Genomic DNA, 55,872 nt, shown 5'->3' on the forward strand with positions numbered 1-55,872 from the left:
CTCCGCGGTCGTCGTCGGCTGATACGGTAGACGGCCGCAGGAGGGATATTGGCGAAGGTCCAGCCGATATACGTCGCCTTCAGGCCCAGACGGTCGAGCAAAGGTCTGGCGATCGGGCATCGCGGGCCATAAGTGAATTGGTAGAACGCTCCACCCGGGCGAAGATGCGAGAACGCCCCCTCCAGGATAGCATGCACTTTGCGCAATGGCATCGATAGAAGAGGAAGTCCGCTGACGACAGCACCCACAGGGGCAAAGGCATGAAGCGGCAACTTGCGCAACTGTGTAGCATCCATCTGGACGGTTTTTGCGGTTGGGAAGCGATCGCTAAGTTGGTTGGCAAACTCAGCACCATACTCGACCAGCACGAGATTTTCTTCAGCGACACCTCGATTCAGCAATGCTTCCGTAAAAACGCCTGTTCCCGGACCCAGCTCAATGACTGTGCCTGTGTCCGCAGAAATTTCGGTCGTCATGAGTGAAGACAACGCGCGTCCTGATGGCGTAACCGAGGCGACGCGAAGGGGAGCGGAAAGCCACGCCCGAAAAAACAAAAAGGCATCAGCAGTCCCGTTCGTCATCGCTCGCTGGCTCCCGGAGTAACGCGCACCGCATATCGTCGCTGAAGCCGCCATACCAAGGCCACAAGTCCCTCTGCGACAACAAGCAGGATCAGTATCTTCAGTGCGAGCGCGGATGAATTGATACCCGGAATGACCAAAACAGCGAGATAACCTGCGGCGATGAACAAGCCGTTCCACAAGACTATGCCGACTGCTACGCCAGCGACAAACCGCAGCGTACTTGTGCCCAAAAGCCCCGCCGCGACCGGCGCGATCAGCCGCACAGTGGGAATGAGTTGCGACAGGATCGTCAGCGCTTGTTCCCGGTCGCGCAGGGAGGACAATGTCCAATTGATACGCGGCCGCGACATACCCATCCATCCGCTCACCGAGTAAAGAAGCGCTTTAGACCGCTTTTGGCCGACTGCTCGTACGAGAAGGTAGAGACCGAGTGCTCCAATGGAACTTCCGACCGTCGTCCCGATGACGGCAGTTTGAAGCGACCAGACCTCGTCGTCGGCCGCGATACCGATGGCGACGAGAACGCCATAGGAGGGCAGGGCAGGCAAGAAACGCTCCGCCAGACCGATCGCGAAGAGACCGAATATGCCGTATATCGCAATCCAGTCGACAAGATTTCCGAGCGGGTCCATCTCTTACCCCTCCCGCGCGATCGTTGTCGCGCCTGGGCCAGAGAGCTCTGGAGTGGGAGCCTGGGCATTGAACGAAATGCCCGTGAGTTTTTCCGAGATTTCCCACAGCTTGTGCGCCACATGCTTTTCCATCGCCCGGCGCGGAATTTGTGCTTCCGTTGGATGTCCACGGGTCTCGCTGAGCCTATCGGGACCGTAATAGCCGCCGCCTCGGGCCTCTGGGGACGTGGCTGCAAACAACGTCGGCAGCGCACCCTGTGCAACGGGCTGGAATAAAAACCACAAGAACGTCCTGAGGAGGCCTTGAGCACTGTGGCGCCCAGGGGCATTGTGAAGCAGATCGGTGCGCGACACGCCTGGGTGGGCAGCGATACTGGTGACACCCCAGCCTGCCTCTTCACTTTGCCGTTGCAATTCGAAAGCAAACATCAAGCAAGCCAGCTTCGACTGACCGTAGGCAAGCATCGGCTTATAGTGCCGCTCCCATTGCAGATCGTCGAAGTTGATTGCGGCGCTTGCGCTTCTAACAGCAACGCTGGAAAGCGTGACGACGCGTGGGGCTTGTCCAAGCTTGAGCAGCGGCAGCAGGTGGCCCGTCAGGGCAAAGTGGCCGAGATAGTTGGTGCCGAATTGCAGTTCGAAACCATCCTTCGTCGTCTGACGCGTCGGCGGCGTCATCACGCCGGCGTTGTTGATGAGCACATCGATGTGGTCGCGGGTTTCTTTCAGCCTCTTCGCAAGCGCCTCGATCGAAGCGAGGTTGCCGAGATCAACAATCTCCAGAGTGACCGATGCTTGGGGCGCCTGTTCCTTGATGCGACGGATCGCCTCGGCACCCTTCGTCGGATTGCGTCCTGCGATGATAACGTCGGCGCCAGATCGAGCCAGCGCAAGCGCGTCTTCGAAGCCCAGACCTCCGGTGCCGGTGATCAGGATCGTCCGGCCCTTTTGAGACGGCATATCGTCAAGTGTCCACGGCTGTGACATCAGCAAATCCTTCTGTTTCTGGTGGGACAAGATCGCCCGCCGAAGACGCATTGTTCAGGGGCGCGTCTTCGGCGGACAGGAGGCCGCCATGGGGTGAGGCGACCTTTCGCGCATCCGGACCGGGACGGTTCGGGGCCCGAGCCTATTCGATCGCGTTATAGGCTTGCCGCGACCTCACGCGTTCGCTGCATCCACGGCGAATATTCGGGTGCGATCCTGCTGGCTGCGAGGCAAGTTCGCCGCAGCGGTCATCCGTCATGCGATACCGCCGTTTGCAAAGACGTTTTGGCCATCGATCCACGCCCCGTCCTGCGAGCAGAGGAGCCCTATGACATTGGCGATATCTTCGGGCTGGCCCAGCCGACGAAGCGGCGTTGCTTCGGGTATGCCGCGAAGCGCTTCCTCCCCGTGCTGGCGCAGGAGTTGGGTATCGACAGCGCCTGGTGATATTGCATTGACCGAGATGTTACGGCCGCCCAGTTCCTTGGCGAGAACGTTTGAGTAGATCTCCTGCGCCGCCTTGGTTGCGGCATAAGCTGCCGTTCCGGGAGGGCTCATTTTGATGATGCTTGAGCTCAGGCTGATGATCCGGCCACCAACGCGGACCCGTCGCGACGCCTCGCGCAGGACATTGAAGCTTCCCTTGACGTTGGTGGCCATCATCCGGTCAAAGGCCGCGTCGGTCATTTCAGCGAACGGACCGACATTCATGATGCCGGCATTGTTGACCACCACGTCCACGCCGCCGAACGCCTCGTCATTGGCGTCGAATAGCGCCTTGACCGCGGCCGGGTCTGCAACGTCCCCCTGACGAACGATGGCACGACCGCCAGCCGCCTCGATGTCACGAACGACCGCTTCGGCAAGATCCCGGTTCGTCAGATAGTTCACCGTCACAGCATACCCGTCCCGCGCCAAGCGTCGTGCGGTCGCGGCGCCAATGCCGCGGGAAGAGCCAGTGACGATCGCACCACGCTTGTCACTTGGTTGAGCGATAGCGCCACTATCTGACGATTGGGCCGATGCAATGCCGCTCATGGCGATGGCGGATGGCACGGCCGCCGCCAGCGCGAGGAACGTGCGCCGGGAATTGTCTGTGTTGGACATTGGAATATCTCCTAAGAAGTTTCGAGTGTTCAGCCGGCAGCGGCGGTTTGCGGTCAGGGTTGGCGAAGGAAGGCGCCAACCCTTTGGTTTGCGATGAGGAGAGTGATGCCTGCCAGCATGGTCGACAAAGGCACGATCAACAAGCCAAGGCCGAGGCCGTTTGAAATATCGGCTGCGCTGGCAGCATCGCTGACAATGCCAACGATCAGAGGGCCAAGTGCAGGCCCGAGGAGGCCGCTTCCGATCATGACGAGGCTGGTCGCCTGCGCCTGACGTCCAGAACCGGCGATCAGATGCGCGGCGCCGAAGCCCCAGGGCAACATGAATGAAAATGACAGCATTCCAGGCACGAAGAGTGCAATGGCCATCCAGCCGGTCGGTGCAAACAGCGCCGCAGTTGTCGTTACGCTGGCGATCAAGAACAGAATTGCCGGCGGGCCGAGCACCTTGCCGGTGCCTGAGCGAACCGCGAAATCAAACCAGCGTCCGCCGCCCAAAGTCCCGATAATGCCCATCAACCCTTGCAACATGCCGAACGAAACGCCGACCTCCGTCGCGGTAAAACCATGGGTGCGGATCAGAAACGGTATGGAGAAGGCATAGAAAGGCGCGCCTGCGAAGCCCAGGAAAATAGTGCCCGCGAACAACCAGCGGAACGCCGGGGATGATAACAGGTCAAGGCTGGTTTGCAGAAAGGGTTCATTGCGAGAGGCGGTTGTCGGAAGTGGAGGGGTGGGACCGGCAACAACGATGGTCACCAGCCCGATCAGGATTCCAATAGCTCCAGCACCGATCAAAACGACGCGCCAGCCGAAAACATCTGCGATCGCGCCGCCGGCGGCAAAGCCCACCATGGTGCCCAACGGGATGCCCATTGCGAACAGGCCGATTGCCAGACCGCGTCGCTCCGGGCCAATTTTGCGGACGATGAGAGCGTGACCTGCCGGCACTGCGCCAGCCTCCCCGAACGCAACGCCGAAACGTGTGAGGGCGAGGAACATGAAACTGGCGGCAAAACCGCCGAGTGTCGTCATGACACTCCAGATCAGGACGCAGGACACCAATACGAGCCGGGGAGACCCCCGATCTGCCGCTCGGGCGAGCGGCAATGAGAGGAGTGCGTAGCAGACGGCAAACGCAAGGCCGGTGAGCAGGCCCATCTCCGTGTCGGTCAGTTCCAGATCCGCTTTGATCTTTTCCGCCAGGATGAACGGCAATATTCGATCGATCTGGGAGAACGCGTTGATCAGCAAAAGCACAATGCATACGGCGGCCATCCGCAGGCCTGTTACGTATTCCCTGTTGGACGCAATGGGCGGCGCTCGTGTCTCTAAGGGATCTATTGACCGGGCGACGATTTCTGTCATCTTGAGGTTCACTCCTCGCTTGGTTGCACCCTTAAGCTAGATGGAGTGTCCAATGACCAGAATGCCCGAACCTTCAAGAAACTTGCCTATTCCTGCAGGAGAGGCGATGATGCCGGCGAGGACCCACGTCTTACCGTGGCCTCTGAAACAGCCGGAGCCCCGTTTGAATTCTCCATTGCTATCAGCCGTAACGGCCTACATTGAAGACCAAGGTGGCGGGCAGGGCCTGTTTCCGACGGCCATAGAAGGCTTCAATATCGTCCGCTCGTTTCAGTCGATGATGCCCATGCGCAACATCTATCGGCCGTCGCTTTGCGTGGTGCTGGAGGGTGCGAAAGAGCTGCAATTTGGCGACGAGCATCTCAACTACCGCACCATGGAATGCTTGGTCGTCAGTGTCGGGGTCCCTGCGACCGGAAGAATCGTCGAGGCCAGCGCTGCAACGCCTTATGTTGGCGTCATGGTCGACTTCGATGTGGCAACTGTCCGGGAAGTTCTAGAGCAATTGGATACTCCGCCAGCGCAGTCGGACACGACCGGTCCTTGTGCTTTTGTCGCTAAAGTGGACCAACCCTTAGCGGACTGCCTTCTCCGTCTGGTTCGACTTCTGGCAACGCCAAAGGCGATACCAATTCTGGCGCCTTCGATCGTGCGCGAGATTTGCTATTGGCTGCTCAGCGGCCCGCATGGCGGTGAAATCTGCAAACTCGCCTGCCCCGAATCAAACATCGAACGTGTGGTACGGGCCGTTTCGATGCTGCACACCAACTTCGCGGATACTCTAAGGGTTGATCAGCTCGCTGATGTTGCCCGCATGAGCCCGTCGTCGTTTCACCAGCACTTCAAGGCGCTGACCTCGATGACTCCACTTCAGTTTCAGAAGCAGCTCCGCCTGCTGGAGGCGCGCCGTCTCATGGTCACGCAGGCTGCCAATGTTGCCGAAGCAGCCTATAAGGTCGGGTACGAGAGCGCGTCGCAGTTCAGCCGCGAATATTCAAGAACCTTCGGAATCGCGCCCAAACAGGATGCTTTGAATCAACAGCGCCTTCACAACGAGTACGCCAGCCGCACTGTTCGATCCGCCTAGTCTCCTCAGCGAGTAGTTTGCCGGGAAGGTCCAAGCAGATGGGCCTGAACCACCGCCATCGAATTGTCCGCAGATATGGAGATCGCGCGATTGACCAACCACGTGCTCCCGGTCCGGTAGCCGGGAGTGCACAATCCAATGGGACGACACCTTATTGGATGGTTGCTGGTGTTTTGGAGCGATGCTTTTATCGACAGGAGGCTTTGGCGAAATTAGCCTCTGTCATCCTCTCCAGCGCCATTTTCGAGGCCGTGACAAATACTTGGAGGATTTAACCACGGGGATTTCGACTCTCGCCATCTTCCGGTTGATGTGGGGTCTGTTCGGCTGTGAAGCCTGCATCGACATGCCGGAAACTGTTTGCCTATCGGCAATCAAAGCGAGCTTCATCCTTGCCGCCGCGACGTAGCTGCAGCCGCGCTTCTGTTTCGCGAGCAAATTACTGCCAAGCAGCCGAAATCTCCGCCAGCACCGATAACGCAAGCGTCTGTGCGTCCCGGGCCTTGGGCACTAGCCCAATGGGAGCTCGAATGCGATTTGTGTCTGCCATCGTAAAACCCAACTCCCAAAGCGCGCCGCAACGGAGTGCATGCGTTCGCCGGCTGCCAAGGGCGCCAATGTAAAATGGATTGCAGTTCAGGGCTGTGGTGAGAACCGGTAGTTCAGCCTCGACACCATGATACAACAGTGCGATCGCTGTGTATTCATCAAGCAGGTCACGAACAACCGCGTCAATCTGCTCAAAAGCCATCGTCTCGTAATCCGCTGCGGTTGCGATCCTTGCCAAGGTAAAGGCTTCGAGGCCTCGGCCGAAGACCAGAACGCGGAGCCTAGGTCGATAGAGGCGAAAAATGCAGTCGTCCTGCCAAGCCGTTGCCCCGGCTTCAAGATCAAGCGAGAGGCGTTGGGCTTTAACATCGAATCGCAAGGAGATTGCTTTGCGCTGATCAAGCGCAGCCAAAGCTCCGAGCAAGGCGTCTGTCTCGGATATGACGTGGATGTAGAGAGTAATCGAGCCTCCGCACGGCAGCACGATGTCAAAGAACCGCGACGCTTGACCGAGACGCAGAAATCGGTCCTGTCCGCACTCGATCGCTGAGATCGCTTCCGCCGCAACAGCCGCTTCAGTGCAGCCACCTGACACGAAACCGCAAAACGAGCCATCGCCACGTACGGCCATTTGAGCCCCGACTGCGCGCGCTCCGCCACCTTCGACCTTGACCAGTGTTACGAGCGCGCTTTTCCCAGAAAGATGGAAGCTCTCGAGGGCGAAGCGAAGAATAGTTTGCGGATCCTCAGAGAGAAATGCTCTTGTCGGAACGACGGCCTCCCTGCTTTTAGATCCACCTGTATCATTTGCTGAACTCATTGCGCCTCCGATCCGGCCGTGGCCCGCGTCACGATCTTTGATGCATCGTCGAGCCGGACCGACACCGGGCCCTCGACGATACGCAGAGCTTGCAGCGTTGGCAGACCAATTTTCAGGAAGCGTTCGGCCAGTGTTCTCAGCTCGTCCATGTTCTCGCTGTCGGTCTCGAGTTTCTTGCCTTGCTTGACCAAGCGTTCGCCAACTTCCTCCAAGAACTCCCAGACGTGGGTCGCCAATTCCTCGGCACTCTCTAATCCTTTATTGAGCCCCTGAATGAATAGCTGGATCATGTGCGGCACGCCGATTGCGCATCCGGTTATGGGAGAGACGAGGTGACACAGATCCGTGCTGACGCGCGCCCGTTGCACGATGTGACGATTGAGTGCTCGGGATTGACTGAGCGTGCGGTCTGTAGGCTCTTCCGCAGGCTGGAGGAATCCAGCACCTGTCAGAACGACCAGGCTTTCGATAAGTTGATGAAATTCGAGCCTATCGAGCTTTGGATGCCTGGCAAGATCCTCCACATGTTTGATCTGCATGAGATCGCCTGCGAATACCTCGATGAGCGGGTCATAAACCTCTGCTGGCAGCTCTACTTCGCCTCGCCCTGACATGATCGTTTTAGGGATCTCGTCAGCGGGGACTGACAACACAAACCCCTGCGAGAGCCAGGCCTGTCTTTGTTCAAGCTTGGTGAGCTTTCGCGGGCCTTTGACAAAGATGTCGTTGCGGAAACGCCGGTTCACCAGATGATCGCGAACAGTCTCGCGGATGAGAGGATTCGTAAATTTAGCGATATGAGCTTGGCCTTCTGGGCTGAGTTGAAAGGCGTCAAAATCATCGAGAAGCCGAGCCGAGCCGACAAAGGTGAGCTTTGCCTCTGCAAGGCTTTCAGCGACATCGGAGAAATGATCGACATGCCAATCTGCGTTCAGATATTCGTGACCAATGTAGCTATGTTCTTGCCGAGCAAGGTCGTTGAAATGATGTTCAGCAACGGGGTTTTGTTTGAAAAACAACGATCCGGCATCAGCGATCTCCTTCGTAAACCGAATTGCCCCTTCGATAACCTCGGTAGATCCAGACATTTCACCGCTTTGGCGTTGATATAACGACATCAAGTGGCGGACAGGAACAATCGGCGCCCAGCCAGGCAAACAGTTGTAGCTGATATATACGATGCCACCTGGCCGGAGCCGCCGTTTGATGATCTGCTTGATTGTCGCCCTGTTTGCCGCCGAGACCCAGCTCCAGACGCCATGCAGTGTAATGATATCGAAATTCGGAAGATCGCTTCGGGCTGCGAACTCTTCAAAAGATTCGTCGAACAGCTTCAGGTCGGCCCCCGAAGCTTCTGAAAGCCGGCGCGCTTCTGCCGTCTGGGCGGGATTGAAGTCGCACCCCCAGAATGATCCGCTGGAGCCGGCGGCGTGGACATTGATGGACAGGCCTTGTCCAAAGCCGAGTTCGAGATAGGCGGACGCGTCGCGCACCCTAGCGTCTACACCCCGACACAGACAGCAAAGACGCAGCATTGCGGGGCTTAATTGGGGATAATATCCGAAAGTGTAGTTCAGCCCGGTAAAATAGCCCTGTGACCACTCCATGTATACGCCCTGTGACCGTCCTCGTTCCTTCGCGGACACAGAATGTCTGAACGACGTCCGCGTCGATCCAGAATGCTTTCTGTTCAGACAAACGCCATGCCCAAACCCGCAGAAAACATGCCTAATCGTTCAATCTGTCCCTGAAGGGTGACGGGGGAGACCCGGAGGAGCGTCAACGTTCGCCGTGCTGCGCCTGACACTGCAGCCAAGCTCTCACGGCGCAGCCTTCGCCAGCGCACGCGCGACGAAGATTGTCGACCCTTGTCCTTTGTCCCAGTCATTGGTGAGGATCAGCAGTTCATCCGTGCCGGGACGAATAACCATCGCAGTCGAGCGCAAGTTATGGCCTTGGTCCCGGCCGGGCAAAAGATACTGCCCGATTGCGAAACCCGCCGGATTGAAGACCATGATACGGCCCTGGCCGTAGATTGCCACGTAGATATTTCCGTCGGCATCTATTCGCAGTGAATCCGGCCCGCCACCCGTGAAATTGTAGACCACCGACGACCCGAACGGCGCAATTGTCGTCGGGTCTGACAATGAAACCTTGTGCAACTGACCGCCAGCAAGTTCGGTCACCCAAAGTGTTTTACCATCTGGGCTGAGGCCAACGCCGTTGGCGATTCTAAGGTTAGGGACCACAAGGACCGGCTTGCCTCCGTGCGGACCGATATAATAAACACCGCCGGTCGGTGTACTTGATCCACCCTTGAAGTCGGTGAAATAAAAGCCGCCTTCCTTGTCGAATACGAGGTCGTCTGGCAGAAAGCCATCTGTCCTTGAGACGATCGTTTTAAGATCGCTCCCGTCTGCCGCCATGCTCATGACCGATCCTTGGGACGCGAAGTCGCCAAGTTCGGCCATGTAGATGCGACCATTCTTGCCGATGGCGAGGCCCGCCGGGCGAAGCTTGGCATCCGGCACGAAGCTGAAGAGTTTTTTCTCCGGTGTCAGGCGAAACACCGTTCCTCCAAAAACTTCGCAGAAAATCAAGTCACCTTGCTCATCGAATGTTGGACATTCGAGTTGCAGGGCTTTCTCGGAAACCTTCAAATATTCTCGCGCCTCGACGGACGGCAGATCGGCTTCCGCCATTGGCACTGGCACCGCGCTCTTCAGCTTGTCGGGCAACTCCAGTGCGGGAAGAGAGGCGCTGGCATCCGCCGCTTTAGCGGTGGCATTTGTCAAAACCAACACCGAGGTCAAAGTCATAACCAAAAGCAGTTTGTCCATCGTCCTGTCTCCGCTCGATTTTGAAGGTGGCTTACCAGGCACCGTTCAACCCAAAAGCTTCATGATCGCCGGGACGCTCAGGATTGCCGCATAGTAGCCCATGAACTGGACGCCGGTATTCATGCCCAGCACGCGGTAAAGAATGCCGCCGACAAGGCCCACCGTGACAATGACAAGAATGGCGAGAATCCCACCTTCCCAAAGACCGATGACCAGCACCAAGCCGACGAATGTAGCGATGATTGCCTCATGGCTTATATGTCTGGCCACGAAAGCCGCGGCGCTGCGGGCATGGTTCATGGCGAACGGGTAGGCGATGACAGCGGCGATCAGGACGGAAATCAGACCCCAAATCAAGAACTCTGGTACCGACATCATCGTGTGCAGATTGTTTACTGCACCCGTAGCCGTATCGACGGTAAAGCGCGGAGGTGCGTTAAACAGAGGTGCCGCAGGCCCCGCGGCAACCGGGCTGAGCGGGAGGCCGAAGGCGATGAGCGGGATGAGTGCTTCCGCGATATAAGTCAACTCGGTCACACCGTTGCGGACCGCCAGCACCGAGGTCAATCGATGATAGGCATGCTTGATGCGGGCGCCGACGATTTCGCCGGCAATGACCGTCACTGCGACCGGGCTGAAGACGAAGGTGGCGCTGGTCACCGCAGCCGCAGCCGCCGTCGTGATAACCTGGCTACGATCAAGAACGCGGAACGGATTGGGAAAATAACCGCCCCAGCTTTTGACGTCGGGAGCGAGTGTTGTCTGGCGTAGCTCGCTGCGGTTCATACGTTTCTTCTCGAGCGGAGATACGGCTGAGACGAGTTCGGCCACCAACGGTCCCACCGCGATCCCGAGAAAATAGCTGACGCCGAGCTTAACGTTGTTCGCGGCCGTAAATCCCTGTAGGGCAACGATCATGAGCGTGAAAGGCACAAGTGCAATTATTGATGCCCAGCGACCGGCAGAGAAATAAGCGATGATGATCGCTGCACCTATAAAGAGCCATGGCGCTGATGCGGTTATGTAGGTGCCGAAAGGTGCGAGGATTACCGCAAAAAGCACGGCGAGCGGCACGGCGATGAAAGCCGAGATGACCGAGCCGGCCAGCATCTTGCGCAAAGCCATATGAGGTGCGCCGAGATTGCGCAACGCTGTTGCCTGCTGGAGGAGGGGCAGCGCCAGCGTATCCCCCGGGATGCCCAACAGCGCCGTCGGCACAGCATGGGTCATATGTTTTGAGATGGCGGCGCACATCCAGAAGGTAAACACTCCTGCCGGCGGGGCACCGAGGAGGACGACCAGAAGCGTTACCGGAGCGATGGTTGTGGTTTCGTCAGTTCCCGAGATCAGCCCGATAGCAGAAAACAGGATGGCACCGAGAAAGCCAAGGCCGACCGCGAGAACGATTTCGTAAAGCAGACCGTCCATTTCACTCCCCCTTGCGGTAGGTGCCGCGACCTTGTTCGTAGTTCTCGAAGACCTCGTAAAGACCGACCTGCCGCATCTCCTCTGCCACCACAGGAGGAAGGTCGTTCACCCGTCCGATTGGGCCGCCCTCCTGTTCCAGTTGTTCGAGCACTTCCAGCTGCCAAGCGGTTGCATCAGCTAAGCGCTCGGAGACAATCCGTTTTGGCGGAAATATTCTGGCGCACACTGCGCCGCTGGCGACGGAACCGATGATGCCGGCAAGCATGGCAAGTGCCCTGCCAACGGCGGGTGTGGCAGCCAGCGGGGTAATGATCTGTAGCGCCGCGAAATACACCGAGACGCTTATCACCGCGCCGATCGTCATGGCCTTGCCAAGTTGCGGACGTGAGACGACGTCTCCCCATATCTCCGCAAGCTGGCCCTGCGCGCCAGCGGCACGCAACGCATTAGATTCCGTCATCATCATCCTCCCAATGTTGCTAACCGACGAAGCTCCCCCTCCGCCGGTCGCAGATTTCGATTACTTCCGCAATTCAGCCAGGATTTCTCCGGCGCGGGCGGAACGCACGTCATGGTCTGCAGCAAGTCTCCTTGCGACCAAGTCGATTTCCTCGGCCACAGCGCCGGCACCAATGGCGATGTTTCTGGCATGCAGAGCCATATGGCCTCGCTGAATGCCCTCCGTCGCAAGTGCTCGAAGCGCCGCCATGTTCTGTGCGAGTCCAACGGCAACCGTGACCTCGGCGAGTTCCACTGCGGTTGCGACGTTGAGGATTTGCAACGAGGCCTGGGCCGCCGGATGGGTTTTGGTTGCGCCGCCGACCAGACCAAGTGCCATCGGCATCTCGACCGTTCCGACCAGAGTGCCCTTTGTGCTGATTTCCCATGTCGTCAGCGACGTATAGCGCCCCGAACGAGCCGCATACGCGTGGGCGCCGGCTTCAATTGCGCGCCAGTCGTTGCCAGTCGCGACCACGACCGGATCAATGCCGTTCATGATGCCCTTGTTGTGGGTCGCCGCCCGGTATGGATCAACAGCCGCGAACTCGTAAGCATCCACGATGCCTTCCATTACCCGCCGGCCCGAGAACTCTTTCGTCGCAAGCGCTTCTTCCGTCACCTCTATGCGAGCGCGGGCAAGGCGCAGATCCGCGAGATTGGAAAGGATACGAAGCCGGACTTCGCCGCGGGTGATTTCCTCGACGATCGGTGCGATGGCCTCGGCCATCGTGTTGACGGTGTTTGCGCCCATGGCATCGCGGACATCCACGAGCAGGTGCAGCACGACCATTGTTCCGCGCGTGGTGGAGGGAAAGACGTGGACTTCGATATCCCGGCATCCGCCGCCGAACTTGACGAGAACCGGGTCCTTTGCGTTGGCAGCAGTCACGATCTTGTCGCGTTCCGCCAGGATTGCAAGCCTGGCACCGAAGGGATCCGCTATGCCAAGAATTTGCACCTGGGCGCGCATGATCGGTGCGGTGGAGGACGTTTGGAAGCCGCCACAGTCGCGCACAATCCGAGCCATATAGGAGGCGGCCGCGACAACGGAGGGCTCTTCCACTGCCATTGGCACGAGATAGTCCTTACCATTGATCGAAAAATTTGTCGCAATGCCGAGGGGCAGCTGGAACGTGCCGATGACGTTCTCGATCATCCCGTTGGCCCGCGAAACGGTCAGTGCATCCGAGGAGCCAAGAACGGAGCGCGCTTCGTCGCCCAGCGCGGCCACCTTAGCAACTTTCTCTAATCGCTCCGCGGGGAAAGATTGCGCATATTCTCGATGCGCGACGTGACCGTCCTGTTCCTCATGGCTCGCTCCCAAACCAATGCATGCGTGCTTGCAATGGTTTTAAACTGTCCTAGAATTGGATCAGTAATCAAGGGACAGTTGTCCGGTATATTTGGGGCACTGTCCCAACCGAAGGGTGGGACAAGTTGAAGCGAGTGGATACGATCGTTGCGCATGTCAGCGGTCAAATCGCATCCGGCATCTATGGCCCAGGTCACAGGCTCCCATCCGTAAGGGGTGGGGCGCAGCAATTCAGCGTGTCCAAGAACACCATGGCTGAAGCTTATGATCGACTTGTCGCTAGAGGCCTTGCCGTTTCACGTCAGGGCTCGGGCTACTACGTGTCGGAAAACCGCCCTGCGCCCGTGCCAAAGGTCAAGCCCGATGTCACCGAGGCACTGGGGATCATGTCGCTGCTGCGCGAGCAGCTTGACCAGAACTACCAGACGCGTCCTGGAGACGGCCGTCCGCCGGCGAGTTGGACCGAGGATGCGGATATGCGTCGTGTTTTGAGGACAAGCCGAAGCGTGACCGCCGAGGTTGATTTCGGGTACGGAAGCTCCTGGGGACTGGGGGCTCTTCGCGAGTGGCTCCGCTTAGCGCTTGCAGAGCGCTCGATCGCCACCGAGACAGATGGTGTCATGTTGACAAGCGGCGTCAACCACGGCCTCGATCTCATCATTCGCCACTTTCTTGAGCCGGGCGACACCGTCTTCGTCGACAGCCCCGGCTATTATCCGCTTTTTGCCAAGCTGAGGCTCGCAAAGGCAAATGTCGTCCCGATCCGCCGGTTGGAGGACGGACCTGATCTGGAGGATATGCGCCAGAAACTCCTCGTCCATCGTCCCAAGCTTTTCTTCACGCAGAGTCAGGCCCATAATCCCACGGGCGGCACCCTGTCGCCTGCCCATGCCTTCAGTTTGTTGCAGATGGCAGAGGTGCATGATTTTCGCCTTGTCGAGGACGACATCTTCGCCGACCTGATCGCCCCGACGCTGCCGCGTCTGGCTGCGTTTGGCCAGCAGCAGCGGGTTCTTTACGTCGGCTCGTTTTCGAAGACGCTGTCTGCAAGCCTGCGATGCGGATACATCGCAGGCGCCCCGGATACGATCCGCAGCCTGGTGGATCTCAAGATGATTACCATGGTCGCCACGTCGCTTCATGTCGAGCGCGTCGTGCTTGAGATGATCGAAAGTGGACAGTATCTGAAGAATCTGAGGCGGCTGCGCGGCTGGATCGAAGAGGGGACGAAGGCGACCGCCCGGGCGCTCGGCGATGTCGGACTTGAGGTTTCGCTGCCGAAGGTTCGCGGCTTCTACATCTGGGTACCGCTCCCAAAACAGATCGAAGAGGTCTCATTCTGTCGCCGAGCGGCCGAGGCGAACATCTTCATTGCCCCGGCGAGCGTTTTCCACGTCGACCGCGATACCCCTGTCGCACCGGCAATGCGGGTCAACGTCGCCTACGGCGCAGATTCGCGCTTCTGTGCCTTCCTGCGCGACGAAGTCAGCAACAGCCAAAAATAGGATATAATTATGGACAGTATTCGCCTGGTCGAAGTCGGCCCTCGCGACGGCCTGCAAAACGAGGCTCGTCCCCTAGGTGTCGCCGAACGAGTCCAGATGATTGAAGGGCTGATCGATGCCGGCCTCAAAACCATCGAGGCCGGTAGCTTCGTTTCACCCAAATGGGTGCCACAGATGGCGGGGTCTGCCGAGGTCCTCACGACGTTGGGGCGGCGGGACGGCGTGACGTTTCAGATGTTGGTTCCGAACATGACGGGCTTCGAGGCGGCGCGTGATGCTGGAACGGAGGAGATCGCGATCTTTGCCTCTGCGTCTGAGACTTTTTCTCAAAAGAACATTAATTGCTCCATCGAGGAAAGCTTCGGTCGTTTTGCGCCTGTGCTCGAAAGTGCCCGTGAAGCGGGAATGCGAGTACGAGGTTATGTGTCCTGTGTTCTCGGCTGTCCCTATGAAGGCAGGGTAGCGCTCAAGTCAGTGGTCAGCACCGCCCGAAGACTTCACGATCTCGGTTGCTATGAAGTCTCGTTTGGCGACACGATCGGTACGGGAACACCCAAGGCCGCAGCCGCCATGGTTCGCGCAGTAGCCGAGGAGATGCCAATAACAGCCATCGCTCTCCATGAGCACAACACCTATGGGCAGGCGCTTGCAAATATCCTGGCCTGCCTGGAAGCGGGTGTGACCACGTTCGATGCGTCTGTCGGCGGTTTAGGGGGCTGCCCTTATGCCAAGGGAGCCACCGGAAATGTTTCGACCGAAGAGCTGGTCTACATGCTGGAGGGCATGGGCATCTCTACAGGGGTCGATCTTACAAAGCTGGCAAAGGTCGCAGTCACCGTATCAGCCCAACTCGGACGGCGCCCCGTGTCGCCGATCTCCGAGATCGTGGCCGAAAAAAATGGTGCCGGCTTGGTTACGCGTGGTTAAATTACACAAACCTGTTTCGCCAACCTCAGGGAACAGGCGAGGTTGAATACCTCAAATGATGGCACCCGGCTGATCTCCTCACGTTTCACCGATCTGGACGGAACGGCGTCAGAGCGCCCCGGAAATCAATGGTTACCTGCCACGCCAGATCAGCGGCATCGACTTCAAAAGGACACCATTGAGGTGGTCTTGCAACACCGTCCAAAGGAACCGTGACGATCGGCGTTTACCTCGATGCCAAGGATTTGATAACCAGGAGCATGGAATGACCACAGGATCCCAATTACTATTAGAGGTGCTCAGCGACGCCGGCATCAAGTACATATTTGGTAATCCTGGAACGACCGAAATGCCGATCATGCACGCGCTCCGGCAGTTCCCCGAAATCCAGTACATACTTGGTCTTCAAGAGACAGCTGTCGTGGCGATGGCGGATGGTTACGCCAAAGCAAGCGGTATACCTGCTTTCGTCAACCTCCATACGGCGGGAGGTCTGGGGCACGCAATGGGCGCTCTTCTGCATTCCAAGATTGCCAAGACGCCCATGCTGGTCACTGTGGGGCAGCAGGACACCAGGCACAGTTTCAGTGATCCGCTTCTTTATGGGGACGCGCTCGGAATGGCAGGGCCGGCGGTAAAATGGGCGAGGGAAGTGCTTCACCCTGATCAAATCCCTCCGCTTGTGAGGCGAGGACTGGAAGCCACGATGACACCGCCATTCGGGCCTGTCTTTCTATCATTGCCAATTGATGTCCTGACTGGCGAAACATCAGCCATCGCGGGCTCGCCATCTACGATAAATCGAACGGCGATCGCGGGCGGGTTGCAGAATCTAGCCGCTGCCCTGGCCATCTTCCAACTAGGCCAGCTTGCGGTGATCGCGACGGATGAGGTCGATGCTAGCGAGGCCAATTCGCAGCTCATCGAAGTCGTAGAGGTTCTCGGCGCCCCGGTCTATGGCCCTTCTTGGCCGGGCAGCATGTCTTTCCCAGCCGCCCACCCTTTGTGGAAAGGAAATCTTCCGACGACAGCTGCGGACATGAGCGTCCTACTGTCCGAGTTTCAGGCAGTGCTGGTGGTGGGGGACAACCCCTTCATCTCCTACCTCTACAGCGACGGACCGGCAGTTCCGCAAAGCTGCAAGATCTTTCAGCTCACCCACGATGGTTCTGAGGCCGGGCGGACTTATTCCACAGAACTTGCCTGCATCGGCAATCTGAAGGCATCGCTGACGGCTCTTCTCCCGTTTCTTATCGATGCAACCCGAGGTCATAAGCAGGCCGTAGGCGCCGTTCGCGCTTTTGCTGAGGTCGAGCGAGAGAAGCGGATGGGGGCGCTAACAGCGCGACTTGCAGAGGAAAGACACCGCATACCCGTCATGCCGTTTGTAGCTGCGGGTGAAGTTCTGGGTGCACTGGCGGAGGACGTCATCGTGGTCGATGAGGCGCCAGCCACCATGATGCATGTGAGAGCGTTCCTTGAGCGGGTCCCTGTCCGTCGCTACCTGTTCATGCGAAGCGCAATTCTCGGTTGGGGCTTGCCCGCCGCGGTGGGTGTTTCTCTCGGGACTAACCGTTCGCCCGTCGTCGCACTTGTGGGTGACGGTTCTGCTCTTTATGCCCCACAAGCTCTTTGGACGGCGGCGAGGTTGGGTGTTCCAGTCACCTTCGTAATCATGAACAATTCCGAGTACAATATTCTCAAGCGATATTCCGTGGCGCAAGGATACGAGAAGGGCGGCAATTCGACCATCGCTGGAATGGAACTGAGCGATCCGACGATCGACTTCGCGGCCCTTGCCAAGGCGTTCGGCGTGGCTTCTCAGCGTGTGGCATCGGCGGACGAGATCGCGCCGGCGGTCCGGCGCGGTTTGTCATCGGGCCACCCCAATCTCGTGGAGATCGTGATCGCAACATCCTGACGACGCACGTCCGAGGGACGCACCAGGCATAGCCGGCGATAGGGAAGCCATGATGAGCCTTCGACTACACCGCGTGGAATGTCTGTGGCATTGGAAGTGAAGCCAAAATGGCGGCCGACGCTTTATTATCGAAGCAGCCATTGGGGTCTGTCTTGTACGGCGATCGTGCCGCAGGATCGCTCGCGTCAAACCGAGCGTAGGCCACAGCGAGTTCGTGGGTAGCGGAATCGTGATTGGCATTTCGGGCCGCAATTTCAGGCGCCCGTACGCTGCAAGCTAAAGTCGTGGCCGCGGGCAGGGGCAGCAGCCTCGCATTCTAGCAGCGCAGCTCTTCGAGCCCCACCATTCCGGGCGGGCAGTCGCGCGAGCGTATCTCGGTATCTCTGCCGCTCTCGTTCGCGGCGTTCCGCTCGGTACCGTCGCGGCGACGTCAATTGGCTGGCGAGGATCATTCATCGTTCTCGCGGTCGCGTCGCTTCTCCTGGCCGCCATGATCTTGCTGTTTATGCCGCGCTTGGCCAGTGGACCGCGGCCGATCGGAGCACAGCACCAACCTTCGATTATCAACGATAAGCGGTTCCTCGCTCACGTCGGTCTCTCGTGGCTTATGGGCTTTGGCATGGTTGGTCTCATCGGAAATTGGATGGGCGGGTTCATGGCGGATCAAAATTCGCTTTTCGCAACGCTCCTCTTCACCGTGATTTTGATCATTGCGATGCTTTTGTTTACCCCAGCGGCGCAAAACCACTGGCTTCTTGCAGCCGTGTTGGGTCTTTGGGGAATATCCATCTCGGGAGCAAGGTCTTGCACGCCGAGACTGGGTTGCCGCCGAGGCTACAAGGGAATCGACGGTGAACTCATTCCCGCGGATTTGAAAGTGCCGGAGCAGCCAAGGCTGCCTGACCGCCTTGTGAGTGACCAAAAAGTGCAATTTCCTTATCGACTTCTACGCCGTTTAAAATTCTTTTTGTCGTCAGTTGCAGTGCGAGCGCTTGAGATGAGCGAAGCGCGCCTCGGATGGAGCTGGCTTGGATCTCCGAATTAAGTACGGACGGAAAATCGCGCTTTCTTCGCACCTGGGTAAGGCTACTAATCCGACATAGTCCGGCGCCACAACGACAAAGCCGTCCGAAGAAAATCCTCCAGGCCGGGAGTGGCTTGGAATTCCTAGGGTCGCTCAGGAAGCCGGGAGGGGGCACACCGCCATGGCCAAGAAACAGGAGATCGCCGCGGGTTTCTCAAGATGGGCAGCGTATGCTCACCGCGCACCTAGGTCATGTATCTGCCGGCATTCACGTGGATGGTCTGACCCGTCAGATATTCGGTCTCTATGATCATCCGGGTGGCGGGCCAAAGTTCTTCGGCGCGCCCCATCCGCCCAAATGGCAGATTTTCGGTTGGGCCTGCATCAATCGCATTGGCCATTCTGCTCTCGATCAGGGCGGGTGCTATGGCATTTGCCGTGATCCGGTGCGGGCGGAGCGCGCTCGCATAAGCGTGCATCAGGCTCTCCACGCCGCCCTTCGAAGCGGCATATGCGGCTGAGAGCCCGCCGCCGGTGCGGGCGGCGGCCGACGACATGAAGATTAGCCGGCCGCCATTCCGGGTCATGTGAGGCCATGCAGCCTGCGAGACTAGAAACGCACTCGTCAGATTAGCATGAAGCGTGTTTTGGAAAAGCGCCAGATCAAGCTTGTCGATAGGACGTACTTCACCGATGCCGGCGTTGTTGATCACGCAATCGACGCGGCCGAAGTGGGCCAGCGTCTCTTTAATCAGACGTTGCACATCTTCCGCGATGCTGACATCCGCGCGAATGCCGATTCCATCTTTCAGGCCAGATATCAATTGCTCGACCTCGTCGCTCTGGGACCTATAATTCGCAGCGACATAGTGACCCTCAGCGGCGGCAGCTTTTGCCAACGCAGCACCGATGCCGCGGCCGGCGCCCGTGATAAGAATGACCTTGGAAGATGTATTTTGGAAATTCCGCATCATCCCTCAACCTCAGGAAAATTGTCTTTGCCAAATCTGAACTTAGCGATTTCCTCGAAGGCTTTCCAGCCGGGCATCCCGCCCATCCGGTTAGGGCCATAGTAGATCTATCCCGCGCGCCCGGTCGGTCGCTGCAAACAATGTAGGCAGCGTACCCTGCCATCCAGGGCGACAGGGAGAGGTAACGTTCGTCGGCCACACGCGAGAACCACTCAGACGAGACGCGGCGATCCGCTCGCCGCGGCTGACTTCCGCCTTCTAACCGCCGGCCGTGTGACCGTTCGCATCGAGGACTTGTGTGTTCATGAGACCAGGCGTGATCCTCGGCGCCAAGCCCGGCTTTATCTCGAGGCCTCCAGGCTGACCACGCCTCCCGGTCTTTTGATCAATCATCCCGCAAACGCTTGGCCGCCCTGAACGCTACGGCTCGCATACTCGCGGTAAAGACGTTGTTGCTTGATGGCATCCTGGGGTCAGAACAAGAGCAGTCCGAAATCGTACGCGGCCTTTATCAACCAAAGACAGCCACGGCAGATTTGATGGTGATGCCTCCGCTATGACTACGGCGCATTTGGCGGCCGGTGGCAGCACGGAACACTTGCAATAGCTGCAGTGCAGGAGGTACTCGCGACCAAAGGATCTTCGTGCTTTCCTTGCCGCTTCGGCTTTTCCGCACCGCTTGGCCGGTAACAACTCGTTGGGACCATCTGAAGCCGATTTCATGAAAATACAGGTCGGCAAGTTCCGGGCTGATGTGGTGAAAGACGCCTGCAATGGTTCGCCGGACCCGCGCATTGAACCCCTCGGCTGAATTGACATGGACGGCATCCCGGACATATTCGCGGCTTGAGTGGTTGACCGTCTCGTGTGTGGCAAAGCTTTCGCCTATGGCAACGAACGCCTTTGCTTCGTCACTCATCAAATGCGCTCGAAGTTCAACTTGTGTTGCAACTGCTCGAACGGCAGCACGCAACGAAACGCCGGTGACGACAGCCGCACGGGCATCTCCGGCACTTGAACCCGGGGTGATATCTGTCGGTCGCTGCACGATCGCCATGACCGGCGTCTTTTCCGTCTTTACTTGGCCCTTGCGGCCTCTTCCGGGCGGAGGTTCATCGGGATGCTTTCTCGGTCTGCCTCCAAGATAGAAATGGTCGACTTCCACCGTGCCGTCGAGCATGTGCTCGCGCGCCACCATGAGGCGCAACGCATGACCGATCCGCCAGGCCGTGGGTTGACTTACACCGAGCGTCTCGGCGAGGCGAACCGAAGACAGGCCTTTATCCGACTGCAGCAACAACCACATCGCCTTGAGCCATACGCGCAAGGGGAGTTTCGTGGCGTGCAGGGGCGTATGCGTTGTCACCGTGAACTGGAACCGGCAATCACCACTGGAACATTGATAGAGGCCCGGCCGCGCGCGGCGCTTACCAGTATCGCGGCCAGCTATCGCGATCGAGCGTTTGTAACCACAAGCAGGGCAGATCCTGCCATTCGGCCATACCATGCTTTCCAGCAAGCGACGGCAACGCTCTTCGTCCCGGAACGCGGCGACCATGTCTTCAACCGTCCGAATATTGGAAAGCATCGCCAGCATCATTTCAGACATAATTATCTCCTTCGGGACTGACCGAAGAATCCCATGAAAGCTACTGCGTTACAAGGAAGTTGCTGTCTTTGGTTGATAAAAGCCGCGTACGATTTCGCACTCCTCTTGTTCCGCCCCCTTCCCGCTAGAGCCCGAAATCGGGCCGTGCTGGACTGCCCTTCTTGTTCGCTGCGGTCTGAACCGGCGGCCGGGCGTTTCAAGGCCGCTGTCGCGCCGCGTGGCGGCCGACCCAGCCTCCCTGCGCGAGGGCAGGCTCGCGGTCTGCTCAGGTCAAAACCTGCTGGCCCGCAAACCTGCCCTACTGGTTCAGCCGGATCGGACCTGTGAGGCCGCCCGTCCTTTGCCGGTTCCTGGTCGTCCGCATCGAAGGGCAGACCGGCACGGGCCGGAACCGCTTCGGCAGCCAAGGAAGGAACAGATATGGCCAAGCCCGCAACTCCAAACCGCTCCAACGCACGGATCGCGCAACTTCGCAAGGGAGCAACCCTGGAAATGGTCCGCCTCTCGTGCCCAGACACCGCCCAGGCGCTCAAGATCGCCGAAAGCTTCGGCACCACTGTTGTCGACAGCGATGGCATACGCAGCCTGCATGAGCGGCTGATCGTCGAGACCGCCGACAGCCTCTCCGAAGGGCTCGGCGAGAGGGCCATGCAGATCCATTTGCAGCGTATCGTCGGGGCCTTCGTCGGATCGGCACATGGCGCCGGGCAGTTTTACTCCCGCGCCGTCACCGAGGCGCGCGACGCAACCGCCAAGGTATCGAATGATGCCCGCGACGAGGATCTCGATGGTCCGGTCGGTTACGATAGTGCCGCGCAGCGCAAGCGGGAATTCGCGGCCGACATGGGTATCCAGTCCCATGCGCTACGGATGGCAGCCGAAGGCGCGGTTGCCGCCTACGAACAGGTCGTCGGCGAGACCTGGAAGCCATTCAACCGGCCGGTCGAACCGGGCGCATCGCTCGACCGCAAAGCGGCGGAAGTTCAGATGGCCGCATTCGGATGACACATTTGGCGGGGACGCACCCCGCCTTCTTTTGCTGATCCGAGGCCGGTGCTTACAGCGCCGGCCTTTTCTCATGCCGAAAAGGAAACCTGGAGACGCGCCTATCGCGGACCGCCCCGCTCGGCGGTCCTGCAGGAGCCGGGCGCCCATGCAACGGCTTTGCCGTCCTCCACGCTGTTGCGGCCGTTCCGGTGCATGGCCACACCATCGGCCCCTCCGTGACGGACCGCGATAGGCGCTGTCCTAATGGAGAAAGAAGTCATGAGCAGGAAAACGGATTCCAACCGCGTCGACATCTATGCGCGGATCACCGATCGGATTGTCGAGGATCTCGAACAAGGCGTGCGTCCCTGGATGAAGCCGTGGAGCGCCGCCAACACCAATGGTCGCATAAGCCGGCCGGTGCGCCACAACGGCCTTCCCTACTCGGGCATGAACGTGCTCCTCCTATGGTCGGAGCAGATGTCGCGCGGCTTCGCCTCGTCGATGTGGATGACCTTCAAGCAGGCGCTCGAACTGGGCGGGGCCGTGCGCAGGGGCGAGACCGGCTCGACCGTTGTCTTCGCCAGCCGTTTCACCAAGTCCGAAGCCGACGGAAACGGCAACGAAGTCGATCGGGAGATCCCGTTCCTGAAGGCATATTCGGTGTTCAATGTGGAGCAGATCGAGGGTTTGCCCGATGGCTACTATGCGCCGCCGGCCAAGGTTCTTGATCCGATCGACCGGATCAAGAGTGCCGATCGCTTTTTTCGCAATACCGGCGCAGTCATCCGGCACGGCGGCGATCAAACCTACTATTCGCCGGTCATGGACTATATCCAGATGCCGCCCTTCGAGGCGTTTCGCGATGCTGCCGGGTACGCGGCCGTCCTCAGTCATGAGGCGACCCACTGGACAGCGGCAGCGCATCGCGTCGGACGTGACCTGTCCCGCTATGCCAAGGACCGGACGGAGCGCGCGCGGGAAGAACTTATTGCCGAACTCGGCAGCTGCTTCCTGTGCGCTGACCTCGGTATCGCGCCGGAACTTGAGCCGCGGCTGGATCATGCATCGTATCTGCAGTCGTGGCTATCGGTGCTGGCCAACGACAAGCGAGCAATTTTCCAGGCGGCCGCCCATGCGCAGCGGGCAGTGAGCTTTCTGCATTCCTTACAGCCGGAAGCGGATTTGATGGCTGCGGCCTAATGCTCAAGCGCGGTCGTCACCACCGGTGGCGGCCGCGTGATCCGTATCACGCTGGTCCCTGAGACCTTGTGCAATGTCAGCATCCAGCCTTCCCCAGATCGACGGTTTTGCGGCGTCGGGTTTGGGTTTACGGGACGGTTTGCGTTCGACGATGAACGGCTTGGTCTGCTGACGCATTGGTTCTCCAGGCTACGATTCGCGGGTGCAACGATATCGCACGAGGCGTCTTGGACAAGCCGGCCGATGTCTACGTGGAGCTCGTTTCCCCAATTGAAGCAGGCAACGACGGCGGTGCAAGTGAGGCAGGGCCTAGGCTACCATTCCTGACCGAGGCAACTGCGGCGGGACGCCACTGCCATATCTCTTCCCGTCGGAGTTTCCGGCAACCCATCTGCGGGCTCGATGAGGCATGTCTGACCGGAGACCGGCTGCGCCTCGATCGTCTTCCCGCAACGACCACGACCACTTTTGTTACCCCTGTCGGCTGCGCCGCCATTCCTCTCCCACTAACAAAAGTGGCAGTTGCCGCCCTCCACCCTGTTCCGGCCTTATCAGGTGCGGTCCGATCGCCACCGGTCTTTGCGACAGCCATCGAGACCGCGATGGGCGCGGCCCGAATACGAGAAAAGGAATACGACAATGGCAACCATCGGCACCTTCACCTCCACCGAAAACGGCTTCACTGGCTCCATCCGCACTCTCGCCCTCAACGTCAAAGCCCGCATCGCCCGAGTCGAGAACCCCTCCGACAAGGGCCCGCAGTTCCGCGTCTACGCAGGTAGCGTTGAACTAGGCGCCGCCTGGCAGAAGACCTCCGGTGAGGGCCGCGACTACCTCTCGGTTAAACTCGACGATCCGAGCTTCCCGGCTCCGATCTACGCAACGCTCGCCGAGGTCGAAGGCGAAGACGGCCTCCAGCTCATCTGGTCCCGCCCGAACCGGGATTGATTGACATCACAAGGCTCCGCCATCGGCGGAGCCTTTTTCCTTATCGGAATGGGGACGCGCGATTAGCGCGCGTCGAACCTGGCGAGCATCTTGCGTAATTGCGCGTTCTGCTCGATGAGCTTCTTTGCAAGCTGGCGCCGCAACGCATCGACCTCAGCGTCAAGGTCGGCCATTTCATCGATGAGTGATTTTGGACCCGCAGCGACGGCAGGAGTAACCTCGCCGGCGCGGACTGCGGAAATCACCGGCTGCGCGATTGGCTCATGATGCCGACGGAATCGGCTCGCCCACTCTCCGGCTCTGCCGGTCTGTGCGATATCGACGCAGCCCGATGCTAGTAACTCATCTTAGACCTTTAAAGGACGCTCCATCAAGTTCATCATTTTCCCGTTCATGAACGTAGTTCCGACGGAAGCAAAGCCGTGTTGCTGGTAGTAGGCAATCAGTCTCGAGCTGGAGAGGGAGCAGTCGAGCCTGATGTTCGCCAGGCCACGTTCTCTTCCCATGCCCGCGATTTTATCTATGACGGTTTTGCCAATTCCGTTTCCGGCTTTGGCGCGGCGAACCGCGAAGGTATGCAGATAAATGCTGTCGCCTGTTTCCTTCTCGCCCCAATACGGACGATCTTCCCACAGGATTCGAAACGCGGCGACGGGTTGGCTGCCCACATACGCAAGGAACAATTCCCGGCGCTCTATCCGAGGTAGCATCCACGGGTCATCGAAGGGGTAATTCCAGCCCTCCGAACCGCGCGCTTTTTGCCACGCGCTCGCCTCTTCCAAAATCTCCGAGAAGTGCGCCCGTGTTTCAAAATCCACCGGGCGAATCTCAATTTCTACGTCTATATCACTCATCAATCTCGCCATGAATCGGCAACTATGCTCTCTTGACCCGAAGCATGCTCAAGAAGAGTGTCGAAACGACTAAGGCGGGAGCCGGATCCTCTCGCATCGCCAACATTCTCGATGAGAACACAAGCAAGGGCGGATGCGACGAACAATCAACGCCTGAGAGGAAAGGTAGTTTATGAAAACTGCGATCATATTTGACTGCGAATTTCTCTGCCTGGAAGGCTCACAGCGCAGATTCTGGTGCGCAGCCCACGATCCCGATCCTGTCATCGCGCAGATCGGGGCTGTCAAACTTGGGCTTGAGGGTGATTTTCCTCTTTTGGGAACATACAAAGCCTATGTCCGGCCGATCGACCGGTTTGGCAAGAGGTATGCCCTCGATCCGTTCTTCACCAAGCTAACCGGCATTACCGATGAGAACATTGAGGCCGAGGGCGTATCCTTGCAGGAAGCCCTTGCCGGCGTCGATAGCTTCTCGGAGGGTGTGCGGTTTTGGTCATGGGGCAAGGATGAGTTGAATATGGTCGCGATTAGCTGCTATATCGCCGGCGTCCAACCCCCCATCCCGGCCCATCGTTTTGACAATGCCGTCAAGCTCTTGCTCGCAGCAGGTATGCCGATCGAGGACTTGGCGAAAACACCGAGCGACCAGCTTGCTGCATATTATAGCGTTGAGCATCCCCCATTGCAGGGTCACGACGCGCTCGATGACGCACTTTCGATATCGTACACATTGCAGCATCTTATGAAGGCCGGAAAATTACAGCCTGACGTTTTCGACCGCACGTAGTAGTCGCGGGCTTTGGGATTTTCGCGACCGTCTTGCGGGTGCGCCCGCCAGACGATAAGCTCACCTCGCTATGAAAACCTTCGTTCTCAACATCGAAACGGCTTTCTTCGACGCCTAAAGGCTCTCCCCTTTGCCAAAGGGGTTCGAAGCAGGTGCATCGCACCTAGGTACGTTTAGTCAGCCTCGCCTTGGCGAGCTTATAGTGCTGGCCGCGATTTTGAGAGCCTTCCATGAAATTCGCGCATTCTCGCGCTGATCTTCCAAGCGAAGATTTGGCGAGCGGTCGAGTTCTATTTAGCCGACCCGGTCTCACCGCCTTTCCTGTCCGTCTCGCCAGTGAATTATTCCTGCGGGCGACATCCCTTCTAGTCAGTGAGGGCCGGCCGCCGCCTTATCATTTCTATGATCCAACTTGCGGCGGCGGCTATCTCGCAACGGTGTTGGGCTTTTTGCGTGGCGACGTGCTGCGGAACGTCAGCATGTCAGACATTTCAGCCGAGGCCGTTTCCGTCGCGGTCAAAAACGCAGATCTTCTCACACCGGAAGGGATTTCTCGCCGTCTCAGTGAGCTGAGCAACCTCGTTGCTCGGCACGACCGTCAAAGCCATCGTGCCGCCCTCCAAAGTGGCAACAAGCTTTTCGCCCCGCGCCGACATTTACCGGCAAATGTGTTTCAAGCCGATGCGGCAGATGCCGATCTGGTTGCTTCAAAACTCGCCGCTCTGCCCCCTGTCGATCTGGTGATTGCAGACGTGCCTTACGGCAAACAAGAGCATTGGCGTACGGGATCGCACGAACCCGCCCTGCTGACCTCACTGGCCGGTATCAACGTTCCAGTCGTGGTTCTGGCAACTGCCAAAAGAATAAAATTCGACCATCCCGGTTTCGAGCGAGCCGGCAAATATCATCATGGCCATCGCACTCTATGGCTATTCAGAAACAGCAACTTCGCAGCCGGCGCTGCCAAATATTGAAGGAGATTCTATGCCACTCGTTATTCTCACCGGAGCATCAGGGGCCGGCAAGACCACAATTGCGGAAGCGATCGAACACGGACACGGCCGGGAGTTCGGTGTTTTCTATAAGGACCGTATTGGCGTCCCGTCCGTGCAAGAAATGATCGATAGATTCGGTTCCGCCGAGGGATGGCAGAGAGCTGCTACACTCGAATGGATGGCGCGACTATCTCTGCTCTCGGCGCAAGGCCGGAGCGTTCTTTTTGAAGGCCAGTCACGATTTTCGTTTCTGCGGGAGGGCGCCGAACACGCGGGTATTACTTCCTACATTACGATCCTCGTCGATTGTGACGACGAAACGAGGGCCAGACGGCTTTCGGTCGATCGAGGCCAACCTGATCTTGCCAACACAGACATGATGAACTGGGCCGGCTTCCTTAGAAAAGAGGCTCTGGCATATGGGTGTGAAATTCTCGACACCTCGGCGTTGACCCTGGAACAAGCGATTGATCGCGTCCTTTGGTATTTGAGGGGCAATGTTTAACCTCGGACATGCGTGGCAAGCGCATAGACCGGCAACGTTCAGAATTGGGTCCTTAAATATCTAGCGTCTAGCTATTGGGCTAATCTGGGTGCGAGAAGCGGCACTTGATACTTGCCTGTCAGGATAAATTGCCGAGCTCGGCAGTTGCATCCTCTGCGCCGATCTCGGAATCGCACCGGAGCTTGAGCCGAGGCCGGATCATGCATCGTATCTGCAGTCGTGGTTATCGGTGCTTGCCAACGACAAGCGGGCGATCTTCCAGGCGGGCGGCCCATGCGCAACGGGCAGTCAGCTTTTTGCATTCGCTCCAGCCGGAAGCGGATGTGAAGGCTGCGGCCTGACGCTCAAGCGCGGTCGTCACGACCGGTGGCGGCCGCGTGGTCCGTATCACGCTGGGCGCAGGCTACCATTCCTGACCGAGGCAACTGCGGCGGGACGCCACTGCCATATCTCTTCCCGTCGGAGTTTCCGGCAACCCATCTGCGGGCTCGATGAGGCATGTCTGACCGGAGACCGGCTGCGCCTCGATCGTCTTCCCGCAACGACAATTCGCAGATTTCTTACCCCGGAAGGCTGCGCCCTCCTCCTCGCCCGCTAACAAATCTGCGACTTGCCGCCCTCCATTTCATTGCGGCCTTATCAGGTGCGGTCCGATCGTCCCCGGTCTTTGCGACAGCCATCGAGGCCGCGATGGGCGCGGGCCCGAATACGAGAAAAGGAATACGACAATGGCAACCATCGGCACCTTCACCTCCACCGAAAACGGCTTCACTGGCTCCATCCGCACTCTCGCCCTCAACGTCAAAGCCCGCATCGCCCGAGTCGAGAACCCCTCCGACAAGGGCCCGCAGTTCCGCGTCTACGCAGGTAGCGTTGAACTAGGCGCCGCCTGGCAGAAGACCTCCGGTGAGGGCCGCGACTACCTCTCGGTTAAACTCGACGATCCGAGCTTCCCGGCTCCGATCTACGCAACGCTCGCCGAGGTCGAAGGCGAAGACGGCCTCCAGCTCATCTGGTCCCGCCCGAACCGGGATTGATTGACATCACAAGGCTCCGCCATCGGCGGAGCCTTTTTCCTTATCGGAATGGGGACGCGCGATTAGCGCGCGTCGAACCTGGCGAGCATCTTGCGTAATTGCGCGTTCTGCTCGATAAGCTTCTTTGCAAGCTGGCGCCGCAACGCATCGACCTCAGCGTCAAGGTCAGCCATTTCATCCGCCAAAGATTTCGGGCCGGCAGCGACGGCAGGAGCGTCCTCGTCGGTCTGGGTGGTGGGAACCACAGGCTCGACGGCTGGATCAATCTTCTTTCGACGCGCCGGCGCTCGCTTCACCTGAGTTTCGGCAGCTTCGGTCGGCGTAGGAGCAGGCGAATTTTCCTTAGGCTGTTGTGGGGGAAGGAGAGCAGCAGGCTCCTCTTCGCCGACCTGGCCCGCAGGAGATTCCGCTGCAACTGGTGCCGCCGTTTCGGTGTCCGTCGAGCCAGCATCTGGGTCGGGCCGGCCTGCCTCGACCTGCGCCTCGGAGATGAATTCTACGGAGCGGTCGACTACGGTCGCGTCGAGGCCAGGTTGTTCCTCTTCGGGCGAAGGCTTGTATTCGAGAGCAATGGTCTCCGGCGCGACCGCGGGGCTCTCCTTATGGCTATCTGGTTTCGTTTTACGCGACACCAGGTCAGCCACAAATCTCCATGGTGTTCTCATCGCATTTACCTTCAAAGCATCGCGACGGGGAAATTGCCGCGGTCATTCATCGTCGCTAGGATCTCATTGATCTCGGCTCAATCAGGCGAAAGATCGGCGGCGCCATCGCATGGAAATGCTTGGCGCCGCTCAAACCAGAATTCAGCCCTTGCCAAGGCGCTTGCGCAGATCTGCATTCTCTGCGCGCAGCTTCTCCGAGAGCTCCTTGCGAAGCTGCTTGTTCTCTTCCTCAAGCTTGATGAGGTCGGCGATATCGTCGATGACGTCAACAGAGGTAGCGACCGGAGCGGAAGCAGCAGCTGCAACACGGGGCGCGCGACTGGCGGCCGCCTTCGGTGTAGCAACCGGCTTTTCCGCCTTGACCGGAACCACTTTGGAGCCGCGTTTGGCACGTGTCTTTTTGGCCGGCTTTTCTACCGGTGCAGAGGTAGCATCGACGGTGCTGACCTCAGTGACAGCTTTCGGCGTCCGTGGCTTGCGCGTCTTCTTCTCAACGGGGGTAGGGGCCGGCGTTTCTGTCGCGGCAGGTGCTTCAATCGTGGTTTCGTCGGCCATCAGTGTTCTCCTCTGTTAGGCCGCAAAGCTTTTGATTCGCCGTTACTTAAAGTCAATGCGGAAAGTGGTGTTTCGCGTGCATTCGGCGTTTGCCAGGCCGCCATCTCTACCGGGTAATCAAAGCCGGACCACGCATCGAGCGAGGTCGGCTTTTTTGGGCGCCATACGGCGAGAGGAAAAACCTGCTCAGTGTCCGATGATGATGCCCACGGGATTGCCGTCGTCAAGGATGAGCGGTGCCCCCAATTTCGAATTGGCAGCAGAGCCGCCAACACGAAATCGGCTCCCCCACTCCCCGGCGCTGCCGGTCGCTTCAGCGATCCCTGACATCGTCATTCCCTATCCGGCGTCGCTGATCGTCTTTCACATAGGAGATCAGACAATGACCTACGAAATCGAATGCCAGATCGAAGAACTTCGTGCCGAGCTGCGCAACGCCGTGCACCAGAACGAGCGCCGCGAGATTGCGGCCGAGTTGGCAAGCGCCGAGGCGAAGCTTGCGGAGGAGGAGGCAGCGTTTGAAGCGCTGATAGCCGTGGAGCCGCCACATTGACGGCGGCTTGGCGCCGCCGAAAGCAGACATTGACTTTCCAGGACGAAACGTCTGAGGTTTGACATGACAACGATTTAGTAGCTGGAAATGAAGGAGCAGCAGATGGCCAAAGCATATTGGGTTGCCACATATCGTTCTGTCACCAATCCCGATGCCCTGGCAGCTTACGCCAAGCTCAGCGGCCCTGCGATTGTGGCCGCCGGAGGGCGTATAATAGCGCGCGGTCTACCCGCACTGGTTTACGAAGAGGGACTTCACCAGCGAACGGTTCTGATCGAGTTCGATAGTGTTGAGCATGCTCAGACCGCTCATGACAGCCCAGCCTATCAAGAGGCCATGGCTTTGCTTGCGGGCGGCGTTGAACGGGACATCCGAATTGTGGAAGGGCTTTGATCTATTGCCAAGTCCCGAGCCGAGTCTGCGTGGATTCAATGAGTCACAGTTTCTACTCAGCTAGTCCCATTGGATAATGCAATCACTTAGTAAAGCGCTTGCTTTCCTGGCGTGTTGCTATCCCGCAGGTGAGAGACGGCTCAAGACGTAGACCGCACGCTTCGACCATTCGTCGAGAGGGTGTGTTGCTCGCCGATATGAGTTCATAGATATGGCTTGCTCCGAAGTTCCTGAAAACCTGATCGATCATCATTGGCGTTGACGGTCTTTCCAAGTCCTTGGCCGCGATGCGCCTCCGCCACGGCGACCAAACCACCCCATGCATACCTATGATAGGAGCTGTAGGCATTGTGCGGCATATATCCGTGCGCACTCGCCGCCGCTTTACCTTCTGCATCGCCGATCATAATTGTCGTCGCGCTGCCGATTACACCTGACAGCATCGAGCCGGAAAACGGCACGACACCTGCATCGGCCATCATCAATTGTAAGTCGCGTACCTGTTGGCTCTCAGGTTCCGTTGGTGTCGGCCACAGCGAATAGCCCGAAGGAAGTGGGCCAGCGGCTAGCGCTAAAGACGCCGCCAGCGCCGTTTCGCGATCCGCAAGAAAGACCTCCCAGGTGTCGAACCTTAATCCCCGAGCATTCAGTTCCGACCTGACGGCATCGACGTTAGCAGTGTCGATCAGGCGAAATCCAAAAAACCCGTCACGGTCGATGATCTCGCCTGATGCGGTCCCAACCGAATTGTTGAGGATCATCACACCCCATTGTTCGACCGGCTTGGCAGGCTCCAGGTGTGACGGAGATGAAACCATCGCTGCCCTCCGCTTGCGCCTGAAGTCGCTGCTGAATCTCGGTTCCGAAGTATCCCGCCATGAGTTCCCCCAATGACGAGAAGCTAACACCCTCTGGATGTTTTGCCAACTTAATGGAGAGCCTGGCAGTCTGCTTAGGGCGGAAAGGCGTCTTCGGCTTTGCGCCAAAGGGAGACATTACTGCATGGAGGTCGGAGGCTGGAATAGGCCGATAGGCGAGTGTCTGGTCGAATTGCAGATACAGAATCAGCTTCCGCTAATATGACAGCCGCCCGGCGGCGAAGTCGCGCGCGAGCGCGATAAAGGCCTGGAAGGCCGCGGAGGAATTTCGCCGATTATAATAATAGAGACACAGCGGCACCAGCGGCGGCGTCCACTCTTCGAGAATGCGCACAAGCCGTCCCGTTGCGATGTCTTCGCGGACATCGGTTTCCATGAAATAGCCGATCCCTACGCCGCTCGTTACCGCGATCCGCGCCAGGGATGCTTCATCAAGAGTGATCGGTCCTTCGACGTCGAGCTGCAGTTCATTGCCGTCCTTCTCGAACCGCCATCGGAGCAATGAACCATCGGGAAGTCGTCCGCGGACGCAGGGGTAAGAAAGCAGATCCTGCGGTATTTGCGGGATGGCGCGGTTCTCGAAAAAGGCGGGCGAGGCGGCAACCGCCATGCGCCGCATCTTACCCAGCGGTATGGCGATCGCGTCGCTGGGCACCAGATCCGCGCTGCGCACTCCCAGATCGAAGCCCGCCGCCACGACATCGACAAGCCGCCCCTCGGTGACGATGTCGATATGAACCTGCGGATAGAGCTTCAGATAGCTCAGGACCAGCGGCGCCATGATCTCGCGCGCCGCCGTCGCGAAGGCATTGATGCGCAAGATGCCGGACGGCGTCTCTTGTTGGGAGCGCGCCGTATTCATCGCTTTTTGGATGCCCTCGAGCGCTGGTTTGATCTGTGCGACGAAGATCCGCCCCGCATAGGTGAGCGAGACGCTGCGCGTGGTGCGATTGAATAATCGCACATCAAGCTCCCGCTCGAGCTTGCCCACCGCGTTGCTGATGGCCGTGGTCGACATGCTGAGATCGAGCGCCGCCGCTCGAAACGAGCCGCAGCGAACGATCGCGAGAACCGCTTCAAGTTCGATTAGCGAATGCCGAGTCATTGTCCTGATTTTCGCAATACGTCACGCCGATTTATCTTGCTTATCAGGAGAAAAGTCCATCGCTAACTTAGCTTCATCACCACTGAGGAGATGAACATGTCAATGAACCTACCCAAACCCATCGCCGATTATGTCGAGGCAAACGCCCATCTCGATATCGACGGCATGATGAAGCCCTTCCTGGATGACGCCGTCTTCATCGACAACGGCAAGCGTTACGAGGGGCTGGCTGAGATCCGCAAGCTACTCAAGGACGAAGCGATCGCGGTGAAGGCGATCTTCACGCCCGACACTGTTCGGGAAGAAGACGGCGATGTCGTGCTCGAAGGTCCCGCTCATGGGGACTTCCCGGGCAGCCCGATCCGCTTCACCTATCGCGTAACGCTGGCGAACGACGCCATAAAGAGCATGGAGACCACGGTATGAGCATCCAGGCAGATCCCAACGAGTTCGCTGGCAAGCGCGTGCTCGTCAGCGGCGGCACAAAAGGCCTGGGCCGCGCTACGGTCGAGCGTTTCCTCGCGGGCGGCGCCCGTGTAATCACGGCAGCCCGCACGATCAAGGATCCGATAGAGGGCGTTGAATATGTCCAGGCCGACTTGACGACTGCGGAGGGCGGCGAAGCGCTGGCCAAAGCGTCGCTTGAGCGACTGGGCGGGATCGACATTCTCGCCCATGTCATCGGTGGTTCGGCTATGCCGCCCGGCGGCTTTGTCGCGCTCACAGATGACCTCTGGCTCTCGGAGCTGAACTTGAACCTTCTAGCGACGGTTCGCCTTGATCGGCTCCTGATCCCTCAGATGATCGAGCGAGGCAATGGCGCAGTGGTTCACGTGACCTCGACCCAATCGAGGCTGCCTCTGCCTGAGTCCACCACCGCCTATGCCGCGGCCAAGGGAGCGCTGAGGACCTACAGCAAATCGATCTCCAAAGAACTGGGTCCAAAAGGTATCCGGGTCAACAACGTCTGCCCTGGCTGGATCATGACCGAGGGCGCTGTCGATCTCGTGAAAGGCATGCAGGCTAGCAATGGCGGCACGTACGAGGAAGCACGGCAAGCGGTTATGGCATGGATAGGTGGTATCCCGATCGGACGTGGAGCGGAGCCGTCTGAGGTCGCCGACCTCATCGCCTACCTTGCCTCCGACCGCGCTGCTGCGATCCATGGCGCCGAGTTCGTCATCGATGGCGGCACGATCAGGACCGTATAGGGTCGAACCCACGGCGTCCGCGAAATGGCGGGCGCCGTGGGTTCGACGATGCCTTGTCCTCATCGCCAGCGCACGTCATCGATCTCAATCTCTACTGGCAAATGATCGCCACAGCAGCCGATGACGGTCTTCCAGAATAACCTCTAAAAGGAGAAGAACATGCTTGACCACATCACTATCTCCGTACCGGATATCGAGCGCTCAAGTGCGTTCTACGAGCAGGCGCTGGCGCCGCTGGGGATAAAGCGCCTGGTGGCTTACGGTGGAACGGATGATGAGCCCGATCATTTCGGCTTCGGCAGTGAAAGCCCTTTTCTTTTTCTTGGTCAGGGCAAGCCGATCAGCGGCTACCTGCACATCGCACTGACTGCGCCCAATCGTGACGCTGTCGATGCATTCTATGAAGCGGCAATGGCCGCTGGCGGAACTAACAACGGACCTCCCGGCATCCGCTCACATTATCATTCCGGCTACTATGCTGCATTCGTCCTCACTCCCGATGGCTGCAATCTGGAGGCTGTCCATCATTCCTCCGATTAATACACCGGACGGGCGGCGGCACCCATGCCCAACCCGGAGATCCAGCCATGGTGACTAAAAGAGAGGCCTGATCGTGTCTGATACTTTTTCTTGCGAGCGCTGCAGTTGGGCCCAAACCGACCCGTTGATGCGGGACTATCACGATGCAGAATGGGGCGTCCCGCAACGCGATCCACGGATGCTGTGGGAAATGCTCATGCTGGAAGGGTTTCAGGCAGGACTTTCCTGGATCACTATCCTGCGCAAGCGTGAAGCCTTTCGGGCCGCCTTCGCAGATTTCGATCCAGTTAAGGTCGCTGCTTTCGGCGAAGGAGACGTCGAGCGACTGATGGCGGATCCTGGCATCGTGCGTGCCAGAGCCAAGATCCAAGCCCCCATCCAAGGCGCACAAATCTACTGCGGCATGCAAAATCGCGGCGAGGACTTCTCGGAATTCTGCTGGTCTTTCACGGGAGGTGCGCCTGTCCTTGGTGACGGAAAAAGCTGGGTAGCAAGGACATCTCTGTCTGAGACCATCTCCAAGGAATTGAAGCGGCGTGGCTTCAAGTTTGTCGGGCCGACGATCGTCTATGCTTGGATGCAGTTGGTCGGCATCGTCAACGATCATTCTGTCGGATGCTTCCGGCGCCACGGAGTCCAGCAAACCACGCACCAGGATGATCAAGTCTGACAACTCTCAATTTTGCGCGGGAAACACAATCAGGGGTGTGCAGATCCTCCCGATTATCCGTTTGATTGCCCTCAAGAGCAGGGGGCTGGCCATCTGTTTTGGGCTCCGGCCCCGCAGCACCGAACCTCAAACCAGATGAAAGGACCGACTATGTTTGCTGTCTATGCCAAGGAACCAAATCAGAACGACCCCATGGCCTCCCTCGTCTTGGGCGAGATGCCAGAACCAGTCATTGAGGAAGGCTGGTTGCGTGTTAAGATAACTCATGCCAGTCTCAATCGGCACGATGTCTTCACCCTACGCGGGCTCGTGGACGAAAAGCCCGTACCCTATCCTATGATCCTGGGCAACGATGGCGCCGGCCTGCTCGACGATGGAACGCCCGTCGTGATCTATCCGGTGATGGGGTCGGACGACTGGAAGGCGGATGAGACGATCGATCCGAACTGGCACATCTTCAGCGGGTGGCGTCGCCTTAACTGCCTGTTCGAAATGACTTGATATCGGGTTTTCATGACCGAAGCCCCTCTCGCCCACTTCAGACGCCACCGATTTCCCGCTGAGATCATTGCCCATGCCGTATGGCTCTATTATCGGTTCCCGCTCAGCTTCCGTGACATCGAAGATCTGCTCGCTGAGCGCGGCATCAACGTCTCATTCCAGACCGTCTCGGAATGGGCGGCGAAATTCGGCTTGAAATTTGCTCATCTGCTCCGGCACCGTTCACGAGGCCACTTTTCCGACAAGTGGCAGCTCGACGAGATGGTGGTGACGATCAAGGGAAAGAAATATTGGTTGTGGCGCGCCGTCGACGCGAACGGTTACGTGCTCGACGCCCTGCTGCAAAGCCAACGGAACAAGGCGGCCGCCTTAAAGCTGATGAGAAAGCTGCTCAAGCACCAGGGGACCGCCCCGCGCGTGATGGTGACCGACAAGCTGCGTTCCTATTCGGCCGCAAAATCCCAGTTGATGCCGCGCGTCGAACATCGCTCGCATAAGGGATTGAACAACCGAGCTGAGAACTCTCATCTTGTTGTGCGACGGCGAGAGCGACGCATGATGCGCTTCAAGTCCGCGCGACAATGTCAGCGTTTCGTCTCAACTCACGGCCCGATCGCCAATCTTTTTCTTCTTCACCGGAAATGGTTGTCCGCCGCGGACCATCGCCAGCTTCGCACTCCGCCATCTCCATGTGGCGTGAAATCGCTGGCTCAATCGCTGCCTGAAGTACGCGAAACACGTCCTCACCGCGCGCTCGAAACCGTTAAGGCGACGCCACCCTTGCGGCCTATTCTCTCGACCGTTATACTGTTTTTGAAAAACGGTATAACGCCGGAGCCAAGCCTATGAAGCCCATGGACCTCATGTATCAGACGATGCTCGCCGAGCTAGGTCAGCGCTCGCTCGACGCCGCTTGGACGGCCGATTTCCCTCCGGAAGGTCGGTTCACCCCGGCGAACATCAAAGGGCGCAAGTACTGGTACTTCGACATCCCAGATGGACATGGTGGCACGAAACGTCGTTACGTCGGTTCTGCTGATGATCCGGATATCGCGCAGCGCGTAGCTGATCATAAGCGGGACAAGGACGATCTACGCGCTCGCAGGCGCTTGGTAAATACCCTCACCCGCGAAGGCGGGATGATTGCCCCTGACGCCATGTCGGGCGACATCGTCGAGGCTCTTGCCGATGGCGGTCTTTTCCGGCTCCGGGGTGTTCTCATCGGCACGGTAGCCTTTCAGTGCTATTCGGGACTGCTGGGGGTCCGGCTTCCCATGGCTGCAATCCTGACGGGCGATGCGGACATCGCCCAGGACTATGCCATCAGTCGGGAGGTTGAAGACAGCCTACCCCCGATCGTTGAGCTGCTGCAGGGCGTCGACGCCAGCTTCCGGCCAGTTCCGCATCGATCGGGGTCCGCGGCCTCGTCGGCGTTTCAGAATGCGGACGGCTACCGGGTCGAATTCCTGACGTCTAACCGCGGTTCGGATGACTACATCGACCAGCCGGCGAAGATGCCCGCCCTTGGTGGCGCCAGCGCGGATCCATTACGCTTTCTCGACTTCCTCATAAGGGAACCTGTCAGGACAATGCTGCTCCACCGAAGTGGTGTCCCAGTTGTCGTCCCTGATCCGTCCCGCTATGCGGTCCACAAGCTCATCGTCGCCAGTCGCCGACACACTGACGGGCAGGGGCCGGCAAAGCAAGAGAAGGACATTCGTCAAGCTGCGTTGCTCTTTGAAGCCCTGCAGCAGACAAGGCGATCTGCTGACTTGGCGTTCGTCTACAACGAAGCATGGGAGCGCGGGCCCGCGTGGCAAGAAGGTATTCGAACCGGGGCGGGAATGCTACCGGCACAAGATGCCGAGCGGTTCAGCGCGGTCCTGGTCGAGGGCGCAAAAAAAATCCGCGAAGAAATTGAACTTCCGTTTGGGGAATAGGCCGTCCTCGGCTTCGAAAGCCAAGCAGTTGATTTCATTCGAAGTGGAGACAAATCTGGTGCCGAGAGTTCGAGTCCGCTCAAGGCGGCCATTTATCTCGATTGCCCATGAGCGTTACCTGCTGGCCGTTGCCAAGGAGAGCCCAATATCGCTGAAGAGCGAGATCGACATCGATCTCGTATCAGATACACCATTAGGTGCGCCGTGTGATCGCGACTGGTTTCTTCACCGCGTGCATAGAGGTCAAATGCTTCTGGGGTCACACCGATCTGATAACCAACATATCTCAGCACGACAGCAGACGGACTTCTTCTCAACACGCGGCCTGGGTGTCGCATCAAACAAAGTTGAATGGCAAAACCGAGCCGATTGTGATCACGCCTCCGCAAATCCGGATTGCGCCTCGTGATGGGAGCGTCGCATGCGAGGATTGTCTTCCCGGTGAGAAGTGGTTGTGTTTCACTTCCTGTGTTGTTTGATCGATGACGGCGAAGATTATGCCTCCTCGGAACTATCGGGCCCGACAGGGATCGTCATGTCCCGCGCGTGTTCGCGGGCCAGAGCAAGGAAAGCTCTCATGCCGGCCGAAAGATTTCGACGACCAGGATAGTAGAGACACAGCCCCGGAAAAGGTGGTGTCCAATCCTCCAGAACGCGGACGAGCCGCCTCGTGTCGATGTCTGCGATGATGTCCTGCTCTAGGAAAAAACCAATACCGATACCGTCAAGAACCGCGGTCCTCGCAAGGCTTGCCTCGTCGAGCACGATTGGACCCCGTACATCGATCTGAACTGCCTCGCCATCCTTCTCAAATCTCCAGCGAAACAAGGCTCCGTCGGGCAGGCGCACGCGAATACACTTGTGATAAAGCAGATCCGGAGGGACAAGCGGTCTGCCGCGATCGGAGAAATACTCGCGGGAGCCCACGACGGCGTATCGCTGGGGGTGCCCGAGCGCAACGGCAATCATGTCGGTGGGAATGAGGCCGGCTACTCTGACGCCCATATCAAAACCGTCGGCAACGATATCGACCAATCTGCCTTCCGTGACCAGATCGACAGTCATGTCGGGATAACGACGAAGAAACTCCAGTACAAGCGGCATGATGCTGCGCGCCGCAAACGGCGCAGCATTTATGCGTATCGTTCCAGAGGGCGTATCGCGTTGCGATCGAACGATATCCAACCCGTCAAAGAGATCCTGAAGCGGCCGGCCGATCTGCTCTACGAACAATTTGCCCGCATCGGTGAGCGAAACGCTCCGCGTCGTGCGATTGAACAGACGAACGCCGAGACCGGCCTCGAGCTTGCCGATCGAATTGCTGAGGGCGGTTGTCGATATGCCGAGATCAATGGCAGCGGCGCGAAAAGTTCCGCGCCGCGCGATGGCGACAACAGCACGCAAGTCGTTGAGGCTAAGGTGGTTCATTGTCCCGTTTTTCGCAATTCAACATCCCCGATTATCCCGCTTATCTATGCGGTACAGGAGTACTATGTATCAAGGGCGGAAGAGAACAACGAGGAGAATTCCAATGGATCTGCCGGGCACCGTTAGAGCCTGTTCGACGCCTAAGATCGTAACGACGCAGGCGCCCTGACCGGGGCCTTTTGCGATTGCGGCGCGGTCATGGATGAGGGCGCCGGCAATCAGGTTGTAAGTGATCCGCACCGGGTGGCTGGCCGCAAAGTCAAAGGTTCAACACGTCGCTGATCAATCGAGGCCGCGGGTGACGACAACAGCATTCGGGTTGGCGCACGCGTCGGTGGCCATATCCAGGACATTGATAATTCTGGACTACGCCTTCACCACAGAAAATAGCAGAATCAACAAGTTGGAGATCTAATGGTAGAGTTCGTTACGCTGCGCGGCAAGCGCGCCCTGGTCACCGCCGGGACGAAGGGAGCGGGCGCCGCCGTCGTCGACCTGTTTCGCGATTTGGGAGCGCAGATTCTGACAACGGCCCGCACGCGCGCCGACACGGTGTCGGAAGAAGAGTTCATCGAGGCCGACCTCACCACGGATGAAGGCTGCGCAACAGTCGCGCAGGCTGCCCGTGAGCGCCTCGGATCCATCGATATCATCGTTCACATGCTGGGCGGCTCTTCAGCGCCGGGCGGTGGGTTTGCAGCGTTGACGGATGCTCAATGGGATAAGGAACTGTCTCTCAACCTGTTCCCTGCCATCCGGCTTGACCGACATCTCGTTCCGCACATGATCGAGCGAGGAAGCGGCGTGGTCGTGCATGTCTCGTCGATCCAGAGACTGATGCCGCTCCCGGAAGCGACGACCGCATATGCCTCGGCGAAAGCTGCGCTTTCGGCTTACAGCAAGGCTCTGTCGAAAGAGGTGTCTCCGAAGGGCGTGCGCGTCGTGCGGGTTTCGCCGGGCTGGATCGAAACGGAAGCATCGGTCAGACTCGCCGAACGTCTGGCAGAGCAGGCAGGAACGGACTATGAAGGCGGCAAGAAGATGATCATGGACAGCCTGGGCGGGATACCGCTGGGCCGCCCGGCAAAGCCGCAGGAGGTAGCCGACCTCGTCGCCTTCCTGTCATCCGATCGAGCTTCATCGATCACAGGGACTGAACACATCATCGATGGCGGAACCGTCCCAACCGTTTAAACTTTGAGAGGCTCGGTGGGCATATTGCCCGCCGAGCCGGCTATATGCCGATACCAAATGTGATGCCAGGTCCGCATCGCGACCTGTCCCGCCGCCGGGAACACATGCGCCGCTTATCGGCGGACGCCCGTTTCGAATGTCGTCCTGCGCCGATCATCGCGGCGCGCCCACTCGCGCACAGCCGTCGCCGCACAACACTCCGTTGGCGGCCGCCGATTGACTATCAGCATCGGCATCCCGGCAGTGCCCCTCGATATGCAAGCGCGCAGCCTTCCCTGCGGTCCGCCGCGGCGCAGGCGCGCCTTCACCCTCGAACTGCCTTGCGGCATCAACTCCGTCCTCGGCGCCGGCAACCTCGGCAGCCGGTCGCATGGCGAAGCTGCCTACCACTCCTGATCACAGGGGTTTGCGGCGCCCGGCACAAGGGCGCCGCTGGACACGTCAATCGACGTACCTCGTTCGCCGAACGCTCCGTCAGCGGAGCGGCGATGTCACAAGGCCGCCGCTCCCCGGCAGGAATGGCCATTGAAGCGCCAAGCACAGAAGCGGCCAGCGTCAGGGGCTGTTGCTCATATTGGCCGTCCCGGACCCTGTCTTCAACCACAAACAGCGCATGTCGCTGTTGGCAGAATATCGCAATGGCGCACGCATCGATTTCCTTGCAACCAAATATGGCGTGCACAGATCCTATCCACGGCAATTGTTCAAGCGCTACGCACAAAGGCTTCCGTCGGCCAAGGAAAAGAGCCGCCGACAGCATCAAAAGAGAGGCTGGAGCGGACCTCGTGACCGATTTGATGCGGTCGAACCTGTCCTATAAGCCCCGCGTCGGTCCGGTCGCAGGACTGCAGCGCATGAGGGGCGGATTCATCGATCGAGAGGCGACCACGTAAAGGCTCTCACAGTCGATGAAACATGGCTGTCCTCAGGAACGGCTCGCTTTCAACGTTGCCCGAGACGGAGACGTGATTTTCATCGGCAGGTCGGATCACAGAGATAATATGGTTGTTGATCCTCCTCAGGTCGCGCAACAGGTCAAGATGGAGTGCGCTCGTCTCAATATGCTGGTCGCATCCGTCGCGAATCCGCTCGATTTGACCTTCCGCCGCGTGTTTCTCCAGGTGTTCGACCTTGCTGTGTGCGCGGACCAGCGAACTGACGAGGCTGACCTGGTGCGTTGCAAAGAATGTTTGCGCCATGTGTAGATTCTCGATTGTGAGGCAGAAGAGCGTCTTCAACCGCTCATAGTCTTGCGGCGAGAATCTCAGCCCCAACGACGCCTTTCGGGAGACCTGAGGCAGCAGGACTTTTTCGATGATGTCACCGATATGTTCCAAATTGATTGCGTAATTGATGATCATCAGAGAACGCTGACTATCATTCTTGTCGAGTCCCGCTCGCCCGAGTTCGGATAGAAAGGCCTTGACCGCTTGCTGCAGCGTGTCCACCTGCGCCTCCAGAAGAGAAATCTCGGAAAGCTTGGAAAGGTCGTTACTTTCAAATGCTTCGCATGTTTTGACGAGCATTCTCTCCACGAGGTCACCGATGCCCAATGTCTCTCGTGTCGCATTCACAAGAGCAACCGAAGGTATGGTCCGCCTGTTCGCCACAAGAAACCGAGGCTTATCCGGCCCTGTCTCGTCATCCGGCACGAGGCGACATGTCAACTTCGACAAAAGCGATACAAATGGCCACGCAAGGACGGCTGTGACGACGTTGAACATGAGGTGGACATTCATGGGAAGTTCGGATGGGACAGCGCTCACCACATCGGTGACATATTCGGTCAACGGCAGGAAGATGACGCAGCCTAACGAACGCACGAGGAAATTGCCAAGCAGCGCGCGTTTGACCGAAGGCGAACTCTTGTGGGATGCGACAACCGGCAGAAGCGCTCCACCGAAATTGGCGCCCAGGACGAGGGTAGTAACGAGGCTTGCCGACAGAAGTCCCGTCGAGGCCAGGGAAAGGATGAGAACGATCGCTGCCAGGCTCGAAGACGACAGGAGTGCAATGCTTGCCGAGACGAGGAAGGCGAGCGGCCATGCGTTGTCCAGCACAATGATGAACCTCACCAGTTCCGGCGATCGCCGCATCGGCTCTGTCGCAATCCCCACCAGTTGCAGCGACAGCAGCATCAGGCCGACCCCGATCAACGCAAGTCCACCTGCGCGTCGTCTCGGCGAACTACCCCTGTAGGCGAAAAGGCCCGCAAAAATCAAAAGAGGCGAGGGCCAGTCCACGCCACTTGCGACAACCCATGCGGTTGCGGCAGTGCCGATATTGGCCCCCAGGAGAGCAACTTGCGCCATGCGGGGTGCAACGATTCGACGCTCGACGAAGGAAGCAACCATCAACGCCGTCCCAGTCGAGCTTTGCAGTGCAATGGTCGCGACAAACCCGGATATGAAGGAGCGCAATTCGCTGCTCGTGCCTTTGGCGAGACCTTTACTAAGGTTGGCGCCGAAAGCTCGTTGCATACCATCCTTTACTTGGGCGAGGCCAAATACCAGCAGGGCAACAGCGCCTAACAAATTTATCGTTATGATCGTGGACGCCATCTTTTCCTCTTGAAAATGTGCAAGACGAGGATTGCGACGTCCCCTGACCGCACGCGACTAGGGCTGTCGGTCGCCGGCAACGCAATGTTCCGCCGGATGTGACAGCCATGTACACAGCCCGCCGTATCTCGGCAGCCGCGATGCCCGAAACATCGCGCGGCCAAACTGCAGCAATGTTTTACGCTGCACTGATGCGGTTTTAGATGAAGTCGGTTGTAACCGAATGGCATGGGAGCGTTCGAGCACTTACACAAACGCATGCTACGTTCGATAAGACGGGGTGCCGCTCCTGCATGTCACATAAGGCAGGCTTGTTTTTCGCTTAGCAGATAATAGCGGCAATGACGTTGGACACCCGCCTCTTGACCGGTGTTAAAGACTTTACCGTGCACCTTTTCAGCGCGCGGTCCGTTGCCGACGCGACAGACCGGAGAGGCCATCCGAATTGATTTTCGCCGCGACTATTCGCAACTCAAAGCGTCGCGGCGCCTCACACGCGAGCGCAGAAAGGGGCAGCTTCCACGCATTACTACCCGCCTACTCTCTAGTTGAAATCGCTTAGCGGTACGGTTCATGGCGGGCGCTGTACCCGAAGCCTATTGGCATCGAGTCAGCGTATGCCTGACCTGCAGGCTCTAATTTCAAGCTGCTACAAAATTCGCCGGAAACGGCTGCTTGGTCGGCTTCATTTTTGATCGCCGGGCCGGTCGTTACAGTCTGACGATCAAATCCGGACCATCGCCCAGCTGCGTACGTGATCTGGTCGCGCGCCAGGCCAATATCCTTCAGCAAATGATCGGATAAGGTAAGAAGGTTAGATCGAACTCTGTCGTGCTCTCGCAGAAGCCTTTGTCGTTCGATATGAGCACGCACATGGGCGGCTATCGTGTGCAGCAAGCCCGCGCTTGTGCGTTTGGAAACATTGCCCGAAATCTTGGTACTGGCGTGGCGTGACGTCATTTCAGTGTTCCCAGGTTGGTTCGATCAATCGCCGGCTCGCTGCCGACGGTTGCAAAATCGTCGCGATTCGTACCGCTGCAGTTTCAGAAACGGGACCAAGCGTTTCAGTCGAAACAAGGTGAAATCCTGCGACAGGCCGCCACGACACTATTTCTGCTTTGCTGCTTTTTCCGCAAGCTGCTTGCGATATTCAGGCACAGGCACACCACCGACACCCCAGTTTTCCATCTCGACTTCATCAATGACGACAAAGGTGCTGTCGTGCGGCTTGCCGAGGATATCGAAGAGCAGATCGCTGACGCCTTTAATCAGGGCGGCTTTCTGCTCCGGCGTCGTGCTGGTTGCGCCCGGAGCCGTGCCTTCACGCGTCACTTTGATATTCACATAAGGCATTGTCGTTCTCCTTGAAGGACGGGCGCTATGGAGCGCTCCGTCCGTTGCCTATTCTCTCGGCTTACCAGCGACCGGCATGCTGGCCGCCATCGACATTCAGCGTCTCGCCGGTGACGAAGCCGACACGCTCCGGATAAAGCACGGGATCGACGGTCTGACCCCCGCCCATGCCGGCGCGCTGTGTGGCTTCCTAGCGTGCCCAGCTGACGCAGAAGCTGCTGGGAGTGCGAATGAAGAGGTGGCCGCCAAACACTGGCAAATCTTCCAGCCGAAGCTTTGGCAGCCGCGCTGCGAAAACGGCAAGGACCTCTTCAAGCTCGGCGCGGGCGAGATGATCGGCAACGCACCGATGCGCACCGGCGCCGAATGCAAGATGAAGCCTCGGAAGGTCGTCGCGACGAATATCGAATGTGTTCGGGCGCTTGAATACTCTTTCATCACGCAGCGCGGACATTGTCGACAGGATGACGAGACAGTTGGCGGGAAGGGTAATTTCCTGAACATCAACAGGCTCGGCGGTCGCGCGCACCAGGCCCGCGATACCCGGTTCATAGCGCATGACTTCGCTTACCGCGCCCGGGACGAGGCTGGCATCGCTACAGACCGAATCCCATTGACTGCGATGCTGCAGCAGAAGCGAGATCTGCGCCGCGAGCGAAGCGCGGACCGATTCAGTACCACCCAGGATCAGCTGGATTATCTGGACGACGATCTCGATCGGAGCCAAACCTTCCGCCTCGCCTGCCGCCTTCACGGCGGAGAGGAAATCCGACGATGCGCTCTCGGTCTTTTCACGCAACTTCAATTCTAGATAATCACGCAGATATTCGGCCGCGGCCGAAGACACGGCGATGTCGGCATCCGTCGAAGCCGGGGCGAAAAACCTTCCCAGTTCTTCAACGCGGCTTAAAAAACGCTCCCGGTCATTCGCCTCCACCCCCAGTAGACCGGCGAGCGCCAGTATCGGGATCGGGTTTGCAAACTGACTAACGAATTCTGCGCTCCCGTTCGCGTATACGGCATCGATCAGGTTTTCCGTGGCTGCGCGTACATGGCTTCGCAGATCGCTGACCAATACGGTTACTAATGCGCGAGATATGATAGATCGATGCCCTTGGTGCTTGGCGCCATTCGCAGTCAGCATACCGAGTCCGAAAATGTCATGAAGTACGCCCGACGCCACGCCACGCGATTCCGGCAATGCCGTCCCCGTGGAGACGACGCGCGGATCGGAACTCAGTCTCAACACATCATCGTGACGGAGAACGAACTTGCCGCCCCCTTCGTAATCGACGCAGGGGCTAACCGCGCGCCAGCGCTCGAAAGCAGCGTGGGGATTGGCGTTTAATTCGGCAAGTGTCAGCATGATATCTCCATTCCCGTGGCGACTGATGACGACCGCATAATAACGTATGCGAGGTTGGAAGTATCATATCTATCAATTTTATCATTTTCAAGCGTTTGCAAGACCAGTTTCATTACAGATGTAATGGAACCCAACGCGGCGGCATTTCGCGATGTTATCGTGATGGCGAAGCACCAAAGCAGCCCCCTTCATTGACGCCGGAAGAGGGGAAGCCGGAAAGATCGGCTTGAAAAGGGCGCGGAGAACTGGGTTACAAGACCGGGGCAATATCCCGCTCAAAAAGCGCTCAGGGCATTTCAGCCACGCAGAGGATCTTTGGCCGCCAAGCTCATCGCGCCGATTCGGCGAACCAAACCGGCCCGCATGTCCCAACCAAGCGGCGCGGAATAATACGGACAGGGCACGTCTTGTTGAGCCGCCGCAGACGTTTTGCCAGCGCGACCTTCTCGGTCTCTTTTAGAGTGGTTTCGGCTCCGAAGGGCTCACCATGGCCCAGCTCGCCACGTCCTTCATTCAGCCCATTTTCACGACGCTAGCGTCGAGCGACATCCACGTCCCATCCGCCGCTCGCCTTGATCTGTAGATGGCGAAGTTGTCGCTCTTGCGAACGTGACTTGATGGTTTGTGCCGCGGCGTCAGCAAGCGCTGTCAGCGCATTGCGATCTTCTGTCCCGAATTCTCGCGTCACGCGATCAATGATGCAGATTGAGCCGAGAGCAAATCCATTTTCATCACGAACGGGGGCGCCGGCATAGAAACGAAAACAGTGCGGCGCACCGAGGGTTGGGTTGTCTTTGAAGCGCGGATCGCTTGGAAGATCATTCAAGACGGTCAGTTCATTTGCTGCGAGAGTGTAATTACAGAAGGACCATTCGCGAGGCGTCAGTTCCCCGTCATATCCAGCCTTGGCCTTAAACCACTGTTCGGTCGACGTAAGCAACGTAAACATCGCAATCGGCGCGTGAAATATGCGTATCGCCATGTCTATCAGCCTATCGAAAGCCGGTTCTCGAGGCGAATACAGCAAACCTGACGCTTTCACAGCCTTCAGGCGGTCGCCTTCGTTTGCGGGGAGAGGATAGGTCAGGTTCGTGGCCGCGACGGACGGCCGATCTTCCATACGCTCGAGAATCGCCTTGATAGCGAGGGCGACGGGCTCATCGATATCGAATGCAAGGGACCTGTTCTTTTTAGCGCTGGAAACTTCAGGCCCGATTTTGGTCCGCAACACCGTCAATGCCGACGAGAGCAAAGGGTCCTCGCCAAGTTTTTCTGCCAGTCGTATACGTTCGTCACCGCCATCGTTCTCGATGATGATCAGGTTGGGCAGAGACTCGCCGATGACCACCGCTGCCGCTAGCGGATCTTCGAGAACCTTGACCAAATATCCGTGTACGGACAAAGAGCGCCAGGCACTGACATTTTCGGGCATTGAAAGCACAACAGCGACGGCGCTCACAGGCCGATCGGTTTTTCTTGATGCGAGCATGTCAACGATTGCAGCCCGAGGAATGCGTCGATGGCCACCTGGCGTCTTCCACGACGGAATCTCGCCGCTTTCGACCCACAACTGGGCGGTCCGCACCGACACGCCCAGTAATTTCGCCGCTTGCGCAGTGGTGAGGATCTCGTCCAACGTCAAATGCTCCGCTTTTTGCAAGACCTACACCCATCGTTATCCTCTAGCAATTGATAAATTTGATAGTTGTAATGCATTTAAAACATCATCGCGCGCTTTGAATGCCGCTGACGCGAGGCAAATGGCCGCCTTCTTGAAATAACGCTTGGACGTCCGGCCAATTCGTCCTCCAGTCCGTGCGTGGTAAGCGCGCCCTTCAACTGAGGGGATTTTGCATTCCGTTTGACACAAGATCGGCAAATCTACGCATCAGGCAGGCGACCGGTCTACGGTTCAAAACATCGCGCGTGGCTTGCTCGGCAACTTGAAGTTTCAAGCCAGGCCGCCACCCCGCCGGCGCCTTCTTTAACGATCGGTTTGCGACCCGAGCCGAACGCAGGATGCTCGATTCTTCGGGCGAGGGCGCCATCGGCGAAACGCCAGCGTGTGTCGCTGGCGTGTTCTAGACGGCGAGGGAGCAGGCTTAGGCGCGAGTGGCTTGCGGCTGCGGGTTGTTTGCGCCTCGGTGACGTCGGACCCGCGTAAAGCCGCGCCGATAGCGGCTAGCTCCCGATCCGGTTGGTCAACGTGCCTATGCCATCGATCTCGAGTTGGACCTCATCGCCTCGGCGGGGAAAGCGGCTCATCTCGAGGCCACAGCAGCCCGCAAGGGTACCGGTGGAAAGGATGTCTCCAGGATAGACAGTCTCTCCCATCGCAGCGTAGGAGATGATCTCGCCAAGACCGTACTGTGCGTTCTCGGTAGTGCCTTCGCACCAGACTTCGCCGTTGACGCGGACCTTGCCCGTCAATCGGTCGAATCTCGGCAGTATCTCGTCAGCGGTCACGACGACGCCCCCGATCGCGCCGGCAAAGGTTTTCGCCTTGACGACGCCGCCGAACGTGCCCCGCCGCGTATCGTCCCACTGCACGTCACGAGCACTCCAATCGTTAACGATACAGAAGCCGCCTATGGCCGAAAGGGCCTCGCTCGGCTTGCAGTCGCGCACCTGCCTGGCGATGACCACACCGATCTCGAGTTCAAAGTCCACAACCTCCGAAAAGGACGGCCACGGCAGTTCTTCGCCATCTGCCATGAGTGAACGATGGTTGCCCATGTAATATTGTGGGAAGCGATAGTAATTGGGCCTGGGCCGCATGGGTCCCAAGAGTTTTCCGGTGAGCCGCTCATAGCCAGCCGAAACGGATTTCAACAGGGGGGATCCAAAACGTGAGACCATCCCCTTTGCCGCCGCCGTCATGTGACTCTCCCAAAGAGCAAACGATCGGAGCGATCCAGGCTTGAACGGCAAGCCATGGGGGGCATCGCCGCGCTCGCCGAGGCATCTGGCAAGCTCGGCAGGTTCTAACGACAGCAGCGTCAGCAGATCGTCTGAGTGTCGGTGATCTATTTGCCGCCAGATGCCAAGATGTGCATCGAAGCCGACTGCCCGACCGCTGTTCAAACCAATTTTCATTCAAGGTTCCTTTCCTGTGCGGTAACGGACGTGTGTCTTCAGTTGCCGAACCGTCGACCGCTTGGTCACGGCAAGCTGCACGCCGAGGGTCGAATCCGGGAAGCGCCCGTTGCCAGGGACTGATGATGCAGTTCTGACCTTCAGGTGGGTTCGTCACGAAAACAGTGTGACCGGCGTCTGACCGCTCTGCCCATGGATGCCGAGAAATATGTGATATCCTGACCTGCCGATAGCCGAGCAAAAGTGGAACAATGTGCCGCTCACCGAAAAGCGGCACTGCCTTGATGCCGTGCTCAAATACCCGGGGACTGCCTGTTATTCGTTTGGCTCCTCCCCACGGCCTTTGTGCCGGCAGAGTTGAGCAAACGTGGAATTTTCGTCTCGGCCGATCCCGCGGCCAGCCTTGCGGGGGATAAGAATCCGGGCTGGACGCGGGCATGAGGCGAACGAGGGTCAGTTATGCTCGGCGTTCTCGACGTCCCGAAGGAATTCAGCGACATAGTGGTTGAACACGGCGCTATTTTGCAGGAATGGCGCATGCCCGGCTGAATCGATCCGGAAGCATCGATCCCGCCACAGGTTGGCGTATCGAACGTGATCAATATAGTCGAGGTTGACAATCGGATCCTCGGCGCCGTTGACAACCGCGGTCAGCGTCTTGATGGAACTCACCACCTCGCGCTGGTTGCTCTTTTCTGCGATACGCGCTTGGGAGAACAATGTGGTTCGAAAATCGCGGTCAGTTCTTGCCGCCGCTTGCACCAGCTTAGGTGTTGCCGAACTGCCGAACACCCGATCCGCAAACTGGGCTGCCTGCTCTTGCGAAAAGGCCGATGTCGCTGCAAGGCCCTTCAGGATGCTTCCGCGAAAACCCTCCGAGATGTTCTCACCCACAGGCGGCGTACCTGTGACGAAGAGCCCGCGGAAATTCTGTTGGCGAGATGCCATCTCTATCGCAACGTGACCGCCGAGCGACCATCCGAGCAAAACAGGATTTCTGACGTCGAGCGCTTCCAGCACCTCCAGGGCAGCGTCGGCAAGACCCGGCAAGGGGTAGGTTCTTTCTTTCTCGCGCGCATCTTCCGATTGGCCGTGCCCCGGCAGGTCGAAACAGATCAGACGGTAGGCCTCGCCGAGCTCCGAGTGCAGTTGTCGTTCAAACACGGCGCGGCAGGATGAATTTCCGTGAATGAGGACGACGTCCAATCCTTTTCCCATCGTCATCTCGGTTGCGATCGCGCAATGAGACGTGTCTACTTTCCGAGTAATCGTTTCGACCATAAAATGATGCTCTCTCTGGTGTTGCTGCAGCGTCCCCGGAATGCCTTGCCTCCGGCTGGCGGCCCTTCCGCTAACGCGAGAAGGGTCATATTTTCCGCCTCCGTTTCCATATTCCCTCGAACATGGCCGAGCGGCGCCATCCCTCGCCTGTCTTCGCAATGACGCATGCCGATTTAGAGCGAGCCAAAGCTTAGGGATATGTCGGAAACTCCCGACTTCGTTACAGCTGTAGCCAAGACCCAATGCGCTCCAGCGCTTGCCGGCCGGCAGGTCTCGAGACGGCAGCTTCAAGTGCGGAGGGTGCTTCGGCGGTGACCTGCAACGAGGCTATCCAAGCAGTCTTTGCGTGTGCCGATCTGTCATTGCCATCTCGCGGTCCGACGACGATGAAACGGTTTCATCTGCAACCCGCTTGATCTGCCGCTGAAATGGAGCCGCGCAAAACGCGCGCTAGCAATGGCGCGCCCAGCCGACGATGCGCCCTTTGCGGCCTGTCGACGCAGAGGGCGGAAAGCTGTCGCCCTGCACATACGCAAGCACCAGAGGAGAATTTATTGGCAAACCTTGTCGCAGCGCTCGCCTCAACCCATCACCCGTTTTATCTCGCGGCGACAACCGCACCTCCCCAGGAACAAATGCCGCAAGCGCAGATCTGGAAGGAGAAGATCGAGACATATCGCGAGACGCTCACGAAAGCTAAGCCGGATCTTCTGGTGATGGTCGGCTCCGATCATTTCCACCAGCTTTTTCTGGACAACTACCCGCAGTTTCTGATCGGCAAGGCACCCGCATACGACGCTACATTCTATAACGAGGTGCGCGAGTTCGGGCTGCCCAAGTATTTGTTGCAAGGCGACGAGGAGATGTCGCGTTTCATGCATCAGTCGTTTCTCGATCAGGATTTTGATGTTGCCTTGTCCAACGAACTCAAGATCGACCACTCGATCGTCTGCCCGATCATTACGCTTCGGCCAACCAACGATCTGCCTGTCGTACCGATCTACACCAACATATTCGCCCCGCCTTTGCCGTCACCCAAGCGGTTTTATGACCTTGGGCGCGCCATCCGCAGAGCAGTCATGGACTACCCGGCGGACATTCGTGTCGCCGTGATCGGAACAGGGCATCTTTCCCTGGAGCTGGGCGGTCCGCGGCAGTTCATGGAAACCGGCCCGGATCCCGTCTTCGATCGTCAGGCGATCGAATGGTTGCGGCATGGGGATATCGACTCGATCCTCGCGAACGTCACCCATGCCTCGCTTCAGGGACATGGAAACGCGACCCACGGCTTCCTGAATTTCATTCTGATGCTTGGCGTCGCTGGTCGGCAGGTCGCTGATCATGCAGATAGCCTGGATCTCTTTCACACGATGGAAGCCTACTTCACGTGGTCCCTCGAACGGAGTGCACGATGAGCAAATACTACGTCAACAAATTCCTTTTCATGGTTGACCGCGATCCGCAGCTGCTTCGCCGGTATGCTGAGGATCCGGCCTCTCTCGTGGCTGCGTGGGAGCAGGCACTCGGCCCTGCCTTGCTGGGAAACGAAATCGAAGCCTCAAGCGTGCACAGCTTTACTGAACATGAAAGGGATGCGCTGATATGCCACGACTACGTCGCACTTTTCGAAATGGGTGCGCATTTCTTCCTCAACCTGACGATCTTCATCGGTATCTATGATGAGCCGTATCGGGCCAAATCCGGTCCGCTGTCATTCCAGCGCACCTTTGCATCGGACCTGAAGGACTGGGCAGGTCGCGACTACCCGTCAGTTGCGACCTAGCATTGCCGTTGAGGCAACAAGCCGGTTCGCCAAAATTGGCTTGTATCGAGTCGTCGGATCTGCTCCCCACGTTTCCTCCAGTGGGCAACGTGGGTTCAGAGCCGCTGCGGCCGTGAGCCGTTCCTTTTTGGCTACGCCTATCCATCAAGGCTAGACGTGAGAAATCCGGTGCCTGAAATCCGACAGCCAGTTCAAAGCCCCAGCTCCGCCGGCGGGATCGTCCACAATTCGCCCGCGATACACAGATTGGTGGTGCGCAACGCTTCTGGTCGCCGCGGAGGAATGCCGGCTCCAATATCCGAGACCGGCGCTTCGATCTCAGAGCGTTTTCGCCATTTCGTCGCCTAGAATGTCTTGGGGCACCCGGACTGTTTGCGATGGCTGCCCCTTTGGTAGCGGCCAGTTCGACACGATCTTTTCTCGACAGAGCTCGCCGATATCAATCTCCTCATCTGATCCATGACGGCCCTGTTGTGGGCTTTTTTGTCTGATGACAACTGTAGCTGTTTTCAGAAAGGCGACAATGCACCCTGCATCTTCCCAAGTGAATCTCCCAGTCGCATACAAAGGGAGTTCCAATGGGCAAGCTCGAATATGGCGCGCTTGAGAGCAAGCGCATCTGCATTGCTGGCTGGCGCGATCGGTCTAACGCTAGCTGCCCGCCTTTCACTTTCCGGCTTCGATGTTTCCGTCGTTGCCAGAGGTGAGAGCCTCAAGGCTATAAGAGAGAACGGAGTACGCCTGATTGATTTAGGGGGCGATCACAGCGCCAAAGTGACGGTCGGCGTCGCAAAGGATTTTGGCGTTCAACAGATTCTGTTTCTTTGTCCGAAATCGTCCCTCCTGCCGATGATAGCGGCCGAGACCGTGATCGTTCCGGTCATCAATGGAATACCCTGGTGGTTGTTTGAAGGGATCGGCAGCGGCTGGTGGACGGGCCATCGAATCGGTCGATCCTGGCGGCAAGATCAAATCAATATTGCCTCCTGCACAAATTATCGGAACGACTGCAATGATCACCGCGGAGCGGCTTCGCCCAGGCCTGGCACGCACCCGAAATCCCCTTCACATGACTTTGGGTGAGCTGGATGATCGACATACGAGGCGGCTTGCCGACGTTGAGGAAATCTTGAATAGGTCGGGCATAGCGACGCGGACAGCGTCTCGAATAAGAGACGCCGTTTGGACAAAAGTGGCCAGAAACATGATCTCAAACCCGGTCACCGCCATTACCGGCGCCACCCTTGGCCAAAATCTCGGAAATCGCTATCTGGCCGAGGTGAGCTATCAGATGCTGATGGAAATTATCCCGGTCATCGAGGCCTACGGGTCGAAATTGGAACTCGATCCGTTAACGATCATTACTTCCGGTCGCAACTTGGGCGACGTCAGAACCTCAATGTTGCAGGACTTTGAAAAGGGGCATCGATTGGAGCTTGCGGTCATCTGTGACGCGGTCCTTGAGCTTGCCCGACTTCATAACATTCAAATGCCCGTGACGGCGGCAATCACGGCTTTGGCTCATTTCCTGGAAAGCGGTGAGGTTCCCACGGCGCCATGAAGCGGGTGTGATCGTCCGTCGCAGGGTTGCCAATCGTTATCGGCGGCGTTTCCTTCTCAGGGCACGCGCGACAATTGGGTGACGACGGCGTTGTCCCGCCTTGTCTTCGCTACGGACGTCTTGAAAAGTGCAAAGAGCCCAGAGTTTGTCGTGTTACCTCGCGGAGGCACTTGCGATATACCGGCAAAATGTCCAGTAAGAATTGCACTTGGAGACCGGCTATTTGACACCCCCCCCAACGGTGGCGACTTACTCGCCGCCCCGACGGCGATGAAGATACTCTCATTCCGCCCTGCACTTGCAACCGTATTTGGCCATTGACGGTTCGCGGCAAGCCTCATGAACAGGCTACCATCGTCTCGTGTGCAAGGACGCGGCTGCCGCATCAAAGGTCGTCCGGTGGAAGGTCGACGGTTTCTCGATGGACTGGTCAGATTTGGAGCCGAGGGGACACTATTGGAACTGACGGCCTAGGCAATCGATTCGCGCATCTGGCTAGTTCGCTCGACTGCGTTGCACCAAAGTCTCGATCTCAGACCCTTGTCAGATGCTGTGGGGTCTAGGCAAGCCGGCATCGATAAAATCGGGTGTTATGCGATCGTAAAACAAGCTTGCGATTAGCCGAAGCAAAGGGCTTCAATTGGTCCTCTGGCCCGTCTCGCGCTTTCGCACGAAAAATGACAGCATCTCTTTGAGCACCAGATTGCGATAGACATCCTGCTCGATCAGCAGCTCATGCCTTGCGCCTTCGATCATTCGCAAAGAGCACGAGCCCAATCGCGCGGAATTCATCGCATCGCAAAACTGTCGCTGCCCGTAGGCTTTGACCACTCTGTCATCGGCCGCCTGAAAAAGCAAAACGTCGACGCTAATCCGACCCGCATCCCGGATGCTGCGGTTTGCTGCCATGCAGCCCTCGTAGGCCCATTGGAAGCTCGGCCCGCCGAGCTGGGCTTGCGGATGGCGATCGGCCTCCCCGCGCTTGAGGATCTCGTAACGTACGCGGCTGCTCGTCAAGTCGCGATCCGCATTGAACTCTCTGGAAACATAGGGTCCCCGGCCCCAAACGTAGGATTTTCCGGGGCCGAGCTTGAGCAGCCAGCATGCTTTGTTGGGAATTGGGCTCAGATCGGGTTGATGCATGGGCGAAGACAATGCCGCGGCAGAAAAATCGGCGTTGAATTTCTCAAGATACAATGACGCGATCGCTCCACCCATGGAGTGCGCGAGGAGGAAGAGCCGCTCGTTGGCAGGCTTAGCCTCTTTTTCAACGAACGTTTTCAGGTCGTCGACGAAATAGTCGAAATTTTCGACATAGCCAAGATCGTGCACGCGCTTGACGGCTTGCGGATCGAGTTGCTGTGCCTTGTTCGGCGTGATCGATCTCTCCGACAAGCCCTGACCGCGGTGATCGAGAATATAGATTTGATACCCTTCCTGCCACAAGTCGTATACATTCTCGCGGTACTTGAAAAAGCTCTCACCGTAACCGCTGGAAATCACAATCCCTTCTTTCCCACCGGGACGGGGGAAAGCCATAGCGGCTACACGCACCCCATGAATGCCGGCGAAATCCCGGCGCTGGCCGTGCTTGTTCCAAAATTCAACGATTTTGCTCTCGTAGATATTTGCCAGTTCGGTTTCCCGTTCCCGTGCTTGCGCGCTGACATTTGCCGATACGCCAAACAAGGCGATTGCGACGCCGATCACCGTCAGGAAACGCGTGCCGGGGAATAATTTAATCAAGAGACTCTGTGGCCAGAAGGTCCGCATGTTTCGCTCCAAGATCCTTGGGCCACGAAAGCGCGAAACCCCTCGACCATGATGTCGATCGCCATGATTATCGTTTCAAGTGCAACAGAGCCACCCGATGCGCGGGCGCCGAAACGCCGGATCGCGTCGACATGAATCTTGCTTGGACATGCATCGGCCCGACCTTCGGTCTCTTGTGAGACTTGCGCTCCGCAGTGTTACGCCAGGCCCGCGTTTGCCGGGTGGCCCGGGCGTCATGTTTGCCTCAGGCAAGCTTCCGCATCCTTCATGCCGCGTGCAAGCGGGACGCAGATCGAGCCGGGCGATCTCTATTTGGAAGAATCTTCCAAACAAGATGCCAACATCGATAGAATCGAATCACCTGATCGAGAGAACCGTGAAAACGTAGATTCGCTCACCGATTATTTTGGAAGCACCTTTCAATACAAACGCATTACTCTGATCCGGTCGTTGCCATTGTTTTCCGGAGCCCTCAATGTCCCTTCTTGAAAAGTTCGAACGCTACCCACTCACATTCGGCCCGACACCGATCGAGCATCTGCCCCGCTTGACTGAAGCCTTAGGTGGCGGTGTACAAATCTATGCAAAGCGCGACGACTGCAATTCCGGGCTGGCCATGGGTGGCAACAAGCTGCGAAAGCTGGAATATATCGTCCCCGACGCGATCGCCTCAGGCGCCGACACGCTGGTCTCGATCGGCGGCGTGCAATCGAACCATACGCGCATGGTCGCTGCGACCGCTGCCAAGATCGGCATGAAGTGCGTGGTCATTCAGGAAAAGTGGGTCCCCCATTATGACGCCGTCTATGATCGCGTCGGTAACATCCTGATGACGCGCCTCATGGGAGCCGATTCACGCCTCGTCGACGATGGCTTCGATATCGGTATCCGCAAGAGCTGGAAGGATGCGATCCAGTCCGTTAAGGACGCAGGCGGCAAGCCCTACGCGATCCCTGCCGGAGCATCGGTCCATAAATA

At 58.2% G+C, this 55,872-nt stretch carries 56 protein-coding genes and 4 pseudogenes (1 of these 60 only partly in view); 30 read left to right on the plus strand and 30 right to left on the minus strand.

Annotated elements, in window-relative coordinates:
• The 5 genes from ACR9ZQ_RS00005 to ACR9ZQ_RS00025 form a co-directional block, all read right to left on the minus strand.
• Positions 1–581, minus strand: a 581-nt coding sequence (locus ACR9ZQ_RS00005; RefSeq protein ID WP_481426449.1) for a class I SAM-dependent methyltransferase, incomplete at its 3' end; no start/stop codon positions are given.
• Positions 578–1,216, minus strand: coding sequence for a DedA family protein (locus tag ACR9ZQ_RS00010; RefSeq protein WP_481426450.1), 639 nt, complete (start codon positions 1,214–1,216; stop codon positions 578–580). The genes ACR9ZQ_RS00005 and ACR9ZQ_RS00010, both read right to left, overlap by 4 nt.
• 3 nt (positions 1,217–1,219) lie before the next feature.
• On the minus strand, positions 1,220–2,203 hold the full coding sequence (locus ACR9ZQ_RS00015; protein ID WP_481426451.1) for an oxidoreductase: 984 nt from the start codon (positions 2,201–2,203) through the stop codon (positions 1,220–1,222).
• Between the two features lie 255 nt (positions 2,204–2,458).
• Positions 2,459–3,310: an SDR family oxidoreductase gene (locus ACR9ZQ_RS00020; RefSeq protein WP_481426452.1), complete on the minus strand. Its 852-nt coding sequence runs from the start codon at positions 3,308–3,310 to the stop codon at positions 2,459–2,461.
• Between the two features lie 53 nt (positions 3,311–3,363).
• Positions 3,364–4,677 carry an MFS transporter gene (locus ACR9ZQ_RS00025; RefSeq protein WP_310389899.1) on the minus strand — a complete coding sequence of 438 codons (1,314 nt, stop codon included), beginning with the start codon at positions 4,675–4,677 and terminating at the stop codon, positions 3,364–3,366.
• Between the two features lie 163 nt (positions 4,678–4,840).
• Here ACR9ZQ_RS00025 and ACR9ZQ_RS00030 point away from each other — a divergent pair, with 163 nt between their 5' ends.
• Positions 4,841–5,764, plus strand: coding sequence for an AraC family transcriptional regulator (locus tag ACR9ZQ_RS00030; RefSeq protein WP_481427253.1), 924 nt, complete (start codon positions 4,841–4,843; stop codon positions 5,762–5,764).
• Positions 5,765–6,203: 439 nt separating this feature from the next.
• Here ACR9ZQ_RS00030 and ACR9ZQ_RS00035 read toward each other — a convergent pair whose 3' ends face one another.
• The 6 genes from ACR9ZQ_RS00035 to ACR9ZQ_RS00060 all read right to left on the minus strand — a co-directional run bounded on the left by ACR9ZQ_RS00035 (position 6,204) and on the right by ACR9ZQ_RS00060 (position 13,133).
• Entirely contained in the window at positions 6,204–7,133 is a 930-nt protein-coding gene (locus tag ACR9ZQ_RS00035; protein ID WP_481426453.1) for an XdhC family protein, read from the minus strand.
• Positions 7,130–8,740 carry a methyltransferase regulatory domain-containing protein gene (locus ACR9ZQ_RS00040; RefSeq protein ID WP_481426454.1) on the minus strand — a complete coding sequence of 537 codons (1,611 nt, stop codon included), beginning with the start codon at positions 8,738–8,740 and terminating at the stop codon, positions 7,130–7,132. The genes ACR9ZQ_RS00035 and ACR9ZQ_RS00040 overlap by 4 nt, the downstream gene beginning before the upstream one ends.
• Before the next feature lie 213 nt (positions 8,741–8,953).
• Positions 8,954–9,973, minus strand: coding sequence for an SMP-30/gluconolactonase/LRE family protein (locus ACR9ZQ_RS00045; RefSeq protein WP_481426455.1), 1,020 nt, complete (start codon positions 9,971–9,973; stop codon positions 8,954–8,956).
• Between the two features lie 45 nt (positions 9,974–10,018).
• Positions 10,019–11,401, minus strand: coding sequence for a tripartite tricarboxylate transporter permease (locus tag ACR9ZQ_RS00050; protein WP_481426456.1), 1,383 nt, complete (start codon positions 11,399–11,401; stop codon positions 10,019–10,021).
• Position 11,402: 1 nt separating this feature from the next.
• On the minus strand, positions 11,403–11,861 hold the full coding sequence (locus ACR9ZQ_RS00055; protein WP_481426457.1) for a hypothetical protein: 459 nt from the start codon (positions 11,859–11,861) through the stop codon (positions 11,403–11,405).
• Between the two features lie 60 nt (positions 11,862–11,921).
• The gene (locus ACR9ZQ_RS00060) at positions 11,922–13,133 is read right to left on the minus strand and encodes a hydroxymethylglutaryl-CoA reductase, degradative (RefSeq protein WP_481426458.1); all 1,212 of its coding nucleotides are present in this window, start codon (positions 13,131–13,133) and stop codon (positions 11,922–11,924) included.
• A gap of 215 nt (positions 13,134–13,348) precedes the next feature.
• On the opposite strand from ACR9ZQ_RS00060, the gene ACR9ZQ_RS00065 reads away from it, so the two are divergent.
• From ACR9ZQ_RS00065 to ACR9ZQ_RS00085, 5 genes and pseudogenes are all read left to right on the plus strand, one after another.
• A complete protein-coding gene (locus tag ACR9ZQ_RS00065; protein WP_481426459.1) occupies positions 13,349–14,719 on the plus strand; it encodes an aminotransferase-like domain-containing protein in 1,371 nt (456 codons plus the stop codon).
• Positions 14,720–14,728: 9 nt separating this feature from the next.
• Positions 14,729–15,646, plus strand: coding sequence for a hydroxymethylglutaryl-CoA lyase (locus ACR9ZQ_RS00070; protein WP_481426460.1), 918 nt, complete (start codon positions 14,729–14,731; stop codon positions 15,644–15,646).
• A gap of 265 nt (positions 15,647–15,911) precedes the next feature.
• On the plus strand, positions 15,912–17,567 hold the full coding sequence (locus tag ACR9ZQ_RS00075; protein WP_481426461.1) for a thiamine pyrophosphate-binding protein: 1,656 nt from the start codon (positions 15,912–15,914) through the stop codon (positions 17,565–17,567).
• 313 nt (positions 17,568–17,880) lie between these two features.
• Positions 17,881–18,105: pseudogene (locus tag ACR9ZQ_RS00080) on the plus strand (MFS transporter); the annotation flags it as partial.
• Positions 18,106–18,186: 81 nt separating this feature from the next.
• Positions 18,187–18,612, plus strand: coding sequence for a hypothetical protein (locus tag ACR9ZQ_RS00085; RefSeq protein ID WP_481426462.1), 426 nt, complete (start codon positions 18,187–18,189; stop codon positions 18,610–18,612).
• A gap of 224 nt (positions 18,613–18,836) precedes the next feature.
• Here the strand turns inward: ACR9ZQ_RS00085 and ACR9ZQ_RS00090 are convergent, their stop codons facing one another.
• Both ACR9ZQ_RS00090 and ACR9ZQ_RS00095 read right to left on the minus strand, forming a co-directional pair.
• A complete protein-coding gene (locus tag ACR9ZQ_RS00090) occupies positions 18,837–19,565 on the minus strand; it encodes an SDR family NAD(P)-dependent oxidoreductase (RefSeq protein ID WP_481426463.1) in 729 nt (242 codons plus the stop codon).
• A gap of 508 nt (positions 19,566–20,073) precedes the next feature.
• Positions 20,074–21,171, minus strand: coding sequence for an IS1595 family transposase (locus ACR9ZQ_RS00095; RefSeq protein WP_478155737.1), 1,098 nt, complete (start codon positions 21,169–21,171; stop codon positions 20,074–20,076).
• 420 nt (positions 21,172–21,591) lie between these two features.
• Here ACR9ZQ_RS00095 and ACR9ZQ_RS00100 point away from each other — a divergent pair, with 420 nt between their 5' ends.
• Together ACR9ZQ_RS00100 and ACR9ZQ_RS00105 are read left to right on the plus strand one after the other, a co-directional pair.
• Positions 21,592–22,176: a hypothetical protein gene (locus ACR9ZQ_RS00100; RefSeq protein WP_481426464.1), complete on the plus strand. Its 585-nt coding sequence runs from the start codon at positions 21,592–21,594 to the stop codon at positions 22,174–22,176.
• 261 nt (positions 22,177–22,437) lie between these two features.
• Positions 22,438–23,361, plus strand: coding sequence for an ArdC family protein (locus ACR9ZQ_RS00105; protein WP_481426465.1), 924 nt, complete (start codon positions 22,438–22,440; stop codon positions 23,359–23,361).
• A 3-nt stretch (positions 23,362–23,364) separates the two neighbouring features.
• Here the strand turns inward: ACR9ZQ_RS00105 and ACR9ZQ_RS00110 are convergent, their stop codons facing one another.
• Positions 23,365–23,538: a hypothetical protein gene (locus ACR9ZQ_RS00110; RefSeq protein ID WP_481426466.1), complete on the minus strand. Its 174-nt coding sequence runs from the start codon at positions 23,536–23,538 to the stop codon at positions 23,365–23,367.
• A gap of 462 nt (positions 23,539–24,000) precedes the next feature.
• Between ACR9ZQ_RS00110 and ACR9ZQ_RS00115 the strand changes: the two genes are divergently transcribed.
• Positions 24,001–24,309 carry a DUF736 domain-containing protein gene (locus tag ACR9ZQ_RS00115; RefSeq protein ID WP_003585013.1) on the plus strand — a complete coding sequence of 103 codons (309 nt, stop codon included), beginning with the start codon at positions 24,001–24,003 and terminating at the stop codon, positions 24,307–24,309.
• Between the two features lie 62 nt (positions 24,310–24,371).
• On the opposite strand, the gene ACR9ZQ_RS00120 is transcribed toward ACR9ZQ_RS00115, so the two are convergent.
• Positions 24,372–24,554 (minus strand): hypothetical protein, encoded by a 183-nt coding sequence (locus ACR9ZQ_RS00120; RefSeq protein ID WP_481426467.1) that lies wholly within the window; start codon positions 24,552–24,554, stop codon positions 24,372–24,374.
• 102 nt (positions 24,555–24,656) lie between these two features.
• Complete coding sequence (locus ACR9ZQ_RS00125; RefSeq protein ID WP_481426468.1) at positions 24,657–25,163, minus strand: GNAT family N-acetyltransferase; 507 nt, start codon at positions 25,161–25,163, stop codon at positions 24,657–24,659.
• 172 nt (positions 25,164–25,335) lie between these two features.
• On the opposite strand from ACR9ZQ_RS00125, the gene ACR9ZQ_RS00130 reads away from it, so the two are divergent.
• The 5 genes and pseudogenes from ACR9ZQ_RS00130 (at position 25,336) to ACR9ZQ_RS00150 (ending at position 28,487) form a co-directional block, all read left to right on the plus strand.
• Entirely contained in the window at positions 25,336–25,950 is a 615-nt protein-coding gene (locus ACR9ZQ_RS00130) for a 3'-5' exonuclease (protein WP_481426469.1), read from the plus strand.
• A gap of 230 nt (positions 25,951–26,180) precedes the next feature.
• Entirely contained in the window at positions 26,181–26,924 is a 744-nt protein-coding gene (locus ACR9ZQ_RS00135; RefSeq protein WP_481426470.1) for a hypothetical protein, read from the plus strand.
• A 10-nt stretch (positions 26,925–26,934) separates the two neighbouring features.
• On the plus strand, positions 26,935–27,450 hold the full coding sequence (locus ACR9ZQ_RS00140) for an AAA family ATPase (protein WP_481426471.1): 516 nt from the start codon (positions 26,935–26,937) through the stop codon (positions 27,448–27,450).
• A 127-nt stretch (positions 27,451–27,577) separates the two neighbouring features.
• Positions 27,578–27,791: pseudogene (locus ACR9ZQ_RS00145) on the plus strand (zincin-like metallopeptidase domain-containing protein); the annotation flags it as partial.
• Positions 27,792–28,178: 387 nt separating this feature from the next.
• On the plus strand, positions 28,179–28,487 hold the full coding sequence (locus ACR9ZQ_RS00150) for a DUF736 domain-containing protein (RefSeq protein ID WP_003585013.1): 309 nt from the start codon (positions 28,179–28,181) through the stop codon (positions 28,485–28,487).
• A gap of 62 nt (positions 28,488–28,549) precedes the next feature.
• On the opposite strand, the gene ACR9ZQ_RS00155 is transcribed toward ACR9ZQ_RS00150, so the two are convergent.
• Both ACR9ZQ_RS00155 and ACR9ZQ_RS00160 read right to left on the minus strand, forming a co-directional pair.
• Positions 28,550–29,131, minus strand: coding sequence for a hypothetical protein (locus ACR9ZQ_RS00155; protein ID WP_481426472.1), 582 nt, complete (start codon positions 29,129–29,131; stop codon positions 28,550–28,552).
• 162 nt (positions 29,132–29,293) lie between these two features.
• On the minus strand, positions 29,294–29,707 hold the full coding sequence (locus ACR9ZQ_RS00160) for a SyrB-like regulator (RefSeq protein WP_481426473.1): 414 nt from the start codon (positions 29,705–29,707) through the stop codon (positions 29,294–29,296).
• Positions 29,708–30,089: 382 nt separating this feature from the next.
• On the opposite strand from ACR9ZQ_RS00160, the gene ACR9ZQ_RS00165 reads away from it, so the two are divergent.
• Positions 30,090–30,260: a hypothetical protein gene (locus ACR9ZQ_RS00165; RefSeq protein ID WP_481426474.1), complete on the plus strand. Its 171-nt coding sequence runs from the start codon at positions 30,090–30,092 to the stop codon at positions 30,258–30,260.
• A gap of 102 nt (positions 30,261–30,362) precedes the next feature.
• Entirely contained in the window at positions 30,363–30,653 is a 291-nt protein-coding gene (locus ACR9ZQ_RS00170; protein WP_481426475.1) for a DUF1330 domain-containing protein, read from the plus strand.
• Positions 30,654–30,856: 203 nt separating this feature from the next.
• On the opposite strand, the gene ACR9ZQ_RS00175 is transcribed toward ACR9ZQ_RS00170, so the two are convergent.
• Positions 30,857–31,471: a hypothetical protein gene (locus ACR9ZQ_RS00175; RefSeq protein ID WP_481426476.1), complete on the minus strand. Its 615-nt coding sequence runs from the start codon at positions 31,469–31,471 to the stop codon at positions 30,857–30,859.
• A gap of 256 nt (positions 31,472–31,727) precedes the next feature.
• The gene (locus ACR9ZQ_RS00180) at positions 31,728–32,636 is read right to left on the minus strand and encodes a LysR family transcriptional regulator (RefSeq protein ID WP_481426477.1); all 909 of its coding nucleotides are present in this window, start codon (positions 32,634–32,636) and stop codon (positions 31,728–31,730) included.
• 96 nt (positions 32,637–32,732) lie between these two features.
• Here ACR9ZQ_RS00180 and ACR9ZQ_RS00185 point away from each other — a divergent pair, with 96 nt between their 5' ends.
• The 7 genes and pseudogenes from ACR9ZQ_RS00185 to ACR9ZQ_RS00215 all read left to right on the plus strand — a co-directional run bounded on the left by ACR9ZQ_RS00185 (position 32,733) and on the right by ACR9ZQ_RS00215 (position 37,498).
• Positions 32,733–33,062, plus strand: a complete 330-nt coding sequence (locus ACR9ZQ_RS00185) for a nuclear transport factor 2 family protein (protein WP_481426478.1) — start codon at positions 32,733–32,735, stop codon at positions 33,060–33,062.
• Positions 33,059–33,847, plus strand: a complete 789-nt coding sequence (locus ACR9ZQ_RS00190; RefSeq protein ID WP_461523097.1) for an SDR family oxidoreductase — start codon at positions 33,059–33,061, stop codon at positions 33,845–33,847. The genes ACR9ZQ_RS00185 and ACR9ZQ_RS00190 overlap by 4 nt, the downstream gene beginning before the upstream one ends.
• 159 nt (positions 33,848–34,006) lie before the next feature.
• Positions 34,007–34,387 (plus strand): VOC family protein, encoded by a 381-nt coding sequence (locus ACR9ZQ_RS00195; RefSeq protein WP_481426479.1) that lies wholly within the window; start codon positions 34,007–34,009, stop codon positions 34,385–34,387.
• Positions 34,388–34,460: 73 nt separating this feature from the next.
• Positions 34,461–35,057 carry a DNA-3-methyladenine glycosylase I gene (locus ACR9ZQ_RS00200; protein WP_481426480.1) on the plus strand — a complete coding sequence of 199 codons (597 nt, stop codon included), beginning with the start codon at positions 34,461–34,463 and terminating at the stop codon, positions 35,055–35,057.
• Positions 35,058–35,207: 150 nt separating this feature from the next.
• On the plus strand, positions 35,208–35,558 hold the full coding sequence (locus tag ACR9ZQ_RS00205; RefSeq protein WP_481426481.1) for a hypothetical protein: 351 nt from the start codon (positions 35,208–35,210) through the stop codon (positions 35,556–35,558).
• A 12-nt stretch (positions 35,559–35,570) separates the two neighbouring features.
• Positions 35,571–36,283: pseudogene (locus ACR9ZQ_RS00210) on the plus strand (IS6 family transposase).
• A gap of 120 nt (positions 36,284–36,403) precedes the next feature.
• Positions 36,404–37,498 carry a nucleotidyltransferase family protein gene (locus ACR9ZQ_RS00215; RefSeq protein WP_481426482.1) on the plus strand — a complete coding sequence of 365 codons (1,095 nt, stop codon included), beginning with the start codon at positions 36,404–36,406 and terminating at the stop codon, positions 37,496–37,498.
• A gap of 182 nt (positions 37,499–37,680) precedes the next feature.
• Here ACR9ZQ_RS00215 and ACR9ZQ_RS00220 read toward each other — a convergent pair.
• Positions 37,681–37,893: pseudogene (locus tag ACR9ZQ_RS00220) on the minus strand (DUF4158 domain-containing protein); the annotation flags it as partial.
• 100 nt (positions 37,894–37,993) lie between these two features.
• A complete protein-coding gene (locus ACR9ZQ_RS00225) occupies positions 37,994–38,926 on the minus strand; it encodes a LysR family transcriptional regulator (RefSeq protein WP_481426483.1) in 933 nt (310 codons plus the stop codon).
• Between the two features lie 414 nt (positions 38,927–39,340).
• Here ACR9ZQ_RS00225 and ACR9ZQ_RS00230 point away from each other — a divergent pair, with 414 nt between their 5' ends.
• Positions 39,341–40,120, plus strand: coding sequence for an SDR family oxidoreductase (locus ACR9ZQ_RS00230; protein ID WP_481426484.1), 780 nt, complete (start codon positions 39,341–39,343; stop codon positions 40,118–40,120).
• 216 nt (positions 40,121–40,336) lie between these two features.
• Positions 40,337–40,516: a hypothetical protein gene (locus ACR9ZQ_RS00235; RefSeq protein WP_481426485.1), complete on the plus strand. Its 180-nt coding sequence runs from the start codon at positions 40,337–40,339 to the stop codon at positions 40,514–40,516.
• A 503-nt stretch (positions 40,517–41,019) separates the two neighbouring features.
• On the opposite strand, the gene ACR9ZQ_RS00240 is transcribed toward ACR9ZQ_RS00235, so the two are convergent.
• The 7 genes from ACR9ZQ_RS00240 to ACR9ZQ_RS00270 all read right to left on the minus strand — a co-directional run bounded on the left by ACR9ZQ_RS00240 (position 41,020) and on the right by ACR9ZQ_RS00270 (position 49,777).
• Complete coding sequence (locus ACR9ZQ_RS00240; protein ID WP_481426486.1) at positions 41,020–42,681, minus strand: Na/Pi cotransporter family protein; 1,662 nt, start codon at positions 42,679–42,681, stop codon at positions 41,020–41,022.
• Between the two features lie 558 nt (positions 42,682–43,239).
• Entirely contained in the window at positions 43,240–43,641 is a 402-nt protein-coding gene (locus tag ACR9ZQ_RS00245) for a DUF1127 domain-containing protein (RefSeq protein WP_481426487.1), read from the minus strand.
• Positions 43,642–43,788: 147 nt separating this feature from the next.
• Positions 43,789–44,034 carry a tautomerase family protein gene (locus ACR9ZQ_RS00250; RefSeq protein WP_113322707.1) on the minus strand — a complete coding sequence of 82 codons (246 nt, stop codon included), beginning with the start codon at positions 44,032–44,034 and terminating at the stop codon, positions 43,789–43,791.
• A gap of 190 nt (positions 44,035–44,224) precedes the next feature.
• Positions 44,225–45,400: a cytochrome P450 gene (locus tag ACR9ZQ_RS00255; protein WP_481426488.1), complete on the minus strand. Its 1,176-nt coding sequence runs from the start codon at positions 45,398–45,400 to the stop codon at positions 44,225–44,227.
• 532 nt (positions 45,401–45,932) lie between these two features.
• Positions 45,933–47,036: a helix-turn-helix domain-containing protein gene (locus ACR9ZQ_RS00260; protein ID WP_481426489.1), complete on the minus strand. Its 1,104-nt coding sequence runs from the start codon at positions 47,034–47,036 to the stop codon at positions 45,933–45,935.
• A gap of 545 nt (positions 47,037–47,581) precedes the next feature.
• Positions 47,582–48,496, minus strand: coding sequence for a fumarylacetoacetate hydrolase family protein (locus tag ACR9ZQ_RS00265; protein WP_481426490.1), 915 nt, complete (start codon positions 48,494–48,496; stop codon positions 47,582–47,584).
• A 453-nt stretch (positions 48,497–48,949) separates the two neighbouring features.
• Positions 48,950–49,777, minus strand: a complete 828-nt coding sequence (locus ACR9ZQ_RS00270) for an alpha/beta fold hydrolase (protein ID WP_481426491.1) — start codon at positions 49,775–49,777, stop codon at positions 48,950–48,952.
• Between the two features lie 554 nt (positions 49,778–50,331).
• Between ACR9ZQ_RS00270 and ACR9ZQ_RS00275 the strand changes: the two genes are divergently transcribed.
• The 4 genes from ACR9ZQ_RS00275 (at position 50,332) to ACR9ZQ_RS00290 (ending at position 53,121) form a co-directional block, all read left to right on the plus strand.
• Positions 50,332–51,192: a DODA-type extradiol aromatic ring-opening family dioxygenase gene (locus ACR9ZQ_RS00275; RefSeq protein WP_481426492.1), complete on the plus strand. Its 861-nt coding sequence runs from the start codon at positions 50,332–50,334 to the stop codon at positions 51,190–51,192.
• Entirely contained in the window at positions 51,189–51,560 is a 372-nt protein-coding gene (locus ACR9ZQ_RS00280) for a hypothetical protein (protein WP_481426493.1), read from the plus strand. Before ACR9ZQ_RS00275 ends, ACR9ZQ_RS00280 begins: the two co-directional genes overlap by 4 nt.
• Before the next feature lie 594 nt (positions 51,561–52,154).
• The gene (locus ACR9ZQ_RS00285; protein WP_481426494.1) at positions 52,155–52,643 is read left to right on the plus strand and encodes a ketopantoate reductase family protein; all 489 of its coding nucleotides are present in this window, start codon (positions 52,155–52,157) and stop codon (positions 52,641–52,643) included.
• 121 nt (positions 52,644–52,764) lie between these two features.
• Positions 52,765–53,121, plus strand: a complete 357-nt coding sequence (locus ACR9ZQ_RS00290; RefSeq protein ID WP_481426495.1) for a ketopantoate reductase family protein — start codon at positions 52,765–52,767, stop codon at positions 53,119–53,121.
• Positions 53,122–53,757: 636 nt separating this feature from the next.
• Here the strand turns inward: ACR9ZQ_RS00290 and ACR9ZQ_RS00295 are convergent.
• Complete coding sequence (locus tag ACR9ZQ_RS00295) at positions 53,758–54,894, minus strand: alpha/beta fold hydrolase (protein WP_481426496.1); 1,137 nt, start codon at positions 54,892–54,894, stop codon at positions 53,758–53,760.
• A 475-nt stretch (positions 54,895–55,369) separates the two neighbouring features.
• Between ACR9ZQ_RS00295 and ACR9ZQ_RS00300 the strand changes: the two genes are divergently transcribed.
• On the plus strand, positions 55,370–55,872 hold the 5' end (the start) of the coding sequence (locus tag ACR9ZQ_RS00300) for a 1-aminocyclopropane-1-carboxylate deaminase (protein WP_481426497.1). It continues 517 nt past the right edge of the window; 503 of the gene's 1,020 nt are visible here — the first part of the coding sequence; it begins with the start codon at positions 55,370–55,372; its stop codon lies beyond the right edge, outside the window.

It is taken from the genome of Rhizobium sp. KNZ14-9A, assembly GCF_056755015.1.

Excerpts from the sequence above, each read along its gene's own strand:
- ACR9ZQ_RS00045 (WP_481426455.1), bottom strand. The coding sequence starts at position 9,973 with ATGGACAAACTGCTTTTGGTTATGACTTTGACCTCGGTGTTGGTTTTG.
- ACR9ZQ_RS00110 (WP_481426466.1), bottom strand. The coding sequence starts at position 23,538 with ATGCGTCAGCAGACCAAGCCGTTCATCGTCGAACGCAAACCGTCCCGT.
- ACR9ZQ_RS00160 (WP_481426473.1), bottom strand. The coding sequence starts at position 29,707 with ATGGCCGACGAAACCACGATTGAAGCACCTGCCGCGACAGAAACGCCG.
- ACR9ZQ_RS00100 (WP_481426464.1), top strand. The coding sequence starts at position 21,592 with ATGGCCAAGCCCGCAACTCCAAACCGCTCCAACGCACGGATCGCGCAA.
- ACR9ZQ_RS00205 (WP_481426481.1), top strand. The coding sequence starts at position 35,208 with ATGTTTGCTGTCTATGCCAAGGAACCAAATCAGAACGACCCCATGGCC.
- ACR9ZQ_RS00245 (WP_481426487.1), bottom strand. The coding sequence starts at position 43,641 with ATGACGTCACGCCACGCCAGTACCAAGATTTCGGGCAATGTTTCCAAA.
- ACR9ZQ_RS00285 (WP_481426494.1), top strand. The coding sequence starts at position 52,155 with ATGGCGCGCTTGAGAGCAAGCGCATCTGCATTGCTGGCTGGCGCGATC.
- ACR9ZQ_RS00250 (WP_113322707.1), bottom strand. The coding sequence starts at position 44,034 with ATGCCTTATGTGAATATCAAAGTGACGCGTGAAGGCACGGCTCCGGGC.
- ACR9ZQ_RS00090 (WP_481426463.1), bottom strand. The coding sequence starts at position 19,565 with ATGATGCGGAATTTCCAAAATACATCTTCCAAGGTCATTCTTATCACG.
- ACR9ZQ_RS00150 (WP_003585013.1), top strand. The coding sequence starts at position 28,179 with ATGGCAACCATCGGCACCTTCACCTCCACCGAAAACGGCTTCACTGGC.
- ACR9ZQ_RS00130 (WP_481426469.1), top strand. The coding sequence starts at position 25,336 with ATGAAAACTGCGATCATATTTGACTGCGAATTTCTCTGCCTGGAAGGC.
- ACR9ZQ_RS00270 (WP_481426491.1), bottom strand. The coding sequence starts at position 49,777 with ATGGTCGAAACGATTACTCGGAAAGTAGACACGTCTCATTGCGCGATC.
- ACR9ZQ_RS00020 (WP_481426452.1), bottom strand. The coding sequence starts at position 3,310 with ATGTCCAACACAGACAATTCCCGGCGCACGTTCCTCGCGCTGGCGGCG.
- ACR9ZQ_RS00240 (WP_481426486.1), bottom strand. The coding sequence starts at position 42,681 with ATGGCGTCCACGATCATAACGATAAATTTGTTAGGCGCTGTTGCCCTG.
- ACR9ZQ_RS00215 (WP_481426482.1), top strand. The coding sequence starts at position 36,404 with ATGAAGCCCATGGACCTCATGTATCAGACGATGCTCGCCGAGCTAGGT.
- ACR9ZQ_RS00180 (WP_481426477.1), bottom strand. The coding sequence starts at position 32,636 with ATGACTCGGCATTCGCTAATCGAACTTGAAGCGGTTCTCGCGATCGTT.
- ACR9ZQ_RS00280 (WP_481426493.1), top strand. The coding sequence starts at position 51,189 with ATGAGCAAATACTACGTCAACAAATTCCTTTTCATGGTTGACCGCGAT.
- ACR9ZQ_RS00085 (WP_481426462.1), top strand. The coding sequence starts at position 18,187 with ATGGTTGGTCTCATCGGAAATTGGATGGGCGGGTTCATGGCGGATCAA.
- ACR9ZQ_RS00105 (WP_481426465.1), top strand. The coding sequence starts at position 22,438 with ATGAGCAGGAAAACGGATTCCAACCGCGTCGACATCTATGCGCGGATC.
- ACR9ZQ_RS00070 (WP_481426460.1), top strand. The coding sequence starts at position 14,729 with ATGGACAGTATTCGCCTGGTCGAAGTCGGCCCTCGCGACGGCCTGCAA.
- ACR9ZQ_RS00140 (WP_481426471.1), top strand. The coding sequence starts at position 26,935 with ATGCCACTCGTTATTCTCACCGGAGCATCAGGGGCCGGCAAGACCACA.
- ACR9ZQ_RS00225 (WP_481426483.1), bottom strand. The coding sequence starts at position 38,926 with ATGAACCACCTTAGCCTCAACGACTTGCGTGCTGTTGTCGCCATCGCG.
- ACR9ZQ_RS00230 (WP_481426484.1), top strand. The coding sequence starts at position 39,341 with ATGGTAGAGTTCGTTACGCTGCGCGGCAAGCGCGCCCTGGTCACCGCC.
- ACR9ZQ_RS00035 (WP_481426453.1), bottom strand. The coding sequence starts at position 7,133 with ATGAGTTCAGCAAATGATACAGGTGGATCTAAAAGCAGGGAGGCCGTC.
- ACR9ZQ_RS00010 (WP_481426450.1), bottom strand. The coding sequence starts at position 1,216 with ATGGACCCGCTCGGAAATCTTGTCGACTGGATTGCGATATACGGCATA.
- ACR9ZQ_RS00135 (WP_481426470.1), top strand. The coding sequence starts at position 26,181 with ATGAAATTCGCGCATTCTCGCGCTGATCTTCCAAGCGAAGATTTGGCG.
- ACR9ZQ_RS00295 (WP_481426496.1), bottom strand. The coding sequence starts at position 54,894 with ATGCGGACCTTCTGGCCACAGAGTCTCTTGATTAAATTATTCCCCGGC.
- ACR9ZQ_RS00125 (WP_481426468.1), bottom strand. The coding sequence starts at position 25,163 with ATGAGTGATATAGACGTAGAAATTGAGATTCGCCCGGTGGATTTTGAA.
- ACR9ZQ_RS00095 (WP_478155737.1), bottom strand. The coding sequence starts at position 21,171 with ATGTCTGAAATGATGCTGGCGATGCTTTCCAATATTCGGACGGTTGAA.
- ACR9ZQ_RS00175 (WP_481426476.1), bottom strand. The coding sequence starts at position 31,471 with ATGGTTTCATCTCCGTCACACCTGGAGCCTGCCAAGCCGGTCGAACAA.
- ACR9ZQ_RS00025 (WP_310389899.1), bottom strand. The coding sequence starts at position 4,677 with ATGACAGAAATCGTCGCCCGGTCAATAGATCCCTTAGAGACACGAGCG.
- ACR9ZQ_RS00040 (WP_481426454.1), bottom strand. The coding sequence starts at position 8,740 with ATGGAGTGGTCACAGGGCTATTTTACCGGGCTGAACTACACTTTCGGA.
- ACR9ZQ_RS00255 (WP_481426488.1), bottom strand. The coding sequence starts at position 45,400 with ATGCTGACACTTGCCGAATTAAACGCCAATCCCCACGCTGCTTTCGAG.
- ACR9ZQ_RS00185 (WP_481426478.1), top strand. The coding sequence starts at position 32,733 with ATGTCAATGAACCTACCCAAACCCATCGCCGATTATGTCGAGGCAAAC.
- ACR9ZQ_RS00055 (WP_481426457.1), bottom strand. The coding sequence starts at position 11,861 with ATGACGGAATCTAATGCGTTGCGTGCCGCTGGCGCGCAGGGCCAGCTT.
- ACR9ZQ_RS00015 (WP_481426451.1), bottom strand. The coding sequence starts at position 2,203 with ATGTCACAGCCGTGGACACTTGACGATATGCCGTCTCAAAAGGGCCGG.
- ACR9ZQ_RS00290 (WP_481426495.1), top strand. The coding sequence starts at position 52,765 with ATGATCTCAAACCCGGTCACCGCCATTACCGGCGCCACCCTTGGCCAA.
- ACR9ZQ_RS00265 (WP_481426490.1), bottom strand. The coding sequence starts at position 48,496 with ATGAAAATTGGTTTGAACAGCGGTCGGGCAGTCGGCTTCGATGCACAT.
- ACR9ZQ_RS00050 (WP_481426456.1), bottom strand. The coding sequence starts at position 11,401 with ATGGACGGTCTGCTTTACGAAATCGTTCTCGCGGTCGGCCTTGGCTTT.
- ACR9ZQ_RS00115 (WP_003585013.1), top strand. The coding sequence starts at position 24,001 with ATGGCAACCATCGGCACCTTCACCTCCACCGAAAACGGCTTCACTGGC.
- ACR9ZQ_RS00165 (WP_481426474.1), top strand. The coding sequence starts at position 30,090 with ATGACCTACGAAATCGAATGCCAGATCGAAGAACTTCGTGCCGAGCTG.
- ACR9ZQ_RS00190 (WP_461523097.1), top strand. The coding sequence starts at position 33,059 with ATGAGCATCCAGGCAGATCCCAACGAGTTCGCTGGCAAGCGCGTGCTC.
- ACR9ZQ_RS00075 (WP_481426461.1), top strand. The coding sequence starts at position 15,912 with ATGACCACAGGATCCCAATTACTATTAGAGGTGCTCAGCGACGCCGGC.
- ACR9ZQ_RS00170 (WP_481426475.1), top strand. The coding sequence starts at position 30,363 with ATGGCCAAAGCATATTGGGTTGCCACATATCGTTCTGTCACCAATCCC.
- ACR9ZQ_RS00195 (WP_481426479.1), top strand. The coding sequence starts at position 34,007 with ATGCTTGACCACATCACTATCTCCGTACCGGATATCGAGCGCTCAAGT.